Source organism: Nonomuraea sp. NPDC049152 (genome assembly GCF_040648355.1).
GTDB lineage: Bacteria > Actinomycetota > Actinomycetes > Streptosporangiales > Streptosporangiaceae > Nonomuraea.
Map to the genome: position 1 here is coordinate 1 of NZ_JBEZDO010000012.1, position 55,832 is coordinate 55,832.

At 70.9% G+C, this 55,832-nt stretch carries 53 protein-coding genes (1 of these 53 running past the window's edge); 29 read left to right on the plus strand and 24 right to left on the minus strand.

Features of this window, described 5'->3' with window-relative positions; translation table 11 throughout:
* Window positions 1-214 precede the first annotated feature (214 nt).
* Window positions 215-1,573, minus strand: coding sequence for an MFS transporter (locus AB0B45_RS22330; protein WP_358133370.1), 1,359 nt, complete (start codon window positions 1,571-1,573; stop codon window positions 215-217).
* 130 nt (window positions 1,574-1,703) lie between these two features.
* On the opposite strand from AB0B45_RS22330, the gene AB0B45_RS22335 reads away from it, so the two are divergent.
* Window positions 1,704-2,585, plus strand: a complete 882-nt coding sequence (locus AB0B45_RS22335) for a LysR family transcriptional regulator (RefSeq protein ID WP_358133372.1) — start codon at window positions 1,704-1,706, stop codon at window positions 2,583-2,585.
* 111 nt (window positions 2,586-2,696) lie between these two features.
* On the opposite strand, the gene AB0B45_RS22340 is transcribed toward AB0B45_RS22335, so the two are convergent.
* Window positions 2,697-3,998: a wax ester/triacylglycerol synthase domain-containing protein gene (locus tag AB0B45_RS22340; protein ID WP_358133375.1), complete on the minus strand. Its 1,302-nt coding sequence runs from the start codon at window positions 3,996-3,998 to the stop codon at window positions 2,697-2,699.
* Window positions 3,999-4,301: 303 nt separating this feature from the next.
* Between AB0B45_RS22340 and AB0B45_RS22345 the strand changes: the two genes are divergently transcribed.
* On the plus strand, window positions 4,302-5,162 hold the full coding sequence (locus tag AB0B45_RS22345; protein ID WP_358133377.1) for a phosphatase PAP2 family protein: 861 nt from the start codon (window positions 4,302-4,304) through the stop codon (window positions 5,160-5,162).
* On the opposite strand, the gene AB0B45_RS22350 is transcribed toward AB0B45_RS22345, so the two are convergent.
* The 4 genes from AB0B45_RS22350 to AB0B45_RS22365 form a co-directional block, all read right to left on the minus strand.
* Window positions 5,147-6,139 (minus strand): NAD-dependent epimerase/dehydratase family protein, encoded by a 993-nt coding sequence (locus AB0B45_RS22350; protein ID WP_358133380.1) that lies wholly within the window; start codon window positions 6,137-6,139, stop codon window positions 5,147-5,149. The genes AB0B45_RS22345 and AB0B45_RS22350 overlap by 16 nt on opposite strands.
* The gene (locus AB0B45_RS22355; protein ID WP_358133382.1) at window positions 6,136-7,257 is read right to left on the minus strand and encodes a hypothetical protein; all 1,122 of its coding nucleotides are present in this window, start codon (window positions 7,255-7,257) and stop codon (window positions 6,136-6,138) included. The genes AB0B45_RS22350 and AB0B45_RS22355 overlap by 4 nt, the downstream gene beginning before the upstream one ends.
* 85 nt (window positions 7,258-7,342) lie before the next feature.
* Window positions 7,343-8,575 carry a beta-ketoacyl-[acyl-carrier-protein] synthase family protein gene (locus AB0B45_RS22360; RefSeq protein WP_358133385.1) on the minus strand — a complete coding sequence of 411 codons (1,233 nt, stop codon included), beginning with the start codon at window positions 8,573-8,575 and terminating at the stop codon, window positions 7,343-7,345.
* The gene (locus tag AB0B45_RS22365; RefSeq protein ID WP_358133388.1) at window positions 8,575-8,841 is read right to left on the minus strand and encodes an acyl carrier protein; all 267 of its coding nucleotides are present in this window, start codon (window positions 8,839-8,841) and stop codon (window positions 8,575-8,577) included. The genes AB0B45_RS22360 and AB0B45_RS22365 overlap by 1 nt, the downstream gene beginning before the upstream one ends.
* Before the next feature lie 284 nt (window positions 8,842-9,125).
* On the opposite strand from AB0B45_RS22365, the gene AB0B45_RS22370 reads away from it, so the two are divergent.
* From AB0B45_RS22370 to AB0B45_RS22380, 3 genes are all read left to right on the plus strand, one after another.
* Window positions 9,126-10,394: an aminotransferase class I/II-fold pyridoxal phosphate-dependent enzyme gene (locus AB0B45_RS22370; RefSeq protein WP_358133390.1), complete on the plus strand. Its 1,269-nt coding sequence runs from the start codon at window positions 9,126-9,128 to the stop codon at window positions 10,392-10,394.
* 83 nt (window positions 10,395-10,477) lie between these two features.
* Window positions 10,478-11,737, plus strand: coding sequence for a cytochrome P450 (locus tag AB0B45_RS22375; protein WP_358133393.1), 1,260 nt, complete (start codon window positions 10,478-10,480; stop codon window positions 11,735-11,737).
* A gap of 43 nt (window positions 11,738-11,780) precedes the next feature.
* A complete protein-coding gene (locus AB0B45_RS22380; RefSeq protein ID WP_358133396.1) occupies window positions 11,781-12,521 on the plus strand; it encodes a PEMT/PEM2 methyltransferase family protein in 741 nt (246 codons plus the stop codon).
* A gap of 3 nt (window positions 12,522-12,524) precedes the next feature.
* Here AB0B45_RS22380 and AB0B45_RS22385 read toward each other — a convergent pair whose 3' ends face one another.
* On the minus strand, window positions 12,525-14,621 hold the full coding sequence (locus tag AB0B45_RS22385; protein WP_358133398.1) for an MMPL family transporter: 2,097 nt from the start codon (window positions 14,619-14,621) through the stop codon (window positions 12,525-12,527).
* 306 nt (window positions 14,622-14,927) lie between these two features.
* Here AB0B45_RS22385 and AB0B45_RS22390 point away from each other — a divergent pair, with 306 nt between their 5' ends.
* The 3 genes from AB0B45_RS22390 to AB0B45_RS22400 are packed head-to-tail and all read left to right on the plus strand — an operon-like array spanning window position 14,928 to window position 17,057.
* On the plus strand, window positions 14,928-15,524 hold the full coding sequence (locus AB0B45_RS22390; RefSeq protein ID WP_358133400.1) for a DJ-1/PfpI family protein: 597 nt from the start codon (window positions 14,928-14,930) through the stop codon (window positions 15,522-15,524).
* Entirely contained in the window at window positions 15,521-15,991 is a 471-nt protein-coding gene (locus tag AB0B45_RS22395) for a helix-turn-helix domain-containing protein (RefSeq protein WP_358133403.1), read from the plus strand. Before AB0B45_RS22390 ends, AB0B45_RS22395 begins: the two co-directional genes overlap by 4 nt.
* Window positions 15,981-17,057 (plus strand): epoxide hydrolase family protein, encoded by a 1,077-nt coding sequence (locus tag AB0B45_RS22400; RefSeq protein WP_358133406.1) that lies wholly within the window; start codon window positions 15,981-15,983, stop codon window positions 17,055-17,057. Before AB0B45_RS22395 ends, AB0B45_RS22400 begins: the two co-directional genes overlap by 11 nt.
* A 60-nt stretch (window positions 17,058-17,117) precedes the next feature.
* Here AB0B45_RS22400 and AB0B45_RS22405 read toward each other — a convergent pair whose 3' ends face one another.
* Window positions 17,118-18,524 carry a PLP-dependent aminotransferase family protein gene (locus AB0B45_RS22405; protein WP_358133409.1) on the minus strand — a complete coding sequence of 469 codons (1,407 nt, stop codon included), beginning with the start codon at window positions 18,522-18,524 and terminating at the stop codon, window positions 17,118-17,120.
* Window positions 18,525-18,593: 69 nt separating this feature from the next.
* Entirely contained in the window at window positions 18,594-21,704 is a 3,111-nt protein-coding gene (locus AB0B45_RS22410) for a cytochrome P450 (protein ID WP_358133411.1), read from the minus strand.
* Window positions 21,705-21,756: 52 nt separating this feature from the next.
* Here AB0B45_RS22410 and AB0B45_RS22415 point away from each other — a divergent pair, with 52 nt between their 5' ends.
* Window positions 21,757-22,311 (plus strand): TetR/AcrR family transcriptional regulator, encoded by a 555-nt coding sequence (locus AB0B45_RS22415; protein WP_358133414.1) that lies wholly within the window; start codon window positions 21,757-21,759, stop codon window positions 22,309-22,311.
* 40 nt (window positions 22,312-22,351) lie between these two features.
* On the opposite strand, the gene AB0B45_RS22420 is transcribed toward AB0B45_RS22415, so the two are convergent.
* The 6 genes from AB0B45_RS22420 to AB0B45_RS22445 form a co-directional block, all read right to left on the minus strand.
* Window positions 22,352-22,711 (minus strand): hypothetical protein, encoded by a 360-nt coding sequence (locus AB0B45_RS22420; RefSeq protein ID WP_358133416.1) that lies wholly within the window; start codon window positions 22,709-22,711, stop codon window positions 22,352-22,354.
* Window positions 22,712-22,856: 145 nt separating this feature from the next.
* Complete coding sequence (locus AB0B45_RS22425) at window positions 22,857-23,762, minus strand: dihydrodipicolinate synthase family protein (protein WP_358133418.1); 906 nt, start codon at window positions 23,760-23,762, stop codon at window positions 22,857-22,859.
* Window positions 23,759-24,748: an ABC transporter ATP-binding protein gene (locus AB0B45_RS22430; protein WP_358133421.1), complete on the minus strand. Its 990-nt coding sequence runs from the start codon at window positions 24,746-24,748 to the stop codon at window positions 23,759-23,761. The genes AB0B45_RS22425 and AB0B45_RS22430 overlap by 4 nt, the downstream gene beginning before the upstream one ends.
* On the minus strand, window positions 24,741-26,675 hold the full coding sequence (locus AB0B45_RS22435) for a dipeptide/oligopeptide/nickel ABC transporter permease/ATP-binding protein (protein ID WP_358133423.1): 1,935 nt from the start codon (window positions 26,673-26,675) through the stop codon (window positions 24,741-24,743). The genes AB0B45_RS22430 and AB0B45_RS22435 overlap by 8 nt, the downstream gene beginning before the upstream one ends.
* Window positions 26,672-27,613, minus strand: coding sequence for an ABC transporter permease (locus AB0B45_RS22440; protein WP_358133426.1), 942 nt, complete (start codon window positions 27,611-27,613; stop codon window positions 26,672-26,674). The genes AB0B45_RS22435 and AB0B45_RS22440 overlap by 4 nt, the downstream gene beginning before the upstream one ends.
* Before the next feature lie 24 nt (window positions 27,614-27,637).
* A complete protein-coding gene (locus tag AB0B45_RS22445; protein ID WP_358133428.1) occupies window positions 27,638-29,245 on the minus strand; it encodes an ABC transporter substrate-binding protein in 1,608 nt (535 codons plus the stop codon).
* Between the two features lie 140 nt (window positions 29,246-29,385).
* On the opposite strand from AB0B45_RS22445, the gene AB0B45_RS22450 reads away from it, so the two are divergent.
* Window positions 29,386-30,102 carry an FCD domain-containing protein gene (locus tag AB0B45_RS22450; RefSeq protein ID WP_358133430.1) on the plus strand — a complete coding sequence of 239 codons (717 nt, stop codon included), beginning with the start codon at window positions 29,386-29,388 and terminating at the stop codon, window positions 30,100-30,102.
* 67 nt (window positions 30,103-30,169) lie between these two features.
* Here AB0B45_RS22450 and AB0B45_RS22455 read toward each other — a convergent pair whose 3' ends face one another.
* A complete protein-coding gene (locus AB0B45_RS22455; protein WP_358133433.1) occupies window positions 30,170-30,601 on the minus strand; it encodes a nuclear transport factor 2 family protein in 432 nt (143 codons plus the stop codon).
* A 117-nt stretch (window positions 30,602-30,718) separates the two neighbouring features.
* Between AB0B45_RS22455 and AB0B45_RS22460 the strand changes: the two genes are divergently transcribed.
* Window positions 30,719-31,198, plus strand: a complete 480-nt coding sequence (locus AB0B45_RS22460) for a nucleoside deaminase (protein ID WP_358133435.1) — start codon at window positions 30,719-30,721, stop codon at window positions 31,196-31,198.
* Window positions 31,195-31,827, plus strand: coding sequence for a DsbA family oxidoreductase (locus AB0B45_RS22465; RefSeq protein WP_358133437.1), 633 nt, complete (start codon window positions 31,195-31,197; stop codon window positions 31,825-31,827). Before AB0B45_RS22460 ends, AB0B45_RS22465 begins: the two co-directional genes overlap by 4 nt.
* A gap of 56 nt (window positions 31,828-31,883) precedes the next feature.
* Here the strand turns inward: AB0B45_RS22465 and AB0B45_RS22470 are convergent, their stop codons facing one another.
* On the minus strand, window positions 31,884-32,345 hold the full coding sequence (locus AB0B45_RS22470) for an Lrp/AsnC family transcriptional regulator (protein WP_358133440.1): 462 nt from the start codon (window positions 32,343-32,345) through the stop codon (window positions 31,884-31,886).
* Window positions 32,346-32,427: 82 nt separating this feature from the next.
* On the opposite strand from AB0B45_RS22470, the gene AB0B45_RS22475 reads away from it, so the two are divergent.
* From AB0B45_RS22475 to AB0B45_RS22485, 3 genes are all read left to right on the plus strand, one after another.
* The gene (locus AB0B45_RS22475; protein ID WP_358133442.1) at window positions 32,428-33,054 is read left to right on the plus strand and encodes a LysE family translocator; all 627 of its coding nucleotides are present in this window, start codon (window positions 32,428-32,430) and stop codon (window positions 33,052-33,054) included.
* 24 nt (window positions 33,055-33,078) lie between these two features.
* A complete protein-coding gene (gene ppk2 / locus AB0B45_RS22480) occupies window positions 33,079-33,876 on the plus strand; it encodes a polyphosphate kinase 2 (RefSeq protein ID WP_358133444.1) in 798 nt (265 codons plus the stop codon).
* 82 nt (window positions 33,877-33,958) lie between these two features.
* Complete coding sequence (locus AB0B45_RS22485) at window positions 33,959-34,531, plus strand: hypothetical protein (RefSeq protein WP_358133446.1); 573 nt, start codon at window positions 33,959-33,961, stop codon at window positions 34,529-34,531.
* 6 nt (window positions 34,532-34,537) lie between these two features.
* On the opposite strand, the gene AB0B45_RS22490 is transcribed toward AB0B45_RS22485, so the two are convergent.
* Window positions 34,538-34,981: a cupin domain-containing protein gene (locus tag AB0B45_RS22490; RefSeq protein WP_358133449.1), complete on the minus strand. Its 444-nt coding sequence runs from the start codon at window positions 34,979-34,981 to the stop codon at window positions 34,538-34,540.
* 332 nt (window positions 34,982-35,313) lie between these two features.
* Here AB0B45_RS22490 and AB0B45_RS22495 point away from each other — a divergent pair, with 332 nt between their 5' ends.
* The 6 genes from AB0B45_RS22495 (at window position 35,314) to AB0B45_RS22520 (ending at window position 42,941) form a co-directional block, all read left to right on the plus strand.
* Complete coding sequence (locus tag AB0B45_RS22495) at window positions 35,314-37,092, plus strand: PA14 domain-containing protein (protein WP_358133451.1); 1,779 nt, start codon at window positions 35,314-35,316, stop codon at window positions 37,090-37,092.
* 394 nt (window positions 37,093-37,486) lie between these two features.
* Window positions 37,487-38,545 carry a M23 family metallopeptidase gene (locus AB0B45_RS22500; RefSeq protein WP_358133454.1) on the plus strand — a complete coding sequence of 353 codons (1,059 nt, stop codon included), beginning with the start codon at window positions 37,487-37,489 and terminating at the stop codon, window positions 38,543-38,545.
* Window positions 38,546-38,615: 70 nt separating this feature from the next.
* Window positions 38,616-40,058, plus strand: coding sequence for an N-acetylmuramoyl-L-alanine amidase (locus AB0B45_RS22505; protein ID WP_358133457.1), 1,443 nt, complete (start codon window positions 38,616-38,618; stop codon window positions 40,056-40,058).
* A gap of 180 nt (window positions 40,059-40,238) precedes the next feature.
* Window positions 40,239-40,823 (plus strand): TetR/AcrR family transcriptional regulator, encoded by a 585-nt coding sequence (locus tag AB0B45_RS22510; protein ID WP_358133460.1) that lies wholly within the window; start codon window positions 40,239-40,241, stop codon window positions 40,821-40,823.
* Window positions 40,824-40,872: 49 nt separating this feature from the next.
* Complete coding sequence (locus tag AB0B45_RS22515) at window positions 40,873-41,613, plus strand: alpha/beta hydrolase (protein ID WP_358133463.1); 741 nt, start codon at window positions 40,873-40,875, stop codon at window positions 41,611-41,613.
* Between the two features lie 308 nt (window positions 41,614-41,921).
* On the plus strand, window positions 41,922-42,941 hold the full coding sequence (locus tag AB0B45_RS22520) for an acyl-CoA desaturase (RefSeq protein ID WP_358133466.1): 1,020 nt from the start codon (window positions 41,922-41,924) through the stop codon (window positions 42,939-42,941).
* Window positions 42,942-43,018: 77 nt separating this feature from the next.
* Here the strand turns inward: AB0B45_RS22520 and AB0B45_RS22525 are convergent, their stop codons facing one another.
* The gene (locus AB0B45_RS22525) at window positions 43,019-43,285 is read right to left on the minus strand and encodes a DUF1876 domain-containing protein (RefSeq protein WP_358133469.1); all 267 of its coding nucleotides are present in this window, start codon (window positions 43,283-43,285) and stop codon (window positions 43,019-43,021) included.
* Between the two features lie 126 nt (window positions 43,286-43,411).
* Here AB0B45_RS22525 and AB0B45_RS22530 point away from each other — a divergent pair, with 126 nt between their 5' ends.
* The gene (locus AB0B45_RS22530) at window positions 43,412-44,350 is read left to right on the plus strand and encodes a TIGR03885 family FMN-dependent LLM class oxidoreductase (protein ID WP_358133471.1); all 939 of its coding nucleotides are present in this window, start codon (window positions 43,412-43,414) and stop codon (window positions 44,348-44,350) included.
* Here AB0B45_RS22530 and AB0B45_RS22535 read toward each other — a convergent pair.
* A complete protein-coding gene (locus AB0B45_RS22535) occupies window positions 44,343-44,978 on the minus strand; it encodes a TetR/AcrR family transcriptional regulator (RefSeq protein WP_358133474.1) in 636 nt (211 codons plus the stop codon). The two genes, AB0B45_RS22530 and AB0B45_RS22535, sit on opposite strands and share 8 nt — an antisense overlap.
* A 103-nt stretch (window positions 44,979-45,081) precedes the next feature.
* On the minus strand, window positions 45,082-46,005 hold the full coding sequence (locus tag AB0B45_RS22540) for an NADP-dependent oxidoreductase (protein ID WP_358133477.1): 924 nt from the start codon (window positions 46,003-46,005) through the stop codon (window positions 45,082-45,084).
* Between the two features lie 73 nt (window positions 46,006-46,078).
* Here AB0B45_RS22540 and AB0B45_RS22545 point away from each other — a divergent pair, with 73 nt between their 5' ends.
* From AB0B45_RS22545 to AB0B45_RS22555, 3 genes are all read left to right on the plus strand, one after another.
* Window positions 46,079-46,477 (plus strand): helix-turn-helix domain-containing protein, encoded by a 399-nt coding sequence (locus AB0B45_RS22545; RefSeq protein ID WP_358133479.1) that lies wholly within the window; start codon window positions 46,079-46,081, stop codon window positions 46,475-46,477.
* 20 nt (window positions 46,478-46,497) lie between these two features.
* On the plus strand, window positions 46,498-47,187 hold the full coding sequence (locus AB0B45_RS22550) for a VOC family protein (RefSeq protein ID WP_358133482.1): 690 nt from the start codon (window positions 46,498-46,500) through the stop codon (window positions 47,185-47,187).
* Between the two features lie 69 nt (window positions 47,188-47,256).
* Entirely contained in the window at window positions 47,257-49,296 is a 2,040-nt protein-coding gene (locus AB0B45_RS22555) for a sensor histidine kinase (protein WP_358133483.1), read from the plus strand.
* Window positions 49,297-49,321: 25 nt separating this feature from the next.
* Here AB0B45_RS22555 and AB0B45_RS22560 read toward each other — a convergent pair whose 3' ends face one another.
* Together AB0B45_RS22560 and AB0B45_RS22565 are read right to left on the minus strand one after the other, a co-directional pair.
* Window positions 49,322-50,173 carry an alpha/beta hydrolase gene (locus AB0B45_RS22560; RefSeq protein ID WP_358133485.1) on the minus strand — a complete coding sequence of 284 codons (852 nt, stop codon included), beginning with the start codon at window positions 50,171-50,173 and terminating at the stop codon, window positions 49,322-49,324.
* 86 nt (window positions 50,174-50,259) lie between these two features.
* Window positions 50,260-50,880, minus strand: a complete 621-nt coding sequence (locus AB0B45_RS22565) for a helix-turn-helix domain-containing protein (protein WP_358133488.1) — start codon at window positions 50,878-50,880, stop codon at window positions 50,260-50,262.
* Window positions 50,881-50,981: 101 nt separating this feature from the next.
* Here AB0B45_RS22565 and AB0B45_RS22570 point away from each other — a divergent pair, with 101 nt between their 5' ends.
* From AB0B45_RS22570 to AB0B45_RS22585, 4 genes are all read left to right on the plus strand, one after another.
* Window positions 50,982-52,154 (plus strand): cytochrome P450, encoded by a 1,173-nt coding sequence (locus AB0B45_RS22570; RefSeq protein ID WP_358133491.1) that lies wholly within the window; start codon window positions 50,982-50,984, stop codon window positions 52,152-52,154.
* 23 nt (window positions 52,155-52,177) lie between these two features.
* Window positions 52,178-52,375, plus strand: coding sequence for a ferredoxin (locus tag AB0B45_RS22575; RefSeq protein WP_358133493.1), 198 nt, complete (start codon window positions 52,178-52,180; stop codon window positions 52,373-52,375).
* Window positions 52,372-53,610: an FAD-dependent oxidoreductase gene (locus AB0B45_RS22580; protein WP_358133496.1), complete on the plus strand. Its 1,239-nt coding sequence runs from the start codon at window positions 52,372-52,374 to the stop codon at window positions 53,608-53,610. The genes AB0B45_RS22575 and AB0B45_RS22580 overlap by 4 nt, the downstream gene beginning before the upstream one ends.
* Window positions 53,611-53,756: 146 nt before the next feature.
* A complete protein-coding gene (locus AB0B45_RS22585; RefSeq protein WP_358133499.1) occupies window positions 53,757-55,157 on the plus strand; it encodes a PQQ-binding-like beta-propeller repeat protein in 1,401 nt (466 codons plus the stop codon).
* 95 nt (window positions 55,158-55,252) lie between these two features.
* Here AB0B45_RS22585 and AB0B45_RS22590 read toward each other — a convergent pair whose 3' ends face one another.
* A protein-coding gene (locus AB0B45_RS22590; RefSeq protein ID WP_358133502.1) for an anti-sigma factor crosses the window boundary here: on the minus strand, window positions 55,253-55,832 show its 3' portion. The gene runs 170 nt beyond the window's last position; 580 of the gene's 750 nt are visible here — the last part of the coding sequence; the start codon falls outside the window, past its right edge — the gene reads right to left on this strand; the stop codon is at window positions 55,253-55,255.

The window sequence follows — 55,832 nt, forward strand, 5'->3', positions numbered from 1 at the left end:
CGATCAAGACGATGCGGGATACGGGTCGGGACATGTTGGACAAGTACAAGGAGACGTCGCGGGGTGGTTTGGCGGTCAACGTCATCGAGTGCTGACAAGCGTGGGCCTGGCCGTCAGGGATGATCGCACATCGGCGGCGGACCCGCGGCTGGACCGTCTGGTGGTCGTAGCCCATGCCTGGAGGTGGCTCCGGTCGCCGGGGTCATCCGGCGTTCTACTCGCGGCGTGCGAGAGCGAACACGAACCAGGCGACGGTGCAGACCGTGGCCGACAGCAGCAGGGCCCATGCGGTGCCCGCGGCGACGGCGGCGCCCATGACGGCGACGCCGACAGTGGCTCCGATCTGGCGTACGGCGTTGAGCAGGCCGCCCACCGCACCGGCCGTCCCCAAGGGGGCGACGCTGACCATGGCCGCGACCAGGGCAGGCAGGGCGTAGGACACGCCGAAGCCGGTCATCAGGAGGCCCAGCGCGAGCCACGGATAACCGCCGTCGGCGAAGATCGCGCCGGCCGGCACGGCGCCTCCGGCGGACAGCAGCGCCAGACCGGCCAGGATCGGACGGCGAGGACCCACCCGTGCCACGATCCTGCCCGTGAACAGCGGATTGGCGGCGAAGGGAACCGTCAGCGGAAGGAACGCCAGCCCGGTCTGCAGCGGGCCCAGGTGCCACTCCCGCTGCAACAGCAGCGGCAGCACGAACAGGCCTCCGGCCAACGCGAAGTTCACCGCCGCGGCGGCCAGCAGCCCGGCCCGCACCCGGCCCGACCTCAGCAGGGCCCGGTTCAGGACCGGCGCCTGGCTGCGCCGTTCCAGGCCCAGGAACGCCAGCACCGACACTCCGAGCCCCATGGACGACCACGCGGTGTGGGCCCATGCCTGCGAACCGGCGGCGATCAGCGCGTCCGTGAAGAGGGCCAGCACCGTGGCGGCCGCCACCTGGGCGGGCCAGTCGATCCGGCGTTCACCACGCGGGCAGGCCACCGCCCGGCCCAGCGTCAGCGTCAGCACCGCCAGGCCGATGGGCACGTTGACCAGGAAGACCGACCGCCATCCTGCCGCGCCGACCAGAGCGCCGCCCGCGATCGGGCCCGCCGCGACGGCCGCACCGCTGATCGCGGCCCATGCCGAGACCGCGCGCGCCCGAACTTCCTGCTCCGGGTAGAGCTGGGCGATCATCGCCATCGAGGCGGGCACGCACGCCGCGGCGGCGACCCCCAGAACCGCGCGGAGGAGGACCAGGGCCCACAGCCCCGGCGCGAACGCACTGAGCAGGGACGCGAGGGTGAAGATCCCGATCCCGGCCCTGAAGAGCCGCTCGGCGCCGAAGCGGTCGGCCGCCGCCCCGGCCGACAGCAGCAGCGCGGCGAAGGCCACGGTGTAGCCGGTGGTCGCCCACTGCAGCCCGGCCATGGAGGTGTGCAGCGACGACGCCAGATCGGGTTCGGCGACCGACAGCACGGTCATGTCCAGCAGCACCATGAAGTAGCCCAGCGAGATGCCCGCCAGCGCGCGGGCACGCCCCCCTGGACGGAGGTTCGCCGACACCGGCGTGGGTGAATTCACGAGGGTCATGTGAGACGGCTCCCGAGGAGAAGGCTGGGAGGACGCGACCCACTGTGCGTTCCGGCAGGCCTGCGGCTCCACCGCCACAGCCGCACGTTCCGTTCGGAATTTCCGAACGCTCGGCGTCGTTCGTCTGCGCGTGGAGCTACGCCAGCTCAGGACCTTCGAGGCGGTCGTCCGGCACCGGACCGTGACCGAGGCCGCCGTCGCGCTCGACCTCGCCCCCTCGTCGGTCTCCCAGCAGATCCGGACGCTCGAGGCGACGCTCGGGGTGGCCCTGTTCGTGCGCGGACCCAAGGGAATGGAGCTCACCCCCGCAGGACAGCGGCTGCGGGGATGGGCGCGGTCCCTGCTCGACCAGGCCGAGCGGGCCACCCGCGATGTCAGAGGCGAACGGCGGCTGCTGCGGCTCGGCGCGCTGGAGACCCTCGCAGGGTCCTACGTGCCCCGGGTCCTCGCCCGATTCGCCGCGCGCCGGCCCGACATCGAGGTCGAGATCCACTCCGAACGCGCCCGCGACGGACTCCTCGCCGACGTGATCGGGGGACGACTCGAAGCCGCCCTGCTGCTGGACTCCGGCGACGACGTCGGCGGGCTCGGCTTCCCCGCTCCCGCCGAACCGCTCACCTTCGTCGACCTCGACCCGGTGCCTCTCGCACTGGTATCAGCGCCGACCCACCCGCTCGCCGCCCGAGCCGCGCTGACTCCCGATGACCTCAAGGGCGAGCGGCTCCTGGTCAACGTCCCCGAGTGCTCGTTCTGGATGGCCGGTTACAGGATCCTCGGCTCCGGTCCGCAACGGATCAAAGCCGGAGGCGTCCCGGTGATGCGCGCATGGGCCGAGCACGGACTCGGGATCTCGCTGCTACCCCGGTTCGCGGTCGCCGACAGCCTCCGCTCCGGCGCCCTGATCCAGCTCGACCTCCCGCTCCCGGATCTCAGCCTGCGCCTGGTCTGGCGGGAAGACCAGGAGTCGCTGCCCGGCATGCGCGACATCCTGTACGCCGCGGCCCGCCCCTGAAGCACCGGACCTCGCCGACCCGCCGCGATCTTCATGTCCGCCGGCTCCCGCGGCACGACGCCGGCGGGTTCTCCGCGTCCGGCGACCATCGCCGCACCGCATGCCCCGATGTCAGTGGAGGCCGGGCGAGCCCCGCCGTGCCCCTCCTCCGGCGGGTCCGGCGGGGAAGTGATTCCGGACGTCGGCCTCCAGTTCGGCGAGGGCCTGCCGCAGGAGGGCGACGAGTCGTTCGGAGTGGGACACGCTGGTGTCGAACACCCCTGAGAACGACACCGCGCTGTCGCCGTGCAGAATCGCGATCATGCCGGCGGACCCCGGGGCCAGGGGAGGAAGGGTGAACATGTCACGGCCTGAAGGGAACTCCTGGGTCCGGCGCACCACGCTGACGTCGAGCCGCCTGCCCGGGCCTCTCAGGAAGAAGGGCAGTGCCAGCTGGAGAACCGTCCGCGCGGGCCCCGCGGGTATCCGGTACATCTCTCGGGCGGCACGTCGCAGCCGGATGATCCTGTCGACGGTCGTCTGCTCGACGACCCGCCGCAGCCGGCCGACCGGCGACGGCTCGGCGCAGGGCAGGGCGACGGGCAGGAAGGCCACGTGGTTTCCCAGCGCCGAGTGATGCCGACGACCCCTCAAGCTGACCGGCAGGGCGACCACCATCTTCCTGGGGCGGCGGTGCGAGGGCGGCCAGGCCCGCGGACTCCATGCTCGCAGGGCGCCGGCGACGAGGGCGATGCCGATCTGCGCGATGCTGGCGCCCGTGTCGCGAGCGATGTCGTGGAACGGCGCGATGTCCAGGTCGACGACATGCAACCGGCGGCCGGGCGTGCTCGTGGCGCAGGAGACGTGCCAGCGCGGCGGGGTGCCGGTCAGCTGGACCAGATCGGCCAGCAGCCCGCGCGCCGCCGCACCCTTCGGGAGCCCGGACGCGGCACCGGGATCGGGGGCGGGGGGCGGTAGTGTCTCGTCGCCCGTCAAGGCCCTGATCGCGCTCAGGCCCGCCACGCCGTCCTGGAAGGCGTGGTGAGCGCGGTAGCACAGAAGGTGTTCGTCGTCGGCGTAGCCGTGCAGCACCATCAGGCTCCACAGCGGCCGCTCGCGGGACAGCGGCCGGGAGGCCATGGCCTCGACGGCCGCCTGATGGGGGCTCAGGCCGCGCGGTACCCGGTGGTATTCCACGTGGTGGACAGGGTCGAACGCGGGGTCGGGGGCCCAGCGGGCGCGCCGTCCCGCGCCGGTCAGCCGGTAGGTGAGGACGGGCGCCCGCGTGACCTTTACGGCGATGAGTTCGTGCAGTTCCTCCGGTGCGGGCGGGGGTCCCGCCATCCGGGCGCCGCCACCGACGTGCAGGCGGGAGTCGTCGGCCATGCCGGCCCCGAGGCACAGCTGGTAATGATCACCGAAGGTGAGGGGCACCGCATCGTGTGGCCATGGTGCGTGGCGTGACGCCACACCGCTCGAAGGATCATCGTTCACAACCGCCATATTAGTTTCGCGGCTGAAGCGACGGTGAATGCCATTCTGGACAGCGTGCTGATTATCCGGCGCGCATCAGGCCTGAGAAGCGCCGAATGTCAGACATGCTCGATCCGGCCTCTCTTTGACTAATGTGATCGACAGTAATGTGCACTGCCCGCTGCGGCAGCAGATAAGCCCGAATCGGGGGCAATTGTGAGAATACGGCCGGTCGAGCTGCTATTGCTGGGCTATTTCGGGATTATGGCGACTCTTGGGTCGGTGTCGGCAGGGCCGGTGACCGACCGGCAGGGGCTGCTCGCCGGATGTGGGTTGTTCGCCCTGCTCCTGCTGGTCGTGGTGTGGAGCGAGTGGCGCTTCCCCGGAAACGGCCGCGTGGCGCTGCTCCGGTTCGCCTATCCGCTCCTGGCGCTGCCCTTCATGTATGCCGCGGCCGCGCGTACGATTCTCGCCTTGCACGGCCGGTTTCTCGACGAGGCCGTGAACGCGTGGGAGCTGTGGCTGTTCGGGGCCCACCCCAATGTCGCCGTAGCGGCCATCGGTTCCCCGCTGCTGACCGAACTGCTGACATTCTGCTACTTCTCCTTCTATGGATGCTTCCTGATCCCGATATTTCTGTACATTCGTGGCCATCGGGCGCTCGGGGAGCGCTATCTGTTCGCCGCACTACTCGCCCTTTTGATCTGCTACCTGGGATTCATGTTCGTCCCACTGGCCGGACCGGCCCTGTCGTTGCCGGACCAGTTCGCCTCCGGCAGGCCGTCCGGATACGTGATCACCGCCCTGCAGGACCGCATCATGGCCGCTTTCGATCCGCCGGGCGCGTACTTCCCCTCACCGCACGTGGCCGGCGCCTGGATCACTCTGCTGTGCCTGGGCAGGTTCGCCTCGCACCGCGTCCACCTCGTTCTGTGCGTTCTCACCACCGGATTGACGATCGCCGTGGTGTACGACTGGTATCACTACGCCTCCGACGCGGTCGCCGGATTGCTGGTGGCTCTGGCCGCCCATGTCATCACTCGCCGGCTCGGCGCGAGAGGAGCCTTCGAGAGCCGTGCCGTTCCAGGACCCGATCGGGTGAAAGCCGATCAGACGCTCGGGTGACGGCTCCCCGCGGCCAGAGCGGCCGCGAGTCCCCGATCGAGCGACGTGGTGGGTGTGAAGCCCAGTTCACGGACGGCACGCTCGGGGGTGCAGGTCCAGGCGGCGCAGCGCATCTCGCGGACCTTGTCCCGGTTGAGGGAGGGTGCCGTCCGGCGGATCCGCCCGGCGCATTCGGCCAGGGAGGCGGCGACGTCCATGAGGAGCATCGGGACGGGCAGCACGACAGGGGCGCGGCGCCCCGCGGCGCGGGCCAGGGCGGCGCAGATGTCACGCCAGTGATAGGTGATGCCGTCGCTGATGGGATACAGGCCCGCGGTGGGATCGTCGGGATGGAGCGTGCGGCCACGCTCGGCCGCGGCGAGCAGGGTGGTGCACAGATCGTCGACGTAGACCATGCAGTAGCGGCGGGGGCCGAGCCCGGCCTTCAGCGCCACGCCGAGCCGGATCATCGGCAGGAGCGCGGGCACCAGCGCGGGCTCGCCGGGGCCGTAGACGATTCCGGGACGCAGGATGACCGACGGCACCCGGTGGGCGAGGCCGCGAACGACCTTCTCTCCGGCCAGCTTGCTGGCGCCGTAGTGGGACACGGGTACCGGCGTGCCCGATGAGGGACCGGCGGCCGCCAGCGAGGAGCAGAGCACCAGCCTCGGTGGGTTCGGCAGTACGGCCAGGGCGCCCGCCAGGTGCGCGGTGCCGTCGCGGTTGGTCGCCCAGTACTCCGCCGGGGTGCGTGCCTTGACCACGGCGGCCAGGTGGATCACCCGATCGGCTCCGTGGACCGCCTCGCGAACGCCCCGCCCGCTTGCCAGATCCCCGTGGACCACCTCGACGCCCAGTTCGCGCAGTGCGTGCGCGCGTGCCGAAGGGCGGGCCAGCGCGGTGATCGCGTCACCACGAGCCAGGATCATGCGGGTCAGGTTGCCGCCGACGAAGCCGGTGGCCCCGGTGAGCAGGTAGCGGAGTGGCTTGCGCGTCACAGTTCGTACCGGTAGATGCGGTATGTCTTGGATCGGACGCAGTCGACGGCCGCCAGGTACCGGTTGACCGCCTGGTTGTCCTCCAGCGTCCAGCCGAGCTCCATGCCGCCGTGGTAGCCGCCGGCCACTATCGCCTCGTAGGCGCGGGCGAACAGCAGCGTTTCGATGCCGCAGCCCTGCAGGCGCCGCACGACGCCCCACAGGATGCCGCGGGTCCGGTCGATGCGGCGAGCCGCCAGTGCCAGGCGTGCCAACCCGATCGGCAGCCCGAAGCGGCACAGCCGGCCACGCGCGGCGGGAAGAGCCTGGTTGATGTCGGGCAGCACCACGACGACGCCGACCGGCTCACCGTCCACCTCGGCCAGGTGAATGAGCCTCGGATCGACGATCTCGCGTACGCGGCTGGCGAGGTCGGCGAACTCCGCGTCGGTCATCGGGGTGAAACCCCAGTTGTGCTGCCACGCGCTGTCGTAGACGCGCTTGATCCGGGCTGTCTCGCCGTCGAAGTCGTTCATGTCGAGTTGCCGGACGGTGAGCCGGTGCCGCAGCCGGATCCGCTCCGTGATGCGCAGGAGCCGGTCGTCGAGGGGATGCCCGCCGCGTTCCCACGCCCACAGGTCCTTGGCCTTGGTCAGGCCGTAGCCTTCCAGCAGAGCAGGATAGTAGGCCGGGTTGTAAGGCATCATCACCCGTGGCGGGGCGTCGAAGCCGTCCACCAGCAGGCCGCACTCGTCGTTGGTGGTGAAGTTCACCGGTCCGAGCATGGTGTCGAGCCCGCGCTCGCGCAGCCACCCTGTGGCGGCGTCGAGCAGCGCGCGGGCGACGGCGTGGTCGTCGAGACATTCGAACTGGCCGAAGAAGCCGTCGCGCGCCTGGTGGGCCTGGTTGTGGCGCGGATTGTGCACGGCGGCGATCCGGCCCGCGACGCGACCGTTCCTGCGGACCGTGAACAGGCCGGCCTCGCCGTAGGCGAAGAACGGATTGCGCCGCCGGTCGAGCAGGCGCCGGCAGTCGCCGCGCAGCGGCGGCACAAAACGCGGGTCGCCGCGATGCAGCCGGTATGGAAACTCGATGAACTGTCCGAGCCGGCGGCGAGTGCGAACGGGCTCGGCCGTCACCTCATCCTGGCCAGGCGATCGCCGCGAGCCGGGGAGCGCCGCGCCCCGCCCTCCGCCCTCAGCGGCCGTCGGCCGGAGCGAGGGTTCAGGAGCAGGAAGGGGTGAAGACGAGGCTGGCATTGTGGCCCCCGAAGGCGAAGGAGTTGGACTGCACGGCGCCGGGCGAGACGGGGCGAGGGGCACGCACCACGTCGATCTCACAGCGCGGGTCCTGGACGTCGAGGTTGATGGTGGGATGCATCACGAGCTCGTGCAGCGTCAGCACGCTGACGACGGCCTCGATCGCTCCCGCGGCGCCGATCGCGTGGCCCATGACGCTCTTGGTCGAGGTGACAGGGACTTCGCCGGGACCGAACAGCCGGGCGATCACCTGCGCCTCGGTCACGTCGTTGAGCTGGGTGCCGGTCCCGTGGGCGTTGACGTGTACGACCTCGCGGGGCGACAGTCGCGCGTCGGCCAGCGCCTGGCGCATGCATCGTTCGGCGCCCTCTCCGTCCGGGTCGGGCGCCGTCAGGTGGTGACCGTCGGAGGTTCGGCCGTAACCGGCGAGCTCCGCGTACACGCGGGCGCCGCGCCGTACAGCGTGTTCGAGCCTTTCCAGCACGAGGAAGGCCGCGCCTTCGGCCAGCACGAACCCATCGCGGTCGGCCTCGAAGGGGCGTGAGGCGCGCTGGGGTTCGGCGACACGCTGGGACAGCGCGCCGCACCTGTGGAAGGCGAGCAGAATGGTCGGCGAGATGCACGCCTCCGTGCCGCCGGCCACGACCAGGTCGGCTGAGCCGTCGCGGATCAGGCGCAGCCCTTCCCCGATCGTGTGGCCACCGGAGGCGCACGCCGTCGCCACCGTCAGGCTCGGGCCCAGGATCCCGTGCCGCATGCTGATGAACGCCGCGGCGGCGTTGTGCATCACCTTCGGTATGTACAGGACGGTAGGCCTTCCGCGGCCGCGTTCGTCGTGTCCGAGGAGCGTGGCCTCGCTGGTCTCGATGCCGGCCATGGCCGTCCCCGTGACGACCCCGCGGCGCTCGGGCGGAGTCTCCACCTGCCCGGCGTCGGCCAGCGCGTCAGCCGCGGCGCACACGGCCAGCAGCGTCGCGCGGTCCATCCGGCGGGCCTGCTTGCTCATCACGTACTCGGACGCCGCGAAGTCGGGGACCTGGCACGCGAAGTCGACCGGCAGGCCGTCGGCCTCGAACGAGGTGATCGTGCGAGCGGTGGAACGTCCGTCGGTCAGGGTGCTCCACAGGGCCTTGAGATCGTTACCGGCCGGGGTGCGCACTCCCATGCCGGTGACGGCGACTCGTCCGCGCTCCAGCATCAGCCGGCCTGGGCGGCCCTGGCCTGGTGGCCCCCGTCTCGGACCATGGTGACCACGTCGGCGAGAGTGCGCGCCTGCTTGGCGGTGTCCAGATCCACGACGATCTTGAAGCGGTCCTCGGTCGCCGCGGCCAGCTCTGCCATGTCCAGGCTGTCGGCCTCCAGCTCATCGCGCAGATCCAGATCGGGCGCGATGACCGCGGGATCGACCGACAGGATCCGCGCGCAGATGGCGCGCAGCTCCACGAAGATTTCCTCGTCGCTCATGCACGGGTCCTTTGCGGGTCGGGTGACTTACCTGGCCGGATGTCGTGCGAACCGGCCGACATGCCCTGGACGGCGGGCGCTACGAGCCTGCGACACCGCCGCTCGCGGGGCGGCGACGCTGGGCGCCGTATCAGCAGTCGTCACAATATCATTATGAGCGATTACAGTGAGTTACGATCTTCGGAGAGTTGGCCGCTGAGCTCGTGGACGAGCCGCTACGAACCGGATCCGGGGGATGCTGTGTCACTGCTGTCCTACTCCAGCGCGGGCGGGTGAGAGACCCCATGACCGACGCTTTCAGCAAATGCCGGCCTCCCCGCGAACTCGAGATCATCCTCGCCTCGGGGTTGTATCCCTACCACCGGCCGATCGAGGAGCGGCTGGACGACGGTGAGGTCGTGGTAGGCGGCCGCCGCGTGCTGATGGCGGGTTCCAACGACTACCTGGCTCTGTCGACAGACGCGCGGCTGAAGGCCGCGGGCGTCGACGCGGTGCGCCGGCTGGGCAGCGGCAACTCCGGGTCCCGCATCCTCAACGGCACGCTGACGCTGCACCGGACGCTGGAAGGCGAACTCGCCGACTTCCTCGGCCACGAGACGGCGATGGTGGTCTCGACCGGCTTCCAGGCCAACCTCGCCCTCAGCCCACTGTTCGGCCGGCACGATGTGCTCCTCGCCGACCGGCACATCCACGCCTCCCTCATCGAGGCCACCCGCCTCGGCCAGGCCCAACTGCGGCGCTACCGGCACAACGACACCTCCCACCTCGGCCGGCTCCTGGAGGAGGTCGATCCGGCGGCCGGGCGGCTCATCCTCACCGAAGGCATGTTCTCGGTCACCGGCGACCTGTGCGACCTGCCCGGCATCGCCGAGCTCGCCCGCCGGCACGGCGCCCGCGTCATCCTCGACAGCGCCCACGACGTGGGCCTGCTGGGCGCCGGCGGGCGCGGCGCCGCCGAGCACCACGCGCGGCAGCCGGCGGTCGACGTGCAGACCCTCACCTTCTCCAAGTGCTTCGGCACTCTCGGCGGCGCCGTCGCCGGGCCCCGGCAGGTCATCGACTACCTGCGCCACTCCGCCAGGGCGGCCCTGTTCTCCGCGTCCCTGCCTCCGTCGTGCACCGCGGCCGCGCTGGCCGCCCTCGACATCATCCGCACCGAGCCGGAACGCCGCCGGCGGGTCCTGGCAGCCGCCCGGCGCCTCCGCTCCGGCCTGGCCGCGATCGGATTTCCCCTGACCCCTGCGGACACCCCGACCGTCCCGCTACAGGTCGGCGACGCCCTGCTGTGCTGTCGCTTCTGGTCCGAGCTGTTCGACGAGGGGGTCATGGCCAACGCGATGCTCCCGCCGAGTGTCCCCAGCGGAAAGGCCCTGATCCGCCTCAGCGTCACCGCGGCTCATACCGACGCCCACGTCGACCGGCTCCTGGAGGCCGTCGCCGTCGTCGCCGACCGCCTGAACGTGATCAACCGCTGGGGGTCGGAGGGCAGGGAGCCCTCCGACGCGCTCGCGGATCCACTGGCCGCCGCTTCCGTCACGACGCCGGTCACATGACAGGAGGCGGTTCCTGCCTCGATCAAGGAGGGCCAGTGCCTGGCCGAGCAGTACGTCCGATCTGGGAATCACTGAGGGGCAGCATGGTGATGCCTGCCGCCCTCATCCTGGGAGAGCAGGTCGTCGACCACATGTTCAGCCGAACGGGCGGCATGTTCGGCCTGTGGTTCCCCGGCGTCGGCAAGGCCGTGATGCTGGCGGATCCCGCCCTGGTCAGGGAGGTCTTCCGGGCTCCCGCCGACGTCATCGACTCCTCCGAGGCGAACCGCGTGCAGGAGCCCGTCATCGGCCCGCAGGGGCTGGGCAGGCTGGATGGCGCGGGTCATCGTCAGCTCCGCACGATCATGCTGCCGCCCCTTCGCGACCACGCGTCGCTCCGCCTGTGCGAGACGACGGCGCTGCTCGCCCAGCGAGTCGTCGACCAGTGCCCGACCGGCACGCCGTTCGCCCTGCGGCCCCTGCTCCACACGGCGATGATGGAGGCCGTCCTGTCGATCACGATGGGCGTCGACCGGGTCCGGCAGCGCGGCGAATGGCATGAGCCGCTCCGGCAGCTGTTCCGGCGGGCCGACTCCTACGAGATCACCGTCCGGTACGGCCTGCGACACGCAGGGGGGCTCGCCCTGTGGCCGGCCTACCACCGCGCGAAGGACGCGTGTGACCGGCTGATCCATGCCGAGATCGGCCGCCGGCGGCGGCGTGGCGAAGAGGGAGAGGACCTGCTCGGGTTGCTGATGCGCGCCCGCGACGAGCGCGGGGCCCGGCTGACCGACCAGGTGCTGCGTGACCAGGTGATGAGCCTGATCGCCGGTGCGCGGACGACCACCGCCACAGGCTTGGCGTGGGCGTTCGAACGACTGGTGCGCCATCCTGACGCGTTGCGCCGGCTGACCGCCGAGAGCGACGAGGGAACCCAGGACGTCTACGCCCGCGCGGTGTCATACGAGACGCTGCGAGTACGGCCGCCGGTCGCGTTCGTCGGCAGGGTGGTCAGGCGCCCGTTCGAGCTGGGCGGTCGCCGGCTGCGGCCGGGCACGACGATCATCGTCCATCTCCGGGCGCTTCATCACCAACCCGGTCTCTACCCCGATCCCACGGCCTTCCGGCCTGAACGCTGGCTCGGCAGGCGGCCAGGGGGCTACGGGTGGATGCCGTTCGGCGGCGGCTCGCACACCTGCCTGGGCGATCAGCTTTCCCTCATGCAGATGAAGACGTTCCTGCAGGTCTTCACCCGTTCGGTGACGCTCTCTCCCGCCGGGGCGCGCGATGAGCCGATCAGATGGAAGGCCGTCTCCAACTCCCCGGGCGACGACTGCCGCGTGGTCGTGCGCCGCCGGTCCTGATGGTCCACGCCGTCGTCGACTCACATCCCGCTGAAGGTGCCGCATGCTCAGCTCCGCAAGCCGTACATCGCCGGTGTGGCGGCTCGCCGTCATCAGTCTTGGAATGTCCGGACTCCGGCTGGACCGCCACGCCGGACGCGTGCCGCGCGTCGCCCTCTTCGCCGGCGTGGTCGTGCTGTACTACCTCGCCGCGCCGCCGGCCGTCACGCCGTCCGTCGCCTGCTGGTACGCGGCCACGGTCTGGGTCCTCTACTACGGCGGGCTGAGCCTGGTGCTGGGCGGGCCGGGACGGCGGCGCCTGATCGGGCGGTTCGGCGAGGCGCGGGCCTATGCGATCTACGAGGTCGCCCTGGGCGTCCTCTTCCTCAACCAGGGCTTCGCGCAGGCTGTCATCATCTACGCCTTCGGTGACAGTCTTCCGGACGTGGTCCCGGTCTGGGCGAGCTGCCTGGCGGGGGGAATCCTCATGGTGGTGGGGCTGTCGTGCAAGACCTGGGCGGCGTACGCGACAGGGCTGGACGTCTACTACTGCAGGGACATGTTCCTCGGCGGCGCGGTCCCCGGCGAGCTGACGACCTCCGGCCCCTACCGCTACCTGCGTAATCCGATGTACAGCGTGGGCAACCTGCACGCCTACGGCTGGGCCGTCTGGTCCAGGTCACTGGAGGGCATCGTCTTCGCGATGATCTTCCAGCTCGGCATCTACGCCTTCTACCACTTCTTCGAGCGCCCCTTCATCCGGCGCGTCCATCTCCGGGCGACGGCGACGCGCGATTCCGCCTGACCGTCAGGAGGTGTGTGCCGTCCCGGCGTAGCCGGGCTCCGGGACGTGGCGTTCGCCGGTGGCGGCGGGACGGTGGACAGGGGGTGGCAGGAGCCGGGACAACGGCCCTGGCAGCCACCAGTTGCGTTCACCGAACAGCCGCATGAGCGCCGGAACCAGGACCATGCGGATGAGGGTCGCGTCGAGAATGATGGCGGCGCCGACGGCGAACCCTGCCTGCTGGTGATCTTGGCGGTGGGTGAAGAGCAGGCCGAGGAACGTGGTGGCCAGAACGACGGCGGCCAAGGTGATGGGACGGGCGGTGTGCCGGATGCCCTCGACGACCGCTTCGGTGTTGTCGCCGGTGGAGCGATAGTGCTCGGCGATCCGGTGGGCCAGGAAGACCTCGTAGTCCAGGGACAGGCCGAACACGATGGTGAAGGCCAGCAGCGGCAGGGCGACGTCGACGGTCCCCGCCGTGCTCGCATGCTGAAAGCACAGCGTGAGCAGTCCGAACGCGGCGGCGATGGACAGCAGGTTCATGGTGATCGCCTTGAGCGGGATCAGCACACTCCGGAAGATCACGAGCAGCAGGGCGAACGAGCAGGCCAGGACCAGCGCGAGCACCTGCCACAGGCGCGTGCGCAGCTCGGCGGTCAGGTCGGCCAGCAGCGCCGTGGCACCCGCCACCAGTGGCCGCGGGCCGGTCGGCGCCACCTGCCGTGCGAGGTCGTAGATGCGCTGGTGCAAGGCGGCCGAGGCGGCGCTGTCCGGTGAGTGGCGTTCACCGATCGACAGCACGGTCAGGTCCCTGCCGTTGTCCATGACCGAGACCATCGCCACGCGCGGATCGGCGCGCAGCTCGGCGGCCAGCGCACCGATTTCCACCGGCGCGGCGCCCGGTGGACGCGGCAGTGCCAGCATCGACGTGCCGGCCAGCCCGTCGCCTTCCATCTGTGCCAGGCCTCGTCCGGTGTCGGTGTGGGAGATGGCGGCCCGTTCGTAGTGCATGCCCAGCCGGATGTCCGTGACCGGAGCCGCGGCCAGCAGCATGATGGCGGCGACACCGAGGGCGTATCGCCAGGGATGACGCATCAGATGCCTCGCCCAGGCGACCCAGCCCGGCATCGCCCTGCTCGTACGCCGCCACGGCAGCCTCCCCCAGCTCAGCCGGCGATCCAGGAACGGCAGCAGGGCGGGCAGCAGGGTCAGCGCGGCCGACATCGTGACGAAGGTGCCCAGCATCCCGGCCAGCGCGAGCGTTCGGACGGCGGGAGCCGGGACGATCAGCAGGCTCGCGCACGCGAGCAGGATCGCCATGGCGCACCAGGCCACGGTGGTGCCCGCGGTGGTCACCGCCTGGACGACGGCCACGCGCGGGCCGTCGCCCGCGCCGCGGGCCTGGCGGTAGCGCAGCAGGATCAGCAGCGTGTAGTCCAGGCCCAGCCCCAGGCAGAGGGTGGCCATCACGGTCAGCACGGCCGAGTCGATCCGTACCATGGCCCCTGCCACGACCAGCGCGGCCATGCCGGCCAGCATCGCCGCGGCGGCTATGAGCAACGGGACGACGGCGGCGCCCACCGCGCCCAGTCCGAGGACAAGCACCAGCATGGCCACGGGGATGGTGATGATCTCGACCCGTCGCAGATCGTCCAGGCCGGCGCGGTTGAGCTCCCTGTAGACCGCGCTGGTGCCGACCAGGGTGACCGTGACCGCGCTGCCCGCGGCCCGCCGTACGGCGCTCTGAACGGCGGCCTCCTGCGCCGCCACCCGCTGCCGACGGCTGGCCTCGTCACCGGCGACGCCGAATCCGATGTAGACGTGGCGCGGATCCTGGCCGGTCAGCAATGGCAGCGGCCGGACCGCGGCGACCTCGGGGCGGGCGTCCAGCGCGTGTACGGCGGCGGCCACCGTCCGCCGATACTCCGCCGCCGAGGCGAGCCACGTCGGCGAGGCGAACGCCATCACCACCTGCTCTTCGCCGAGGTCGGGAAAGCCCCGCGCCACCAGGGCCGCGGCACGCTGCGAAGGGGACCCCTCCACCTCCCATGTCGGCGGCTTCAGCGTCCGCGCCAGCTGCGGCAGCAGGATGAGGGACACCGCCGCCAGAACGAGCCACACCGCGATCACCAGGCGGCCACGCGTGGCGGCTGCCTGGCCGATGCGCCCTGCGAGGTTCCCCGGCCTCCGGCCCTGAGCGACGGGATCCGGAACCGTCTGCGATGTCCCCACATCGCGAGCACGCTGCCCCACGCGGCACCGTCCTTCCTGCTGGATCACGTCTCAAGGGACTCCGGCCGGCCGCCGACGTCACAAAACCGATCTTGCTACAGAAAGTAATGACGGTACTACAGAAAGTGACGATTGTGCACCTCCTCACCCTCGGTCCAGATTGACAGTATTCTGTCTCAATGACAGAATGCTGTCATGACTGAGATCGTGCACGTGGCCGTCTACGACACCCTCGCCGACTGGGAGGTGGGCCACGCCATCGCCCACCTGCGCGGCGCGCGTTACGACGTGCGGACGGTGGGCGAGAGCCTCGACCCCGTGACCACGGCCGGTGGGATGCGCGTCCTGCCCGACCTGACCGTGGCCGACCTCGACCCGGCGGGCAGCGCGATGCTGATCCTGCCCGGGGCCTACACATGGGAGGAGGGCAACCACGCCTTCGGCCGCAAGGCGCGGCGGTTCCTGGAGGCGGGGGTGCCCGTGGCGGCCATCTGCGGCGCCACGGCGGGGCTGGCCAGGGAGGGGCTGCTCGACGACCGCGACCACACCAGCAGCGCGCCGGAGTACCTGGCCGCGACGGGGTACGCCGGGGCCGCCCGCTACCAGGACGTGCCCGCGGTCACCGACGGCGACCTGATCACCGCGAGCCCCGTGGCGCCGGTCGAGTTCGCCAGGGAGGTACTGGCCAGGCTCGGCGTCTACGAGCCGAAGGTCCTCCACGCCTGGTACCGGCTGTTCGGCGAGCAGGACGCTTCCGCCTACCCCGAGTTCGCCGCGGGGGCGCAGGCGTGAGCGGCCGGCAGGACGCCGCGGAGGCGGGGGAGTTGATGGCGGGCGTGGCGCTTGCCGTGTTCCGCCTCAACGGGCAGTTCCTGGACGTGGCCGAGAACCTGGCCAAGCCGGCCGGGCTGACCGCGGCCTGGTGGCAGGTGCTCGGCGCGGTGCTCGACGAGCCGCTGCCCGTGGCCGGGATCGCCCGCGCCATGGGCATCACCAGGCAGAGCGTCCAGCGCATCGCCGACCTGCTGGTCGACAAGGGCATGGCGGTCTACCGGCCCAACCCCGCCCACGCCCGCGCCAAACTCCTCGAACCCACCCCCGACGGGCTGGCCGCCGTACGGCGCATCACCCCCGGTCAGCGCGAGGTCGCCACCGTGCTCGCCGACAGGCTCGGCATCGACGAGTTCCGGCGCGTACGGCAGGCGCTGGAGGCCCTGTCGCAGGCCATGGACACCCTGGAGGCCCCCGATGCCCGATGAGGAGGTCACCGCCTGCACGATCGACATCCCGCAGGCGGCGCTCGACGACCTGGCCGACCGCCTTGCGCGTACCCGCTTCTCCGAAGGGCCGCCGGGCGAGGCCTACGGCGTTCCCGTCGACTACGTCACCGAGCTGGTCGAACGCTGGCGCACCGGCTACGACTGGCGGGAATGGGAGACCAGGCTCAACGCCCTCCCGCAGTTCACCACCGCCATCGACGGCCAGAGCGTGCACTTCCTGCACGTGCGCTCGACGAACGGGGACGCCCTACCGCTGATCCTCACCCATGGCTGGCCGGGCACGGTCGTGGAGTACCTGGACGTGGTCGAGCCGCTGACCCGTGACTTCCATCTGGTGATCCCCTCCATCCCGGGCTTCGCCTTCTCCGGCCCCGCCACCGGCTGGAACAGGTACCGCACGGCGAGAGCGTGGGCCGAGCTGATGCGCCGCCTCGGCTACGACAGGTACGGGGCGGTCGGCAACGACGTCGGCTCTTCCATCTCGCTGGAGCTGGGCCGCGCCGACCCGGATCACGTCATCGGCGTGCACGTCACCCAGATCTTCTCGGTCCCCTCGGGCGATCCGGCCGAGCTCGAAGCGCTCGACGAGGGCGACAGCGCCAGGCTGGCGTCGCTGCGCGGGTTCATGGCCGAGAAGGGCGCCTACCTGGCGCTCCAGTCGAGCACGCCGCAGACCCTCGCGCACGCTCTCGCCGACTCGCCCGCGGGCCTGCTGGCGTGGAACGCCCAGCTCTTCGGCAGGGCCGTCCACCCCGACCATGTCCTCACCCACGTCACGATCTACTGGCTGACCGGCACCGCGGGATCCTCGATGCGCTTCTACCGCGAGGACGCCGATGCTCGGCGCCCTGCCGAGCCGACCGGCGTTCCCGTCGCCCTGGCCGGGTTCGCCGACGACTTCTTCCACTCGATCAGGGCACTGGCCCGCAGGGACCACGGCCGCATCGTGTCGTGGAAGGAGTACCCGGGCGGCGGCCACTACGCCGCCCACCAGGCTCCCGGGACCCTGGCGGCCGACATCGGCGCCTTCTTCCTGTCTTCCTGACCCCTCGCGCGCCCCGACACCGAGCCTTCACGACCCGCCGCGCACCGTCGCGCTGAGCCTTCATGACCCGTCGCGGACCGCAGCGCCGAGGCGGCGGGCGCCCTCGACCAGTTCGGCGGTGTCGGCGGCGGCCGCGAAACCGAGCCGCAGGTAGGCACCTGACGGCTCGGCGGGGAAGTAGCGGCCGCCCGCGTTGACGGCGACGCCGTAGGCGCGGGCCGCGTCCGCCATGACGGAGTCCTGGCTCCCCTGCGGGAGCTCGACCCACAGGTGAAGCCCGCCCGAGGGGAACCTGGTCAGTGTCCATTCGGGGACCTCGCGGGCGAGGGCGTCGGCGAGCACCGCGCAGCGCTCCCTCAGCGCCGCCGACAGCTCCCGCAGGTGCCGGTCCCACGCGGGGGTGCTGACCAGCTCGACGGCCGCCTCCTGCAGAGGGCGGGTGACGAAGAAGTCGTCGACGAACCGCATGCCCTGCAGCCGCCGCATGACGGGACCCCTGGCGATCACCGCGCCGATGCGCAGGCTCGGCGACGCGGGCTTGGTCAGCGACGTGACGTGCACCACCGTGCCGTCGCGGTCGTCGGCCACCAGCGCGCGCGGAACCTGCCTGCTGTGGCCGAGGTGCCTGGCGAAGTCGTCCTCGATGAGGAAGGCGCCGGCGGCGCGGGCCACGTCGATGATCTGGCCGCGCCTGGCGGGCGCGAGCACCGCGCCGGTCGGATTGTGGAACGTCGGCTGGCAGTACAGCAGGCGGGCTCCCGTCATGGCGAACGCGTCGGCCAGCAGGTCGGGGCGGAGGCCCTCGTCGTCCATGGGGACGGGCACGGGACGTAGCCCGGCCGCCCTCGCCGCGGCCAGCGCGCCCGGGTAGGTGGGCGACTCCATCAGGACGGGGCTGCCCGGCGCGGCGATCGCCCTGAACAGCATCGACAGGGCGCCCTGCCCGCCGCCGGTGATCAGCACGTCGTCGGGGCTGACCGCGCCCCCCGCCTGCCTGGCGAAGATCGCGCGCAGCGGCGCGAGCCCGGCCGTCGGCGCGCGGTGCCACGCGTCGGGGCGGCGCGCCGCCCGCGCGAGCGCGGCGCCCAGCGCCCTGGTCGGCTGGAGCGTCTCGTGCAGGTAGCCGCCCGCCATCGCGATCCCGCCCTCGGGAGGGGGCTGGACGGCCTCGGCGGCGTTGGCCGTGTCGAAGTCGCGACCGGCCAGCGCCACCGCCTGCCACGACAGGTCGGGCGGCTCGACTCCGGCCCTGCCGGAACGGTGGGCCACGTACGTGCCGCTGCCGGGACGGGTGACCACGGCCCCTTCGGCGGCCAGCGTGGCGATCGCCCTGGAAACGGTGCCAGGGCCGACCTTGAACCGCTGGGTCAGCTCCCTGCTGGTCGGCAGGCGGTCGCCGGGTGACAGCCCGGCCAGCAGCGCGCGCAGGCTGGTCACCAGATCAACGAAAGTGCTACCGTCAGACATGGAGATACATGGTAGCGCTTCTCTCGACAAGAGGCGCCGGTGGGCTGAGCCCAGCCCACCGGCTCCGGGTCAGGCGAACACGTCCTGCTGGTAGCGGCCCCGCTGTTCGAGCTCCGCCAGCCACGCCTCGCCGTCCGCGCCCGTCTTCTCCCGGTAGATCTCCAGCAGTGCCCGCCGTACGGCAGGCGCCATGCGCAGCCCGTCACCGCAAACGTAGACGTGCGCGCCCTGCTGGAGCAGCTCCCACACCGCGTCGGCCTGCGCCGCGACGGCGTCCTGGACGAAGCGGTAAGGGTGGCCGGGCACGGCTGAGAAGGCGGTGTGCAGGCGCACCCCCTCGACCGCCGCCCACGCCTCCACCTCCTGCCTGTACAACAGGTCGTGCTCGGGGTGGCGGCAGCCGGTGAACACCTCGGCCCTGCCGGTGGCCCCGGTCAGCGCCCGCTGCTCCAGGAACCCGCGCAGCGGCGCGAACCCGGTTCCAGGACCGACCAGGATGACCGGCGTACTCGGGTCCTCGGGCAGCCTGAACGGCGGCGCGGGCACCCTGATGTAGCCGTAGAAGACCTCGCCCTCGGCCAGCCCCGCCAGGTAGGCCGAACACATGCCGCGGTAGGCGCCGCTGCCGGACCACGCGGGTCCCTCCACCAGGCCGACGGTGATCCGCACCCGGCCCCGCTCGGCCAGCGGCGAGGAGGAGATCGAGTAGTACCGCGGCCTGATCGGCCCCGCGAGCTCCAGGAACACCGCCAGTGGCAGCTCCACGGCGGGGAGGCGTTCCAGCAGCGTGAGCACCGACAGCCGCTTGGCGAGCACCTCGTCGGCGTAGTTCGCCGACAGCTCGGCCAGCTGTCCCGTGGTCCACGGGCAGCCGGTGTGGGCGGCCAGCGCGTCCAGGTCCGCGCGGGTGGCCACCTCCTGCAGCTCGGCGAACTCGGTGAGCAGCAGCCCCGCGGTCACCGGCGTGTCCACCGGCAGGTGGGTGGGGCCCTGGGCGCGCAGCCTGACGACCTGCTCTCTCGGCACCCGCAGGGTGCGCAGCGCCCACTCCACGAGCTCGGGGTCGTTCTTGGCGAAGACCGCCAGGTGGTCGCCCGCCTCGTACGTGACGCCCTCGGGCAGCTCGGCGACGATCGAGCGCACGCCGGGCCTCGGCTGCTCGACGGAGAAGTCCCACAGCCCTTCGGGGTCGCCGGTCAGCTCCTCGTTCGCGACCACCTTCAGCGGCACGGCTCTGGCCGACACGACCGCGGGCCGTACCTCCGCCTCGGTGAGCACGTCCATCTCGTAGCGCCGCCCCGCGTCGGCCGCCGAGGCGCTGTACTCCTCGGCCACCGCCGCCCACAGCTTCGCCGTCCAGGCCGACACGTCGCCGTCGAAGTCGCCGTCGGCGTCCGCCTCGCCCCGCTCGACGAGCGGCACGGCGCCCGCCGCGGTGAGCTTGTCGAAGGCGCGGCGCGGGAAGTCCTGGTAGGTGGGCCACTGGGTGTTGCCGCAGCCGAGCACGGCCAGCCGTACGCCCGACAGGTCGGGCAGCTCCTCCAGCGCGTCGAAGCGCTGGGCGTTGTCGGGCGCCTTGCCGTTGTAGGACGAGGCCAGCACCAGCAGCAGCCCCTCACCGGGCGGCTCGAGGTCGTCCAGCGTCGTCAGTGTGGTGGCGAAGCCCGACCGGCCCGCCCGCTCGGCCAGCCGTTCGGCGAGGTCCTGGCAGGTGCCGAGGTTGGAGCCGTAGGCGACGGTGAGCGGGACGCCCGTGACCGCGACGTCCTGCTGCTCGGTCTGCTCGACCGGCCGCGCGCCTGCGGCGGCGCGCTCGTGCGCCCTGCGCTCGCGGACCCTGATCGTGAAGTTGTCCGGCTTGAGGGTCAGCGTCTGCTTGATCTCCATCCGGTAGACGGCGGGATCGGAGACCGCGAAGCGGCGGAGGATCATCGCCAGCGCGAGCCGCGCCTCCGTCAGCGCGAACTGGCGGCCGATGCAGGCCCGCTCGCCGTTGCCGAACGGCTTGTACGCCGCCGGATGGTGCGTCTTCTTCTCCTCGGGCAGCCACCGGTCGATGTCGAAGTCGGTGGGCCTGTCCCACGCCTTCGGGTTCCTGTGCAGCGGGGGAAGCAGCACGACGACTCCCTGGCCCTTGGCCACCGGGTAGCCGCCGATGCTGTCGTCCGCGAAGGCGTTCACGCTGAAGGCGGGGATGGGGGACCAGATCCGCAGCGTCTCCTCCAGGATCCGGGGGATCACGTCCAGCTTCATGATCGTCTCGTAGGTGGGCGGCTCGTCGCCCGGCAGCAGCCTGTCCACCTCCTCGTACGCCAAGGCCAGCGCGTGCGGGTCGCGCAGCAGGTTGTACAGGGCGAAGGAGAGCAGCCCGCTGGTCGTCTCGTGTCCCGCGATGAGGAAGGTGAGTACCTGGTTGCGGATGTTCTCATCCGACAGCCGCTCGCCCGTCTTCGGGTCCGAGGCCTCCAGCATGAGGCCGAGCAGGTCCTTCGCGCCGCCCACGTCCCCGGCACGGCGCCGCCTGATCACGTCGTCGACGAGGTCGCGCATGACCTTGATGTCGTGCTGGTAGGCCTCCTCCTGCCGGCGCTTGAGCTTGGTGACGAGGGGGAACTGCTGGTTGCGGTGCATGGCCTCGGTCAGCGCGCCGCCCATCGCCCGCAGGAACGGGTGCAGCTCGGGGGAGTCGAAGGAGTTGAACCGGTAGCCGAACCCGGTCAGCGAGATGACGTCCAGCGTGAGCCTGGTCATGTCGTCGGACACCGGCAGGTCCTCGCCCTGGCGTCCGCCCCACGAGGCGACGAGCTGCTCGGCCACTTCCAGCATCTGCGGGTAGTAGGCCTTCATCGAGCGCTGGCTGAAGGCCGGCATCAGGATGCGATGCGCGTGGCCCCATACCGGCTCGTCGTGCCTGGCGGTGAACAGGCCGTCACCGGCGAAGTCGCGCACGATCGACAGCGGCGGGTTGATGCCCTTGTAGAAGCGGCTCTCGTCGCTCACCTCCGCGACCAGGTCGGGGTCGTAGACGAACAGCACTTTTCGGCCGACGAGCTCGAGCTGGAAGATGCCCTCGTCATAGCGACTCGCGAGGTCTTCGAAGAAAACAATGGGGGCCTTGCTCGGGATCTGCAGGGTGTTGCCGAGCAGCGGCAGCCCTTGCGGGGCGGGAATCGCCTTCATGAGTGCTCCATGCGTAGCCATACACCGTATGGCTGACGCTACCATGCGGTGTATGGCAGTGAGCGCACGGAGGGGCACGCCCCTGACGGCCGAGGAGATCAGGTCCACCGCGCTGCGGCTGATAGAGGCGGGCGGCGTGGACTCCCTGTCGATGCGCAAGCTGGCCGCCGAGCTCGACGTGAACCCGATGTCGCTCTACCACCACGTGGCGAACAAGACGGAGCTCATCAGGGAGATCTGCCTCGGCAACGTCGTCCCGCTGCTCGACCTGCCGCCCGACGACGGCACGCCCTGGCAGGACCAGCTCCGCGCGCTCGCCTACGCCTATCGCAGGCTGGCCCGCACCCACCCGATGCTGTGGACGTATGTGCACAACCATCCGGAGGTCATCGAGCTGAAGGAGGGCGGGCTGTGGGACGTGCTGTTCAGGATCCTGCCCGCGGCGGGGGTGCCGGAGGACAAGCGATGGCGGACCGCCGACGTGCTGCACGGGTTCGTCTCCGGCCTGCTGCTGTCCGAGACGCTCGGGCACATCGCCGCCGACCAGGCGGACGAGACCTACGAGACGGCCATCGACATGATCATCAGGGGCCTCCCGGAGCATTGAATGGCCGTTCCCGCTCCCGGAGACCCCTGACGTCTGCCCGCTAGCGGAGTCCCGGCTTGTCGACGACCTTGGTCTCCAACTGGGCGGACCACACCAGAGGCGTGCCGGCCTTGACCGTGCCGACCTTCTCGCTGGGGAAGGTCCTGTCGGCGACACTCTCGCCGTACGTTCCCAGGAACCGGTAGTCCTCGGAGCTGACGATGATCTCGAAGCGTTCCCAGTCGCCTGTGTAGACGAACGCGACGCCGTGGCGGCCCGCCGCGTCCACCGCGTCCGGCTTGACGGAGACGCCCTCGATCATCGGCAGCGCACGGAACAGCGCGACCCGAACCTCGGGGACGAGCGCCTGTCCGCCCATGAGCCGCAGGATCGCGTGCGATGGAACGGATCGGGTTCTCACAGCAGAGAATTGTCCGTCAGACGGGCGTGGTGACCAGCGCCGCGAGGAGATGCGGGCGAAGGACATCCCTCCTGTCGCCGTGGACGTCGACGGCATCGACTTCCCCGCGCTGGGCCGCGCCTTCGGCGGGCACGGCGAGCGCCGCCTACAGCAGGCCCTCCGCCGCCAGCAGCATGCTGATCTGGGCGACCTCGTCGTCGTTCAGGGGGACCTGCGGCAGGGCGGTGACCGGGCAGTCGATGACGCCGCGCAGATGCAGCGCCGCCTTGAAGGCTCCCAGTCCTGAGGAGCTGCCGCCCATGCGCGTGCCACCGACCTGGATGATCTCGAAGAGGCGGACCAGCCGCTCCTGCTCCCTCCTGGCCGCCTCCCAGTCGCCTCGGGCGGCGGACCGGAACAGCCGGACATAGCCATGCGGATCCACGTTGCCAAGCCCGGGAACCACGCCGTCGGCGCCCATCCACAGAGCCGAGTCGACGGTCACCTCCGAGCCGGTGAGCACGCTGAACGGCGCCTTCCTGCCCATGATGACCTGGCGCAGGCCGCCGTCGTCGCCGCTGGAGTCCTTCACCCCCGCCAGCGCCCCCTCGTCCGCCAACTCCAGCAACAGGGACGCGCTCAGCTTGGTGTGCACGGAGACCGGCAGGTCATAGGCATAGACCGGCACCCCCGCCACGTCGGCGATCATCCGGAAATGGGTGCGGATCTCGGTGGGATGGGTGCGCGTGTAGAACGGCGCCGTGGCCACCACCCCCGCCGCCCCCGCCTCGACGGCCACACGGACGTGTTCGAGCACCCTCGGCGTGGTCATGTCGATCACCCCTGCGAGCACGGGCACCTGCCCGCCCACGTGCCCGACCACCGTGTCGAGCACGACCGCGCGCTGCGCGTCGGGCAGGTAGGCGACCTCCGACGAGGAGCCGAGCACGAACAACGCGTCCACCCCGCCCGTGAGCAGATGGTCGACCAGCCGGGTGAGCGAGGCGGTGTCCACCTGATGGTCGGGGGTCATGGGGGTGCACACCGGGGGGATCACACCGGTCAACGTCATGCGCGCTCCTCAATCAGTTCGAGATCGGTCGCTCCCGCCGCCACCGGATGGTGGCAGTGGAAGAGGTGGTCGTCATCGTTCTGGGCGTCGGGCCACGCGGCGCCGCACACGTCGTCCGCCCGCCAGCAGCGGGTGCGGAACGGGCAGCCGCTCGGCGGCCTGGTCGCCGACGGCACCGAGCCGACCAGCGGGATCGGGGTGATCGGCGAGATCAGCCCAGGCGTGGCCGAGAACAGCGCCCTGGTGTAGGGGTGCCGCGCCCGCAGCGGTACGGCATGGGCGGGCGTCTGCTCGACGATCCTGCCCAGGTACATGGTGAGCACGCGGTCGCTCATCCTGCGCACCGTCTGGATGTCGTGCGAGACGAACACCAGCGCCAGCCCGAGCCGTTCCTTCAGATCGAGCAGCAGGTTGAGGATCTGAGCGCGCACAGACACGTCGAGCGCGCTGGTGGGCTCGTCGGCGATGAGCAGCGCGGGCTCGAGGGCGAGCGCCCTGGCCACGGCCACGCGCTGGCGCTGGCCGCCCGACAGCTGGCCGGGCAGCACGTCGGCGACGCTCGCGGGCAGGCCGACCAGGTCGAGCAGTTCGCGCACGCGGGCGTCGCGCTCGGCGGGGGTGCCGCGCCTGTGCACGTTGAGCGGGTCGCGCAGCACCTGCCTGACCGGCAGCCGCCGGTTCAGCGCGGTGGAAGGGTCCTGGAAGATCATCCCGATGCTGGAGCCGACCAGTCCCCGCCGCTCCGGCTCCTTCAGCGACCACAGGTCCCTGCCGAGGAAGGAGACCGTCCCCGACGTCGGCCGCTGCAGCCCGACCAGCACCTTGGCCAGCGTGGACTTGCCGCAGCCCGACTCGCCCACGACGCCCACGGTCTCGCCGGGGCCGATGGTCAGGTCGGCGCCGGTCAGCGCGTGGACGCGGTCGCGGGAGAACACCCCGCCCGAGCGCGCCTTGTGCACGACGTGCACGTCCTTCAGCTCAAGCATGCTGCTCACTCCCCACGAGGACGACCGCCGGATGGTGGCAGGCCACGGTGTGCCGATCGGCGTCGCCCTCCAGCGAGGGCGCTTCGGTCCTGCACATGTCCGTGGCCACCGGGCAGCGGTCGGCGAAGCGGCACCCCGCGGGGAAGTCGGCGGGCGAGGGGACCACGCCGCGGATCTGCGTGAGCCGCTCGGCCCCCGACTCCAGCGACAGCACCGAGCCGAGCAGACCGCGCGCGTAGTGGTGGGCGGGCGCGCCCACCAGGGTGGCCGTCGCCCCCGCCTCCACGATCTGCCCGCCGTACATGACGACCACGCGGTCGGTGACGTCGGCGACCAGCGCGAGGTCGTGCGAGACGAGGATGAGCGCGAAGCCCAGCTCCTCGCGCAGCTCCAGCAGCAGCTCGATGACCTGCGCCTGGACGGTCACGTCGAGCGCGGTGGTGGGCTCGTCGGCGACGATCAGCTTGGGGTCGCGCGACAGCGCCATCGCGATCAGCACCCGTTGCCGCTGCCCGCCGGACAGCTCGTGCGGGTAGGAGGAGAGGGTACGGCGGGCGTCCAGGCCCACCAGCTCCAGCAGCTCGGCCGGCGAGCGGCGGCCGCCACGGCGGGTGACCTGCTTGAGCTGGGCCTTGATGGTCATGGCCGGGTTCAGCGAGGACAGCGCGTCCTGGTAGATCATCGCCATGTCGTGACCGAGCAGCCGCCTGCGCGACGTGCGCGACATCGTCAGGAGCGGACGGCCGTCGAAGACGATCTCGCCGCTGATGCGCGCGTCGCGCGGCTGCAGGCCCATGACGGTCAGCGCCGTGAGCGACTTGCCGCAGCCCGACTCGCCGACCAGGCCGAGCACCTCGCCAGGCCGTACGTCGAAGGAGATGCCGTCGACGATGTCCACGCCCACGTCGAACGCGATCCGCAGGTTCCGCACGGTCAGGATCGGCGGGCCCTGCGGCAGCGGGCGGGCGCGCTCGGCCAGCCTGAGCGCGGCCTCGGCGAGACCGGGCAGCTCGGTGACCTGGCCCGTGCCGGGCTCGGCCTGCTCGAAGGCGTCATCCTTCCTGGTGGACGCCTTGCGGGTGGCGGGGGCTGCCCACGCGTCGGAGATGCCCTCGGACAGGATGTTCAGCGCCAGGACGGTGACGAGGATCAGCAGGCCGGGGAAGACCGTGGCCCACCAGCCGCCGAGCAGCACCAGGTTCTTGCCGTCGGCGATGACGCTGCCCCACGAGGGGTTCGGCGGGCGCACCCCCGCGCCGATGAACGACAGCGACGCCTCGAACACGATCGCGTCGGCCACCATCACCGTGCAGAACACCAGCACGGGCGCCGCGCAGTTGACGGCGACGTGCCTGATGAGGATGTGCGGGGTGCGGGCGCCGATGATCCGTTCGGCCGCCACGTAGTCCTCGCCGTACTGCGCCAGCACGTTGGCCCGCACGACCCTGGCCACCGACGGCATGTAGAGGAAGGCCATCGCCATGACCAGCACGGGGATGCTGCCGCCGAACACCGCCACCAGCACCGCGGCCAGCGCGATCCCGGGGAATGCCATGATCACGTCCAGCACGCGCATGATCGTCTCGTCGGCGGCCCTGCGGGAGGTGGCGGCGACGGCCCCGATGACGGCTCCGGCCATCAGGGCCAGCGCCGTCGCGCCGAGGCCGATGATCAGCGACCACCGCGCGCCGTACAGGAGCCTGGACAGGATGTCGCGGTTGGCGCTGTCGAGCCCCATCCAGTGCTCGGCCGAGGGGCCGCCGCCCGCGGTCTCCTGGAAGTACGGCGAGTGCGGCGCGATGAGCGGCGCGAGCACGGCCGCCAGCACGACCAGCGCGATGATCGCGACCGCCGCCCACGAGAGCGGCCGCAGCCGCCTGAAGGCCACGTCGCGTCCGGATAGGCGGTCTGTCAGTCCTCGTCTCATGACGCGCTCCTGAGCCGCGGGTTGACCAGCAGGTAGAGGACGTCGACCAGGAGGTTGACGACCATGAAGCCGACGGCGATCGTCAGCACCACGCCCTGGACGACCGCGGGGTCGCCGTCGCGCACCGCGTTGATCATGAGCTGGCCCATGCCGGGCAGGCCGTAGATCTGCTCGATGACCACCGTGCCGCCGATGAGGTAGCCGATGCGCAGGCCGAGCACGGTCAGCGGGTTGATCAGGGCGTTGCGCAGCACGTTCCTGCCGACCACCACGATCGGCGGCAGCCCGCTGCCGATCGCGGTGCGCACGTAGTCCCTGTCCAGCTCCTCCACCATCGAGGTCCGGATGATGCGGGTGAGCTGGGCTGCCACCGGCAACGACAGCGACAGGGCGGGCAGCGTCATCGACCGCAGCCAGCCGCTCACGGAGTCGGCCGGGTTGATGTAGCCGCCGGTCGGGAACAGCCCCTCGCCCACGGCCAGCCACTGGATCATCAGCAGCGCCAGCCAGAACGCGGGCGCCGCCACACCGACCAGCGACACCATCCGGATCAGCTGGTCGGGCCAGCGGTCCCTGAACAGCGCGCCCGTGACGCCGAACACCAGCGCCAGCACGACCGCCACGGTCAGGCCGAGGAAGGTGAGCTGGAGCGTCAGCGGTAGCGCCGTCGTGACCGACTCGATCACCGGCTTCTTGGTCAGCACGCTGGTGCCCATGTCGCCCTTGAGCAGGTCGGCGACGAAGCGGAGGTAGCGCACGGGCAACGGGTCGAGCAGGCCGTTCTCCAGCTGGAACTGGCGGATCTGCTCGGCGGTCGGGTTCGCGCCCTGGAAGTAGGCGTACTCCGGCTTGTTGTTGGAGAAGCGCATCACGACGAACACGAACGCGACGACGCCGAGCAGCAGCGGGACCAGGATGAGGACCCGCCTGACGAGCATTCTGGCGATGAGGACCATGGCGGCTCAGACGCGCTTGGCCTGGAGCATGTTGATGCCCGGGTACGGCTGCGCGCGGACGCCCGACAGCTTCTTCGGATCCCACGCGGTCATCAGCTCGGTGTGGACGACGGGGTAGAGCACGGCCTGCTCGGCGATGACGTCCAGGTAGGCGTGGACCGCCGCGATCTTCTTGGCCTTGTCGGGCTCCTCGGTCGCCTTGTCCATCATCGCGAACAGCGCCTTGGCGTCCTTGCCGCCGTCGTAGTGGGCGTACTTCATCCAGAGCCCGCCGGCCACGTAGTTGTAGCGCATGATCAGGTCGGGGTCCATGCCGAACTGGTTGGGGTTCGAGGCGGCGGCGACCACCTGGTAGTCCTGGAACTGGTCCATCTTGGCGAACAGCGCCGCCGTGTCCTGCGGCTCCAGCGTGGTCTTGACGCCGATGGCCTCCCACGACGAGGCGATGGTGGGCAGGCAGTCGACGATCCAGCTCACGTTGACGGACATGAGGTTGATCGTCAGGTTGGTGACGCCCGCCTCCTTGAGCAGCGCCTTGGCCTTGTCGGGGTCGTAGTCGTAGACGACCGAGGCGCGCTTGTGGTCGGGGTGGCCCTCGTTGAGGAAGGAGCTGGAGGCGGTGCCGTGGCCCTTGAGCGCCACGTCGATCAGCTTCTTCTTGTCGATCGCGTAGTGCAGCGCCTGCCGTACGCGGACGTCGTCGAACGGCTTGGTGCCGGTGTTGAACATCAGGAACATGTGGTTCATGCCGGCGCCGCCCTCGACCGAGAGCCCCTGCTGCTTGAGCTGCTCGACGTTGGCGTAGGGGATGTTGTCGGCGATCTGCGCCTCCGCCGAGCCGCCGGAGATCTTGGCGACCCTGGCCGCGGCGTCCACGATCGTCAGCCAGTTCATCTGCTTGGCCGTGGCGGGACGGGGCCCGTTGTAGTCGGCGAACGCCTCGAAGGAGGTGTTCGACTTGGGGTTGTGCGCGGTCTGCCGGTACGGCCCCGAGCCGACGGTCTTGCCGCTCTTGGCCGTGTCCCAGGCGCCGGGCCGGCCGAAGACGTGCTTGGGCATGATCTTGGCGATGGTGAGTCTGGGCGCCGCGTCGGGGAAGGGGAACTTGAAGACCAGCTCCACGTTGCGGTCGTCGATCTTCTTCACCTCCTGCAGCCAGGACTTGAAGAAGTTGCCGACCAGCACGTTGGCCTCGGGGTCGAGGACCCGCTGGAAGGTGAAGACCACGTCGTCGGCGGTGACCGGCTGGCCGTCGTGCCACTTCGCGCCCTCGCGCAGGGTGAACTTCCAGGAGGTGGCGTTCACGTCGGCGGGCAGCGCGGTCGCCAGCGCGGGGTACGGCTCCCGCGTGATCGGGTCGGTGTCGAGCAGGCCTTCGTAGATGTGGCTGATGCCGGCCATCGCGAAGGCGGAGGCGGTCTGCGTCGGGTCCCAGCTCTGGTCGTTGCCGTACCCGATGACAGCGGTGATCAGGTCCTTGTTCGTTCCCGAGCCGACCGAGCCGGTCGAGGCGGGGCCTCCGCTGCAGGCGGAGAGGGTGGCCGCGATGAACGCCGCCGCACCCGTCGCTCCGCTGTAACGCAGGAAGTCGCGGCGGCTGAAATCAGAGCTCACGGATTCCTCCTGGGGGGTAGAACGTGGGACATCCCATGTCCTATCTTTTGCGGTAAGTGGACGCTAGATGCCAACCCTGCTTGTGGTCAACAGTCGATTTCCGGAATGTTACGCAAGGGCCTATGAGAGAGGAATTCTTCATGACCGCTGTCCCGCGTGCGCGGATGAGCCGTGCCGTCGAGGCTCAGGAGGGCGTCAAGGACCTCATCCTCAAGCGCGGGCTGGTGGCGGGAGATCCGCTGCCCACCGAGTCGGAGCTCATGGAAGAGCTGAGCGTCAGCCGCAACTCCATCAGGGAGGCGCTCAAGGCGCTGCAGGCCGTCGGGATCGTCGAGATCCGCCACGGGTTCGGGATGTTCGTGGGCCGGATGTCGCTGGCCGGCCTGGTCGACGAGCTGGCCTTCCACAGCCGCATCACGCTGCAGGACGGCAGGAACCACCTGGCCCATCTCGTGGAGATCCGCGAGATCCTGGAGGCGGGCCTCGTCCAGCGGCTCATCGACCTGGGCCCCGAGGTGGACCTGACCTCTGTCGCCGACGTCATCGCCCGCATGGAGGCCGAGGCCGCGGTGGGCGTCGTCTCTCCGGAGACCGACAGGCTCTTCCACGACCTGCTCTACAGGCCGCTCGGCAACCCGCTGGTCAGCCAGTTGCTCGGCGCGTTCTGGGACGTCTACCACCAGCTGCGCGAGCACCTCGGGACGCCGGACGAGCCGTCGGGCGACGTGGCCAGGAAGCACCGCGACATCTACGCGGCCGTGCTGGCCGCCGACAGGACGGCCGCGGAGGCCGCGGTCCACGCCCACTTCTACGGCGTCCGCAACCGCCTGGCCCGCATGGACCGCACCACCACCTGACGGGTCCACCACCCCGCGCCCGCGTCACGGCACCGCTTCCGGGGCGCGGGCGCCTGGGTGGTGGCGCTCAGCGGGCGTCCACGGCGAACGCCTGCGCGACGGCCAGGCTGTCCTCATAGACGTGGTGCCGGGTGACCAGCCCGTCCTCGATCGTGAGGTGCAGTGCGAACCGCGAACGATAGGGCCGCCCCGTCGAGCGCGCGGCCTGGCGGATCTCGCCGAGCACGACCGCGTCGGCGCCGTCCACCAGGACGCGCTCGATCTCGGTGGCCACGTGCTCGGGCAGGTGGTGCTCGCCGAGCTGCCGGAAGTGCTCCGCGGCGTCGGCGCGCGAGGAGCGGTGGCGGATCCACGGGGTCTCGGCCCGGCCGTGCTCGGCCTCAGGCCAGTCGAGCTTCCAGTCGCAGCCCTCGGCGTACAGTTCGGCGACGCGCTCGGGATCGCCCGCGCCGATCCTGCGCAACAACTCCTCCACCACGGCGCGCGTGGACGCGGTCATGACTGGCCCCCTCCGGTCTGATCTATTGGGACGACCATTCTCGCCATCCCGGCGCACCACCGCGATTACCTCCGAGGTAGGCGCGCGACCGCGCCATCCTTGGTTTATGGTAGTAATATGCATGTACAAGCAATTGATGTGAGCTGGCTGCCGGCCCGGCTCGCCGAAACCGTCGACCTGGCCACCGCCGAGGTGGAGGCGGGCGGGATTCCGTTCGCCGGCCTCGTCGTCGCGGCCGACGGCACCGTCCTCGGCACCGGCGTCAACCGGGTGCGCGCCCATCGCGACCCCACCGCGCACGCCGAGATCGTCGCCATCCGCGACGCCACCGGCCGCCACGGGCTGCGCGCCGTCGCCGGCGCCACGCTGCTCGCCTCGGGTGAGCCGTGCCCGCTCTGCTACACCGCCGCACTGTGGTCGGGCGTCGGCCGCGTCGTCTTCGCCGCCGACCGGCACGCCGCGGCGGAGGCGGGCTTCGACTACGTCTCGTCCTACAGCCTGTTCGCCGTCCCGACCGAGCAGTGGGACATGCCCGCCCAGCACCTGCCCATCCCCGGCGCCGACGCCCCCTTCACGATCTGGAGAAACCACCGATGAGCGTCCAGTTGCGAGTCTGGTCCGACTATGTGTGCCCGTTCTGTCTGCTGGCGAAGAAGCCCATCGACGAGGCCGTCGCGGGGCTGGACGTCGAGGTGGAGTGGATGCCGTTCGAGCTGCGCGCCGAGCCGAGCCCGACGCTGCGGCCCGAGGGTGACTACCTGCAGAGCGTGTGGCGCAGGGCGGTCTACCCGATGGCGCGCCGGATGGGCGTCGCCATCCATCTACCCGACGTCTCGCCCCAGCCGTACACGAGACTCGCCTTCGAGGGCCACCAGTACGCCAGGGAGCACGGGCTCGGCGGCGCCTACAACGACCGGCTGCTGCGCGCGTTCTTCCAGGAAGGGCTGGACATCGGGGACGTGGAGGTCCTGACCGGGCTGGCCGCGGAGTTCGGCCTCCCCGCGGCCGACTACCGCGCCGCCCTCACCACCGGCGCGTACGGCGAGGCGCACCGGGCCGCCCTCGCCCAGGCCGCAGCCCACGAGATCACCGTCGTCCCGACCATTCTCATCGACGGACGCCACCGCGTGGAAGGCGTCCCCGACCCCGCGGCGCTGCGCAGGGCGATCGAGGACGCGCTGCCCTGGCCACTCACGGGCGCGGCATGCGGGATCGATGGCTGCTGACCCCCGCGGCCGCCTGCCCAAGTCACGCACGACCGGCGGCAGGAGCGGCTGCCTCGTCACCGGCTGCCGATGGGCAGGCCCGTGTCCTGCTTGATCGCCTTCATCGTCAGGTGCGAGGTGAGCCGGGCGACCCCCGGCAGGCCGGAGAGCCGGTCGGAGTAGAAGCGTTCGTAGGCGGCCAGATCGGCCACCGCCACGCGCAACAGGAAGTCGGGGTCGCCGAACAGCCGGTGGGCCTCCACCACCTCCGGCATGCCGGCGACCTCGCCCTCGAACGCCGCCACCGTGTCGTGGTCCTCGTAACGCATCACCACCGTGACGAACGCCTGGAACCCGCGACCCACCGCCGCCCCGTCGAGCAGGGCCCGGTAGCCCCTGATCACCCCCGACTCCTCCAGCTGCTTCACCCTGCGCAGGCACGGCGACGGCGTGAGCCCCACCCGTTCGGCCAGCTCGGCGTTGCTGATCCGGCCCTCGCGCTGAAGCTCGTGGAGGATTCTGCGGTCGGTTCTATCCACACCGCAATATCCTGCCATGGACGCGATCATCTCAGCATGAATCGGTCATCGGCTGCCGGGCGAACCGGACTAGCGTCGTGGCATGAACGTGACCACCTTGCTCCTGTTCCTCGGGGTGGACCTGCTGCTGATCCTCACCCCCGGCCCCGACTGGCTGTACGTGGCCGCGCGCGGCCTGGGCCAGGGGCGGCGTGCCGGGCTGACCGCGGTCGCGGGCATCTGCTCGGGCTACGCCGTCCACACCCTGCTTGCCGCCGTCGGCCTGGCCGCGGCGCTGCGGGCCGTGCCAGGGGCGTTGCCGCTCGTGCGGTACGCGGGTGCGGCCTACCTGGTCGTGCTCGCCGTACGGACGCTGCTGACCTTGCGGCGTCCCGGGGGCGCGGTGGCCGCGCTCGAACCCGAGCCCGGGCGTGCCGTCCTGCGCCAGAGCATGCTGACCGCGCTGCTCAATCCCAAGGGGCTGCTGCTCTACCTGTCGCTGATGCCGCAGTTCATCGTGCCGGGCGGGAGCGTGCCGATGGGCGTCCAGCTCGCCGTGCTCGGGATGCTGCACGTCCTGGGCTGCGCGCTCATCTACGGGCTGCTGGCCCTCGCCGCCGCCCGAGCGGGACAGGCGCTCACGGGTACGCCGAAGGCCGCCCGGCGCTTGACCGCCGTGTCGGGAGGGCTGCTGCTCGCCGTGGCGGCCATGACGTTGAGCGCTCGCTGAGGCCCCCGTCTACGATCCGATGGCATGGGACGGGACAAACTGCCGGGCAAGCCGTACAAGAAGGAGCTCCTGCGCCTGCAGGCCGAGCTGGTGAAGCTGCAGGAGTGGGTGCGCGTCGAGGGCCGCCGGGTCGTTGTGATCTTCGAGGGGCGTGACGCGGCCGGCAAGGGGAGCACCATCAAGCGGGTGGCCGAGTACCTCAACCCGCGGGTCGCCAGGATCGTGGCGCTGCCCGCGCCCACCGAGCGGGAGCGATCGCAGTGGTACTTCCAGCGGTACGTGCAGCATCTGCCCGCCGCGGGGGAGATCGTGCTGTTCGATCGCAGCTGGTACAACAGGGCCGGCGTCGAGCGTGTGATGGGGTTCTGCACGCAGGAGGAGTACGCGAGGTTCCTTCACCAGTGCCCGATCTTCGAACGGCTGCTGGTCGAGGAGGGCATCCTGCTGCGCAAGTACTGGTTCTCGGTGAGCGACGAGGAGCAGGAGCGGCGCTTCCGCGATCGGCTCGAGGATCCGATGCGGCAGTGGAAGCTGTCGGAGATGGACCTGGAGTCGATCACCAGGTGGGAGGAGTACTCCAGGGCCAAGGACGAGATGCTCATCCACACCAGCATTCCCGAGGCGCCCTGGTATGACGTGGAGAGCGAGGACAAGCGGCGGGCCAGGATCAACATGATCTCCCACCTGCTGTCCACGATCCCCTACGACGAGGTACGGCGGCCCGGGCTGACGGTCCCGGAGCGGCCGCCCTCCACTGGTTACCGGCGTCCGCCGCGCCTGGCCGAGACCCGCGTGCCCGACGCGGCCGCGGCCCTCGAGTGAGTCATTGACGCGGACGCCCGGCGAGGCGACCCTGTGGGCAGGCGGCCGGGCGGCCGCCGCTCCTCGGGCCGGAGGTGGACCCATGGTGGAGACGGCGCTGCGCCGCCTGGGCATGGTCTGCGCGGCGGTCATCGCCGCGGTGTATCTCGCCTACGTCCTGGCCGTCCCGCTGGGACTGGTGCCCGAGGGCGACCGGCTCGGCATCCCCGAGATCATCCTGGCGCTCGCCCTCCTCGCGGGTGCCTGGCTGTCGGCCTCCTCCTACTCGATCACGGACCTGTCCGTGGGGTCGGGCGGGGTCAGCGCTCGCCTGGCCAGGGCCGAGGCCAGGCAGAGCGCGTTGGAGTCCGAGGTGGAGGCGCTGCGGGTGGCGCTGACCGGCGTGGTGACCAAGTACGAGTGGGGCCACCTGAGCAAGCTGGCGGGGCAGGAGCCTGCCTGGGTCAGGTTCAGGCGGGACCACAAGCTCCAACTGGAGTTGGAGCGCCTGGACGCGATGGGGTTCATCGAGCCGAAGGACCCCAGGGGGCTGAACGCGATCCCGCAGGACCATGCCGACCGCGACGACGAGTTCGACCTCGGGCACTACGTGGCGATCACCACGGAGGGGCGGGAGTACCTCGCGCTGCGCCGGCGGTTGCACGGCGAAGGATGAGCCGCCCTATCGCTCGGCGGGATGGAAGTCGTAGGGCTCGGAGTCGTAGACGTAGTAGACACAGTCGGCTCCAGCGGCGCACCGGCCCGAGTGCACCGCCTTGGACGGGTAGTACAGGAAGTCGCCCGCGCCGACCCTGTAGGTCTTGTGGCCCTTGACGTTCCACAGCATCGTGCCGGCGACGCCGACGACGTGTTCGGGGCTGGTGTGCCAGTGCGGGGCGAACGGCGTGCCCGCCTTGAGCGTGAACATCGCCTCTGACGGGCCGGTCCTCGGGTCGCCCTTCAGTTGCACGAACGTGCAGCCGGGGAGCCCCTCGCAGGGGGTGCCGCGCTTGCCCGCGTGCTTGAAGACGACCCTGTCATGGGCCGGTGCGGGGTCCGCGACTGCCGCCGCCGGTCCCGCCGTCATGACGGCGAGCGCCGCGGCCGCGATGGCCATCCGAAACATGACCGCTCCTAACTGGACTATGGTCCGCTTGCTGGTGCGTTCAAGCTAGCGGACCGCGGTCCGGATAGTCAACCCGCTCCGCGCTGGGTCGCCGGCGTCGCGCTCGGTGACAGCCGCAGCGCCTGCCCTTGCGCGAAGCTCGCCTGAGCCCGCCCTCGCTGGGCAGCGCGAACGCATGGTCGGCGGCCGATCACCGTGTGTCGATCAGGGCAGGGTGGTAGCGGCGATGTCGCGGAGAGTAACAGGAAAGGAAATCGTCCACATGTAACTCCTCGGTCATCCGGCTATGTCATGATCCACGGGATCTTGTGGACATTTCTGACAGGAGAAGGATGAGTGCACTGGCACGCCGCACCCTGCGCGGCGTTCTCGCGAGCGGCTTAGCCGCGGTCGCGGTGATCTGGCCGGCGGGCGCACCGGCGGGGGCGGCCGTGGCCGCCACCGTCTCGGTGGACTTCACCAAGCCGCTCCGGACGATCTCTCCCGCCGACTTCGGCGTCTCGATCACCGGGTACGGCGAGGGCTCGTACATCACCAACGACACCAAGCACCGCGACCACCTGCGCAAGCTCGGAGTGGGCCGGATGCGAATCGAGCTCCACTACCAGGAGCCGGGAAACCACACCAGCCCGATCGTCTGCGGCGGCTACAAGTGCGCCACGGACGTGACCGGAGACGCCTGGATCACCGCCATCCGCGACCTGGGCGCCGAGCCCGTCGTCATCCTCCAGGTGGACGGCCGGCAGACCGCGGAGGTCAACCGCGACGACGCCGTGGCCCTCTACCGGCACTTCGCCGCCACGGGCAAGCCGATCCAGCGGTTCATCCTCGGCAACGAGCTCAACTGCACCTGCACCCCCGACAAGCCGGAGATGCCGGCGGCCGAGTACACCAGGCGCTTCACCATGCTCGCCGACGCGCTGCACGCCGAGAACCCCGCGGTGAAGGTGGGCGGCCCCGCCACGGCGTGGAACGACCTCGACCACATCAGGGCCCTCCTGCAGGGCGCCGGCGACCGGGTCGACTTCCTCGACTACCACGACTACGGCAACGGCGACGAGCCCATCACCGACGAGGCGCTCCTCGGCGACGTGATCCGCTCGTACGAGACCGACATCAAGCAGGTGAGCGCCCTGGCCGAGTCCATCCTCGGCCACCCGATCGAGCTGCAGATCGGCGAGTTCAACTCCGACTTCAAGGACGACGACGGTCACCGTACGCTGACGCACTTCAACACCGTGTGGGGCGCGGCGGCGCTCGGACAGATGCTGCACGCCGGCGCCGCCGCCTTCCAGTACGGCGACAAGAACGGCCAGCTCGGCCTGACCAGCACGAAGGGTGAGGGCGGCATCCCGCGCAGCGAGCCGCTGCCCATCTACCACGGCATCGGCATGTACACGGGTGAAGGCCTGTTCAGGCCCTTCGGCAAGAAGGTCGTGCAGGCGAGCGCCAACAGCGACAAGCTGCACGTGTTCGCCTCCGACCAGGCCAAGAACGTGGTGATGGTCAACGTCGGCGCGGAGCCCGTCGAGGCGGCACTCGCGCTCACCGGCGTGACGGCGGGGACCGCGGCGGTCTGGCAGAGCACGTCCGACGCCTGGGTCCCGCACAAGACGGGCACCGCGGCCATCGCGGCCGGCAAGGCCACCGTGACGCTGCCGCCTGGCTCGGTGACGACGCTGGTGATCGACCAGCAGGGGCTGTCCGCGACCTACTTCGACAACGCCGACCTCAGCGGCGCCACCGTCGGCAGGATCGACCCCACCGTGAACTTCGACTGGGGCTCGGGCAGCCCTGCCCCGGCCATCGCGCCCGACACCTTCAGCGCGCGATGGACGGGCAAGGTCGTGGCGGACAGGGCCGAGACCTACACCTTCATCACCACCAGCGACGACGGTGTGCGGCTGTGGGTGGACGGCAGGCTGCTCGTCGACAACTGGACCGACCACTCCAAGCGCGACGACACCGGCCAGATCGCGCTGAGCGCGGGAGCGCACGACATCAAGATGGAGTTCTACGACAAGGGCTACGACGCCATCGCCGAACTGCGCTGGTCGAGCCCCAGCATTCCGCGACAGGTCGTCCCGGTGGACAAGCTGCTCGCGGGCTGACCGCCCGCCGTATCCGGGCCTTCGCGCCGCGCGCTCACGACCGGCGTGGAGGCCCGCTTCGGCATGCCTGCGGATAGGGCGCGGCTCTCAGACGAAAAATCTTGCGTTTTCGCAGGCAGGAGCAGGCCTGGATGCTCGTAATCGCGTGTTTGGTAAGCAAATTGGCCTGATATCTCCACTTTTCCGGTGGTGGCGTGGCAAGCTGATCACCACTTCAGCTCAGGAGCCAACGCCACCCTGATCGGTGAGTGAACCGTGACGGGCTCCTCCGCCTGATGTGCGAAGCACATCGGCGGGCGAATGGCCGCGAAACGCACCTCACTGCGTGGTGCCGCGGCCGACCCCTTCCTTGCCGGCGGCGCCGCACGCCCGCCGGCATCCAGAAAGGACCACCGTGAGACTCAAGCTGATGATCACTGCTGGATGCGTTCTCTTACCCGGCCTTCTCGGGTTCACCGGCGCGGGGGCCGCGGCCGCCGCGAACCTCCCGGCCAGCCCCACGCCGAGCCCGACGACGAGCCCCACGCCGACGCAGAGCCCGACGGCCACGCCGACCGCCGCGCCCGACGAGAACAACGACCCGCCGAACGAGGCCACGGTGGCCGAGCGATCGGTGACGGTCATGGCGTCGACCAACTTCCAGCTCCCCTTCCCCTGCGGCCAGGTCTGGACCGGCAAGAACACCGGGAGCAGCGCCCACAGAGCCTACGAGATCGACTTCAACAGGGGCAGCACGGCCGACGCCGACCGCGGAGACACCGTCGTGGCGGCCGCGGCGGGCACCGTCGTCATCTCCTCCCACCAGGGTTCCCTCAACGGATTCGGGAACCTCGTCAAGATCGACCACGGCGGCGGCTGGACGACCTTCTACGCGCACCTGACCAACCGCGCCGTCAGCGCGGGCGCGCACGTCGCCCAGGGCCAGAAGATCGGCACGGTCGGCAACACCAGCAGGCCGGGCAACAACATCTCGCCCCACCTGCACTACGAAGTGCGTCAGGGCGCGGGCTACCCCGGCAACATCCGCAAGGCCGTCTTCAACGGATCCACGTTCAACTACACGGCCGGGGTGCAAACTCTCACCTCGAACAACAAGTGCGGCGGCGGCGGAGGCGGCGGCGGCACGAACCCGCACACCGCCCAGTCGGTCTGTGGCAGCGGCTACAAGGTGGTCGACTCGGCCGCCCTGGGCACGGCCGGCACCGTCTACCTGCTGTTCAACGCGGCCAACGGCAACAACTGCGTCGCCACGATCAAGAAGAGCTCCCTGGGCAAGCCCACCGCCACCAGCGCGTACCTGGAAGTGCAGGGCAAAACCCGCATCACCGACACCGGCAGCTTCGACTACTTCGCGGGCCCCGTTCGGGCGAGCGCGCCCGGCAAGTGCGTCAAGTGGGGCGGCAAGGCAGGCTCGGACGCCTACAACAGCCCCTTCGAGCACTGCGGCAGCTGATGCGTGAGCACCGGCTCCCCTCGCGGGAGCCGGCTTTTCGATCAACCCCCCATTCCACCGAGGAGATCCTGTGAAGGCTCGACTCCGCCGTTCGGCTGCCCTGCTGACCGGCTCGCTCATCCCCCTCTCCCTCCTGATGGGACAGCCGGCGAACGCCGTCTCCGCTGATCCCGTGACCGACGCGTTCGCCCGCGCGGCCACGACCTACGAGGTCCCGCGCGACCTGCTGGTCACGCTCGCCTACGCCGAGACCCACCTCGACGGGCACGAAGGCGAGCCCAGCGCGAGCGGCGGCTACGGCGTGATGCACCTGGTCAGCAACCCCACCGTCCACACGCTGGAGCGCGCGGCCAAGCTGACGAACCAGCCCGTCTCCACGCTGAAGGCCGACGACGCGGCCAACATCGCGGGCGGCGCGGCCGTCCTGCGCGCCTACGCCGACGAGGTCGGCCTGGACGCCACGGCCCGCAAGGACGCGGCCAAGTGGTACCCCGCGGTGGCCAAGTACGGCAACGCCGCCTCGCCCGACGTGGCCAGGCTGTACGCCGACACCGTCTACGAACTGCTTGCCGAAGGCGTCGACACAGACACGCCCGCCGGTGAGACCGTCACCGTGGAGCCGCGCTCCGTCCAGCCCGACCGCGGCGCGTACGCCAAGGCGCGGGACCTGAACCGCAGCGCCGCGGCCGCGGCCGTGGACTACCCGTCGGCTCACTGGGTGCCCGCCCACAGCAGCAACTACGCGGTCTCCAACCGTCCCACCAGCGACGTGATCGACCGCATCGTCATCCACGTGGCCCAGGGCTCCTACGCAGGGACGATCTCCTGGTTCCAGACCGGGCCCAGGCCGAAGCCCACGTCGGCGCACTACGTCGTCCGCTCCTCCGACGGTGACATCACGCAGATGGTCAGGGAGAAGGACAGGGCCTTCCACGCGGGCACCTACAACAGGCGTTCGGTGGGCATCGAGCACGAGGGCTACGTCAACAACGCCTCGTGGTTCACCGACTCGATGTACCGGGCCTCGGCGGCGCTGACCCGCAACATCGCCGACCGGTACGGCATCCCCAAGGACCGCACCCACATCGTCGGGCACAACCAGGTCCCCGAGTCCGACCACACCGACCCGGGCCCGAACTGGGACTGGACCAAGTACATGCAGTACGTCACCGGCGGAAGCGGCGGCGGCAACCCGCACACCGCCGAGTCGGTGTGCGGCAGCGGCTACAAGGTGATCGACTCGGCGGCCCTGGGCACGGCGGGCACGGTCTACCTGCTGTACAACACGGCCAACGGCAACAACTGCGTGGCCACGATCAAGAAGAGCTCGCTCGGCACGCCCACCGCCACCACCGCATACCTGGAGGTGCAGGGCAAGACCCGCGTCACCGACTCGGGCAGCTTCGAGTACTACGCGGGTCCCGTGCGGGCCACCGCGGCCGACAAGTGCGTCAAGTGGGGCGGCAAGGCGGGCTCGTCCGTCTATGACAGTCCCTTCGAGCACTGCGGATAGCTCCACCCGGGCGGTACGGCGCTCGCCGTACCGCCCGCTTCTTACAGTCCGCTGACCGCCCCAACCGGCCCGGCGTCCAGCAGACCAAGTGGGTGCGTCGGATCGTGATCGCATGAAGGCGACGGGATACGCCCTCGGCTACTATGAACGAAAAACCAATTCGTTCATACGGAGATAGCCATGCCGGCCGCCTTCACCGAGGAGGAGCGCGAGCGGATCACCGAGCGCCTGCTCGACACCGCCACGCGCCTGTTCTCCACCCAGGGACTGCGCAAGACCTCGCTGGAGGAGCTGACCGCGCCCGCGGGGATCGCCAAGACCTCCCTCTACGCCTTCTTCCCCTCCAAGGAAGACCTCTACTTCGAGGCCGCGCTCCGTCAGAACGAGCAGGTCAGGCGGCGCGTCATCGACGAGGCCCTGCTCAGGGGCGGCGACCCGCGCGACGCGCTGCGCCGCTTCCTGCGGGCCACCGTCGCCGAGCTGGAGGCCAACCCGCTCTACCGCAGGCTCATGGCGCACCCCGAGGAGATGGCCGCCGTCGCGGCCAGGCTCACCCCCGAGCGGATGGCCATGGCGGCCCGCGGCCCGATGGGCGACCTGCTGGAGTTCCTGGGCACCCGCCTCGACGGCGATCCCGAGGTGCTGCTGGGTGTGCTCCGCGCGGTGCTGCTCACCCCGCTGCACGCCGACCACCTGGGCAAGGAGCTCTACCCCGCGGTGATGGAGCGCCTGATCGACGCCGTGACCGAAGGCCTGACCTCGTGACTTCCTCCCCACGGATGAATCCTGGGGTCTCCACGCTTCAGGGGTTTCGGTGAGCGCCCCGCCGCTGGCCGTCCTGCTCTTCACCCCGCGGGGCGGTGAGATCACCGGGAGCGCCCGCTGGTCGGCCATGCGGATGCTGCGGCCGTTCGCCGGCCGCTTCGACGTGCGCCTGGTCAACCGCCCCAAGGGGCTGCCGCCCGCGATCACGATGCCCGAGCTGGGGGCCGTGTACGCCGAGCGGTTCGCCGCCGCCTTCGAGGGTCCCGTGCCCGTGCTGGCCATCTCCACCGGCGGATCCATCGCGCTCCAGCTCGCCGCCGACCACCCGGGGCTGGTCGACCGACTGGTCCTCGGCGGCACGGCACACACCCTCGGCCCGCTCGGCCGTCAGGCGCAACGCGCCTACATGGAACGCGCGCTGGACGGGCGCCGCCCCAGCCCCGCGCTGGCCGACATCGTCACCACCTCGCCACTGGGCAGGCGGCTGCTCAGACCCCTGCTGTGGCTGTCGGACGGCGCAGGCGAGGACCGCACGGACGCGGTCGCCGTGCTCCACGCCGAGGACGGCTTCGACCTGCGCGGCAGGCTCGGCGAGATCGCCGCCCCTACGCTGCTGATCCAGGGGGCGAGGGACCTGGTCTACCCGCTGGAGCTGGCCAGGCAGACCGCCGAAGGCATTCCCCGCGCCCGGCTCGTGGTCTACGACAACCGCGGCCACAGCGCGACGTTCACCGACAGGCGCTTCGCCCGCGACGCGCTCGCCTTCCTCCACGACGGCGTTGACAGTTGACAGGATTTTTGACGCCTGGGGCCGATAGCCTGGGGTTGATCTTGATGGTCTTGATCCCGCACAGGAGGGCCTGGAGCAGCTGGCCGACGCGTGGCGGAGCGTGGAGACGAAGGTGTCGTTCGCCGAGGACAAGGTCGCCACCGTGGCGTAGAGCGTCTTGTCCAAGGAGGGTGGACCGGTGACAGCGCCGACGCGTTCAACTCCTACCCCGGCCGACGCCGCCCATCTGGCCGGTAGTGCTAGCCCCCCTGCCGACGTGGGGGACAGCGGCATTACCCGCGGGAGAGATCTTCTACAGACTCGCCCCTATGACCATTGACCAGACTGTCAGGCCCGCGACCGGCAGCGACTACGCCCAGCTCCTCCAGCGAGTGACCGCGGCGGGGCTGCTGCGGCGGCGGCCCGGTTACTACACGGCCAGGATGGTCGCGGTCGGCGGCCTGTACGCCGGGGGACTGACCGCCTTCTTCACGCTCGGCGACTCCTGGTGGCAGATCCTCGTGGCCGCCTTCTTCGCGATCATGTTCGCGCAGGTCGCGCTCCTGGGGCACGACATCGCCCACCGCCAGGTCTTCCGCACCGAACGCCCGAGCAGGTTCGCCGGGTGGATCGCCGGCAACCTCCTCGTAGGCATGGGTTACGGCTGGTGGATGGACAAGCACACCAGGCACCACGCCAACCCCAACCACGAGGAGCTGGACCCCGACGTCGCTCCCGACATCCTGGTCTGGTCCACGGACCAGGCCAGGGTGAGCAGAGGGGTCGCCAGGTTCGTCGGCCGCCGCCAGGCGGCGCTGTTCTACCCGTTGCTGCTGCTCGAAGGCCTGAACCTGCACGTCTCGGGCTTCCGCGCGCTGTTCAAGCCGAAGACGAAGCACCGGCTCGTCGAGGGCGCGCTGCTCGTCCTGCACGTCGCCGGCTACCTCGGCGCGCTGTTCCTGGTGCTCTCGCCGGTCAAGGCGCTGATCTTCCTCGCCGTGCACCAGGGGCTCTGGGGCGTCTACATGGGATCGGTGTTCGCCCCTGGCCACAAGGGCATGCCCACGCTCAAGCCCGGCGAGAAGCTGGACTACCTGCGCCGTCAGGTGCTGACCACGCGCGGGGTGCGTGGCGGCCGGTTCGTCGACGTCGCGATGGGCGGGCTGAACTACCAGATCGAGCACCACCTGTTCCCGAACATGCCGACGCCGCACCTGCGCCTGGCGCAGTCCATCGTCCGCCGGCACTGCGCCGAGATCGACGTGCCGTACTACGAGACGGGCCTGATCGAGTCGTACAGGGAGATGCTCAGGCACCTGCACGAGGTGGGCGCGCCCATCCGCGCCTGAGCCTCACGTGCCAGGGCGGGCCGGTCCTGGCGGACGGCCAGAGGTACGGCCCGCCTCGAGGCTCAGTCGCGCGAATCTCAGACGGCTCGGGCGGGGCCCGAGAGTTCGGCGACGTCCTCGGCTCCGTCGCCGAGGAGCTTGTCGGCCAGGTCCATCAGCGCGCGCCCCGCCGCCAGCTCGTCGCCGATCTCGGGGACGGGACGGTCGTCGGGGTTGCGGCGGGCGTAGCCGACGCTCTCGTGGCGCCGATTGGCCGGCGCGTACAGCACGGCGGTGGCCGAGGTGCGCTTGTCCTCGTCGTCCTCGGTGATGAGGATCTTGACGGTCCACTCCTTGGTATTCATGACGCCTCCCATGTCACGAACGTGACGATGCGGACATATAGCCAAGCATCCCCCCTGAAGGGCGACGAGCGCGAGGCCAACGGGCCACGAGGTTCACCACGAGCGTGATCGGGTAGCGGCGGTGTCATGCCAACGTATGGATTCCACGCCTCGCACGAGCAGATCTCGCCCCTGGCCCTCCTCGAAGCGGTCGCGGACGCCGAGGAGGCCGGGTTCGGCGCGGCCATGTCGTCGGACCACTTCTCGCCGTGGAGCTCCAGGCAGGGCGAGTCGGGGTTCGCCTGGTCCTGGCTCGGCGCCGCGCTCGAGCGCACGTCCTTGCCGTTCGGCGTCGTCAACGCGCCAGGTCAGCGCTACCACCCGGCGATCATCGCGCAGGCCGTCGCCACCCTCGCCGCCATGTATCCCGGCAGGTTCTGGGCCGCGCTCGGGAGCGGTGAGGCCTCCAACGAGCACATCACCGGCGACCCGTGGCCGCGCAAGAAGGTACGCAACGCGCGACTGCGCGAGTGCGTGGAGGTGATCAGGGCGCTGCTGGCAGGGGAGGAGGTCACCCACGACGGGCTCGTCACGGTGGACAGGGCCAGGCTGTGGACGCTCCCGGCCGAGCCGCCCGCGCTGGTCGGCGCGGCGGTGAGCGAGGAGACCGCGCGCTGGTGCGCCGAGTGGGCCGACGGGCTGATCACCGTGGGCGGGCCGCAGGCGGCGAACGTGGCGCGGGCCTACAGGGAGGCGGGCGGGCGCGGCCCGCTGCGGGTGCAGATCCATCTGAGCTGGGCTCCCACCGAGGAGGAGGCGCTCCGGGTGGCCCACGACCAGTGGCGCTCGAACGTCTTCCCTCCACCGGTCTGCTGGGACCTGGACAGCGTGGAGCTGTTCGACATCATCTCCAAGGACGTCGCGCCCGAGAAGGTGGCCGAGGTCGTGCACGTCTCCGCCGACGTGGGCCGCCACGCGGAGCTCCTGAATTCGTACGGCGAGCAGGGGTTCGACGAGATCTACCTGCACCACGTCGGCCAGGAGCAGCGCCCGTTCGTCGAGGCGTTCGCCGAGATCGTCAAGTGATCGGGGGAGGCGATCCCGGCAGGCCGAGGGTGCGGTGGATCATCTGGTGCATGTGAGCGCGGAACCGTCGCAGGGCACGCGGGTCGTCGGGGCCGCGCCGCCGCCCCGCCGCGTCGAACACCCCGCTGAGGACGAACCCGTGCACGCACCAGACCAGAGTGTTGATCGTGTAGTGCACGTCGGCGTCCTCCGCCTTCGTCGCCGGGATGATGTTCTCGATGGCGAACTCGGCCAGCGGCTGCACGTACTCCGCCTCGAGGTTGCTGACGTCGCGGGCGTCGGACAGCCACCGGTGCATCCACAGCGCGGGCACCTCGGGGTGATCGGCGGAGAAGTCGATGTAGGCATCGATGAACCGGTGTATCGCCCCCACCTTCTCCTCCGGCGGGGCGGCCTGCAGATCCTTGACCCTCGCCTCCACGACGGCCGCGTGAATCCTGTGGGCGCGCTCCATGACCGCGAGATAGAGATCGCGCTTGGCGCCGAACTGGGAGCTCACGGCCTTCGTGCTCAACCCCGCCGCCTCCGCGATCTGCCCGATCTCGGTCGCGTCGTAGCCGAGGGCGGCGAACAGCCTGATCGCGGCATGGAGGATGCGCTCCCGTTCACCCCCTTTTGCTGACGTCATACAGGTGACATTAGGATCCGGGATCTGCTCGGCAAATCACGTGATCGATAAATACCGGTCAAATAGCTCCCGTACCTGCTCACACCTGGACGAAAGCATTCATTCAGATCGTGATGCCGAGCTTGCCCATCGTCCCGTTGGTGAAGTCGGCGATGGCGCGCCCGCTCTCCTCCAGCGGGTAGACCCTGGCGACGGGAACGCGGAGCCGGCCCGCGACCACGTCCGCGGCGAGCCTGTCGAGCGTCGCCCTGCTCGGGTCGGCCATGACCGTGCTCGCCGTGATGCCGCCCGCGGCCGTGTCGGGGGCGTGGTGCATGGTGGAGACGAACCGGCCGCCCGGGGCGAGCAGCGCCGCCACCGCGTCACCGTCCCCCGCGAGGTGCAGCGCGGCGTCCACGCCGTCAGGGGCGAGCTCTCGCACCCGTACGGCCAGGTCGGCGGGGTCGACGGCGTGGTGGGCGCCGAGCCCGGTGACGAACGCGGTCTGCTCGCCGGGCGCGGCGGTGGCGATGACGGTGGCGCCGCGAGCGACGGCCAGCTGGATCGCGAACGCGCCGACGCCGCCGGTCGCGCCCGAGATGAGCACCGTCTCCCCGGCGAGCGGCGCGACCGCGTCGACCGCGTTGAGGGCGGCGGTGCCGGCCAGGCCGAGCGCCCCCGCCTGCGCGTGGTCGAGCCCGTCGGGGATGGGGGCGATGCCGTGGTCCGCGGTCACCGCCACGTACTCGGCGAAGCCGCCCTGCCCGAGTGTGGGCCGCAGCACGACACCGAACACCTCGTCGCCGACGGCCAGTCCCGTCACTCCCTCGCCCGTCGCGGCCACCCTGCCGGCGAAGTCCTTGCCGATCACCACGGGGAACTCGTACTCGTAGACGCCCTTGAGGTAGCCGCCCAGCGCGGCCAGGTCGAACCCGTTGACCGATGAGGCCACGACCTGGACGAGCACCTCGCCCGCGGCGGGCTCGGGCACGGGCAGCTCGATGCTCGTGGGGGTGGCGCCGAAATCGTGGAACGCTACCGCTCGCATATCCGATCCATCCTTACCTTCTGTGCGTTGGTTACTTCTTGTGCGTGCCAAGAGTCTGTTGCACAATGCCGGGATGACGGAAGACGGCACATTGCCCCGCCCAACGCACATCGATGTGCGCGACCTGCCCGAGACCTGCGAGCTGCGCGACGTTCTCGATCGGGTCGGCGACAAGTGGAGCGTGCTGGTCATGGCGCTGCTCGGCACCGGGCCGCGGCGCTACTCCGAGCTGCGGCGGGCCATCGAGGGGATCTCCCAGCGGATGCTCACCCTGACCCTGCGGAGCCTGGAGCGGGACGGGCTGGTGGCCCGTACCGTGACGCCGACCTCCCCGCCCAGGGTGGACTACGAGCTGACCCCGGCGGGCGCGACACTGTCGGTCGAGGTCAGCTCGCTCATGCGGTGGGCCGAGGAGCACCGCGCGTACGTGGCGAAGTCCCGGCTCGCCTTTGACGAGGCCGCCCACGCCTGAGCCGCTGGGATCATGTCGGCATGACACTGAGACTGAGCAGGCGGGAGATCTCGGACGCCGTCGGCGGCTCGGGCTGGCGCTTCGTGCTGGGAGCCGTGCGCACGTCGGTGCCCGTGACGTCACTGGCGCGGGCGGCCGAGGTCGCCGCCCGCGTGGCGGCCACGGCGGGCGGCGAAGGCGACGGAAGCCTGTGGATGGACGTGCGCGGGGACCGGGTGGTCCTCACGCTCCAGTCGCTCGCCACCGGCTGGGTGACGCCGCTGGAGATCGACCTCGCCCACCGGCTCTCCGCGGCGGTGAGCGAGCTGGGACTGCGCGCCGACCCCGAGATCGGTGATCAGGGGCCGCGGTCGGTGCAGATGGTCGAGATCGCGATCGACGCCCTCGACATCGCCGCCATCCGCCCGTTCTGGAAGGCGGTCATGGGCTACGCCCACGAAGCCGGCGCGTCCGGGCCCGAGGACGCCCTCGTCGACCCGGTGGGCCAGGGGGCCGCGATCTGGTTCCAGCAGATGGACGCGCCCCGGCCGCAGCGCAACAGGGTCCACTTCGACGTCTCGGTGCCGCACGACGAGGCGCCGCTCCGCATCGCGGCCGCGCTGGCGGCGGGCGGCATGCTGCTGTCCGACGCGGCGGCGCCCGCGTTCTGGGTCCTGGCCGACGCCGAGGGCAACGAGGCCTGCGTGACGACCTGGCAGGGGAGGGACTGACGGCGGCTCGTCGCGGAGGAACGCCTCCTCGGCTGGCGGGCGCCGCCTCATTCCGGACATAATCCCCGGGTGGACGGTCGGGGAGCTGCGCTGGCGCGCGTCATCGCGTGGAGTGTCGCGGCCGTGTCCGTGCTCGCCGTGGTGGTGGCGTTCCTGATCCAGGCACGGCTGCCCGGAGCATGGCGGCCGTCCGTCCCCTCCACTCCCGACCATGCGGCAGGGCTCGCGTTCCCTCTCGTCGGCGCCTTCGTGGTGTCGCGGCGGCCCCGGCTCATCGTGGGCTGGCTGATGTGCGCGGGCGGGTTCTTCGCCGGGGTCAGCGTCCTCGCCGGGATGCTGATGTTCCATGCGGCGGGCGCGGGATCGATGGACGCCGCGGGCGTGCTGCGCATCGCCTCGGGAACCACGTGGGCGTTCGGCGGCGGGATCCTCGCGGTGCTGGTGCCGCTGCTCGCGCCGGACGGCCGGCTGCCGTCGCCGCGATGGCGGGTGCACGTCGTGGTGAGCATGGCCGTGTTCGCCTCGCTCGCCTTCCTCCTCGCCGTCCGGCCCAAGCCCGCCCCCGGAGCGCTCCGTCGCCCCGCGGTCATCCCGAACCCGCTGAAGATCGAGGCACTCGCGCCGATCCACCTCCAGCTCTACGAGGCGGCCTACCTCGCCATGGAGGTGTGCGTCGTCGTGGCGCTGTTCGCGCTCGTGGCCCGCCTGCGCGGGGGAGACCCCGCGACGCGCCGCCAGATCGCGTGGCCGCTCGTCACCTTCGCCGTCTACATCGTCTTCCTGCTGCTCGGCGACGACTACTGGGCGCCCGCCGTCCTCTGGACCGCGCTGATCCCCGTCGCCGTCATGGTGTCCGTGCTGCGCTACCGGTTGTTCGGCATCGACACGGTCATCAGCCGGGCCTTCGTGGCCGCGGGCCTGATCACGGCGGTCAGCGGCGTCTACTTCGGCGTGGGAGCCGTGTCGAGCCTGCTGGTCGCCGAATACCACCAGGTCGCCGGGCTCGCCGCCGCGCTGTTCGCCGGCGCGTTCTTCCAGCCCATGCGCCGCTCCCTGCAGCGGGCGGTGGACCGGCTGATGTACGGCCCTGTCGGCGACCCCCGCCTCCTGGCCGAACGGCTCACGCAGGAGGTCAGGCGCGCCGATCCGGCCGAGGCGCTGGGCGTGGTGGTCGAGGTCGTGCGCGACGGCCTCGCGGTGGACGGCGTGGCCGTACGGGTGACCGGCGGCCTGTCGGTCGAGAGCGGTGACATCGGCGCCTCGCCCCGCGAGATCGCCCTGGTCTGGCACGGCGAGCCCGTCGGCCGCCTGCTCATCGGCCGCCCGGGGGCGCGCAGGTTCGCCGCCGCGCACGACGAGCGGGTCATCGCGACGCTGCTGCCGTACGTGGCCGACGTGGCGCACGCCACGCGCATGGCCGCCGATCTGCAACGCTCCAGGGAACGCATCCTGGCCGCCCGCGAGGAGGAACGCCGCAGGCTCCGCCGCGACCTGCACGACGGGCTCGGGCAGACGCTGGGCGCGATGGCCATGACGATCAACATCGCCCGCATCAGCATCAAGCGCGCTCCCGGCACCGCGGACGACCTGCTCAAGGACCTTCATTCCGGCATGGAGGCGGTCACGGGCGACATCCGCGAACTGGTCTACGGCCTGCGCCCGCCCGCGCTCGACGACCTCGGCCTGGCCGAGGCCGTACGACAGCTGGCGGAGGCGACCCTGTCCAGGGGTGACGAGGCGGGGACGGCTGTCGAGGTGGTCGTGGACGGCGAGCTCGGCGACCTGCCCGCCGCCGTCGAGGTGGCCGCGTACCGGATCGCGCAGGAGGCGGTGACGAACGTGCGGCGGCACGCGGGGGCGTCCATGGCCAGGATCGCCCTGGTCCGCGAGGCCGCGCTGTTCGTGGTCAGCGTCGAGGACGACGGCGTGGGCCTGCGCGCCGACGGCAGGGCGGGGGTCGGCACGTCGTCGATGCGCGAGCGCGCGGCGGAGCTCGGCGGCTCCTGCGTCGTCACCTCCCGCCCCGGCGGCGGCACCCTGGTGGAGGCCCGCCTCCCGACGGCGGCCCTCCTCGCCGAGCCGGGGCCCGTGGTGTCGGCTCGCGACTGACACGCCGAGGCCGCGTCCGTGGTGGTCAGCCCGCGACTGACGACAGCTCGGCGGCCAGCCACGGACGGATGACGGGAATGACCTGACCCGCCTGCATGGCCTGCATGTGGTCGAGCCCGTCGAGGACGCGCACCTCCCAGCCGAGCCCCTCGAGTTCCGCGCGCAGTGACAGGACGGGCCCGGCGATGTCCACCCGCGCGTCGTCCCACTCGGGCCCGTACACGATCGTGTCGGCCGAGCCGGCGAAGCACAGCCTGGGGCAGGTGATCCGGTCCTGGGCGGCACGGTCGTCGAAGCTCTGCAGCGCCTCGTAGAGCGTCACGAACTGGCGGGTCTGGTCGAGCGACATCGACACAGAGACGCTCGACCAGTCGCCGGGCTCTCCCTTGGCGGACGGCGCGTTCGGTGTCTCGCCCGCCATCCGGTGGGCGGCGTTGGTCACCTTGAGCATGTCCCCGTACGGCCCGGCGACGGGCGGGTAGCCGCCGATGGCGAGCGCCGTGAGGCGGTCGGTGCGGATGGCGAGCTGGATGCCGAGCACGGCCAGCCACGAGTACCCGTAGTAGGCGAAGCGGCAGGCGCCCGCCGCGTCGGCGATGGCGAGTATGTCCGCGGCGATGTTGTCGGGCGTGAGCGTGCCGGGCTTCGGCGCGCTCAGGACGTGCCCCTCGTAGTCGAAGGCGACGACTCGGAACGCGTCGCTCAGCCCGGTGATGATGGAGTGGCCGAGAGAGGGGTCGGCGCCCCACTTGCGCATCTCCTCGGCCTGGGGGCCCTCTTCGGCGGGCGTGGGGTTGAGCGGCAGCAGGACGGTCGGTCCTTCGCCGTGGACCTCCACCTCGATCGTGGATCCGTCGTGAAGGGTCGCGGATGGCATGGGCTCGTCCTCTCCGTCATCTCTATACGGCGTAAGCCGTTCTCTGCGAGAACAATACATTACGCCGTAAGGAGTTGTGTCCCCGATTACGGGGCGCCGAGGGTCTGGAGTCCGTTCGCGACCAGGTCGGCGGCGCGGCGGGTGGCTTCCCAGATCTCCTCGGGTGTGTCGCCGCGCTCCAGGCAGGCGGCCGAGGTGAGCTTGACGGCGCCCACCAGCGCGCCGACGGCGGTGGCGGCGGCGACGAGATCCAGCTCGCCCGGATAGGCCTCTCTGAGCGCCCGCACGAGCCGCCGCTGGGTGTCGAACAGCAGGTGCAGCTCCCGCGCCTGCAGGGCGGGGACCGTGGCGACCAGCCGGCTGCGCACAGGCGCGAGCCGCATCGCGAGTTCGGAGTCCGCCGAGCCGGAGAACAGGCCCTCCACGAGGAGGCGGCGCAGCAACTCGACGAGCGTCTCGTCGGGCCCGCGCCGGTCGATGAGCTCCAGGGCCCGTTCGAGCCTCGTGTGGTCGTCGAAGAAGACGACGTCCTCCTTGCCGGCGAAGTAGGCGAAGAACGTCCGTGGCGCGACCCCTGCCTCCTGCGCGATCTCGGCGAGGGTGGTCTCCTCGTAGCCCTTGTCCTCGAAGAGGCGGAGCGCCGCCTGGACGAGCGCGTGCCGGGTCCGGAGCTTCTTCCGCTCCCTGTGCCCAAGTTCCTCAACCATGCGGCCAGCGTACTGCATAGCTTGCATTTTCGCGATGGTTGCAATTTTACGATGACTGCGCTTTTAATGGGCGGAGAACGTCAACGGACAAGGAGCCGCCAATGTCGCGATCCACCCTGCCCACCGCACGCCAGAACCCCTTCGACCCGCCACAGGAGCTACGGCTCTGGCAGGCGGAGGGCCCGATCCGCCCCATGACCTACGCCGACGGACACCAGGGCTGGCTGGTGACGGGCTACGCCGCCACGCGGGCCGTCCTCGGAGACCCCCGGTTCAGCGTCCGCTCGGAGCTGGCGCACTCGCCGCTGGCCAAGCCCACGAGCCTGAGCGTGCCTCCCGGGTTCTTCCTCCGCATGGACCCGCCGGAGCACACCCGCTACCGCCGCCTGCTGACCGGCGAGTTCACCGTCCGGCGGATGAAGGCGCTCGAACCCAGGATCGAGGCCATCGTCGCCGACCAGCTCGCGCTGATGGAACGGCACGGCTCGCCGTCCGACCTGGTGGAGGACTTCGCCCTGCCGATCCCCTCGCTGGTGATCTGCGAGCTGCTCGGGGTGTCGTACCAGGACCGCGAGAAGTTCCAGCGGGACTCCGCCATGCTCCTCAACGTCGAGGCCGAGCCGAAGCGACGCGAGACGGCGTTCGCCGACCTCATGACGTTCCTGTCCGAGCTGGCCGTGCGCAAGCGCGCCGAGCCGGAGGACGACCTGCTCAGCGGCCTGGCCGCCCAGCGGGACCTGACCGAGCAGGAGCTGGCCGGGATCGCGTTCCTGCTGCTCATCGCCGGCCACGAGACCACGGCCAACATGCTCGCCCTCGGCACCTTCGCCCTGCTGTCCAACCCCGCGCGGCTGGCCGCCCTCCGCGACGCGGGCCCAGAGGCGGTGGCGGCCTCGGTCGAGGAGCTGTTGCGCTACCTGAGCGTCCTCTTCCATGTCGTACGGGTCGCCCTGGAAGACGTCGAGGTCGAGGGCCGGACGATCAAGGCGGGGGAGTCCGTGACCCTCTACCTGGCCCAGGCCAACCGCGACGCCGAACGCTTCGCCGCCCCCGAGGAGCTCGACCTGACCCACTCCGTGGCGGGGCACCTCGCCTTCGGCTACGGCATCCACCAGTGCCTGGGCCAGCAGCTGGCCAGGGTGGAGATGCGTATCGCCTACCCCGCGCTGCTGCGCCGCTTCCCCGGCCTGCGGCTCGCGGTGGGAAGCGAAGAGGTCCCGCTGCGCACCGACATGGCCATCTACGGCGTGCACGCGCTGCCGGTCGCCTGGTGAAGCGCGGGAAAGGGAAGTCCGTCATGCGAGTGACCGTCGACGTCGACAGGTGCAGCGCCTCGGGGCAGTGCGTGCTGTTCGCGCCCAACGTGTTCGACCAGCGCGAGGAGGACGGGATCGTGATCCTGCTCAACCCCACGCCCGCGCCCGAGGACCACGCCGCCGTGCGGCAGGCGGCCATCGCCTGTCCTACCGCGTGCATCCACGTGGAGGAGACGTGACGCCGGACGTGACGCGACCGCGCCGCGTCGCCGTCGTGGGGGCCGGAGCCGCCGGACTGGCCGCCGTCCAGGCCCTGCGCCTGGAGGGGTTCGACGGCGCGCTCACCCTCGTCGGCGACGAGGCAGGTCCACCGTACGATCGGCCTCCCTTGAGCAAGCAGCTGCTCAGCGGGGAGTGGCGGCCGGATCGGCTGGCTCTGCGGACCGCCGCCGAGATCGCCGCGCTGGATCTGGACCTGCGTCTCGGCGTCACCGGGACCCGCCTCGACCCGCGGGCGGGACGGCTCACGCTGTCCGACGGCACGTCCGTCCCGTACGACGGGCTGATCATCGCCACCGGGGTCCGCGCTCGGCGCATGCCGGGCACCGGCGGCCTGGCGGGGGTGCACGTGCTGCGGACCCTCGACGACGCGCTCGGGCTCCGTGACGCGCTGGTGCGGGGCAGCCGCCTCGTCATCGTCGGCGCGGGATTCCTGGGGGCCGAGGTGGCGGCCACCGCTCGACGTCACGGCGTCGAGGTGTGCCTGGTGGAGCCCGGGGCGGTCCCGATGGGGAGGGCCGTCGGGCGTCGCGTCGGCGAGGTGCTCGCCGACCTCCATCGCGGCCACGGGGTCAGGCTGCGCACCGGCGTCGCCGTGTCGCGCGTCCTTTCCACCGGCGGGCGCGCCACCGGGGTCGAGCTCCAGGACGGCTCCGTTCTCGCCGCCGACACCGTCCTGGTGGCCATCGGCTCGACGCCCGACACCGGCTGGCTGCGCGACAGCGGGCTGCACCTGCTCGACGGCGTCCTCTGCGACCAGTACTGCGCGGCCGCTCCGGGAGTCTTCGCGGCGGGGGACGTCGCCCGCTGGTCCCACCCGTCGTACGGCAGGCTCATGCGCGTCGAACACCGCACCAACGCCACCGAGCAGGGCATGGCCGCGGCCAGGAACCTGCTGGCGGGATCCGGCGCCACGCCGTTCGCGCCGACGCCGTACATCTGGTCCGACCAGTACGACAGGAAGATCCAGATCTTCGGAGACCCGTGCGGCGACCAGGCCCTGATCGTGGAAGGCGCGGTCGCGGAGGGCAGGTTCGTGGCGGTGTACCGGCAGGGCGACCGCGTCTCCGGTGTCCTGGCGATGAACATGCCAGGACCCCTGCGGCGCTGGCGGGCCGCGATCACCGGCGGGCCCGAACTGGGCGAAAACGCCCGCATGCTCGCGGGACGCCTCGCGGACGCGACGCCACTTTAGCCGATTTTCCGGGTTCGGTTACTAAAGTGACTGGTGTGTGTCAGGGGGATCAGCGACAACCTGGGCCTTACGGGCAGCCGCCCTACCAACAGGCCCCGTATCGGCAACCTCCGCCAGGGCCGCCCCGCAAAGGCAGAGGCCGGCTCGTGCCCGTCCTGGCGGGAGCCGTGCTCCTGGCGGTCGTGGCGGCAGGAGCCGTCGTCGTCCTGGTACGCCCATGGGACGGCGGAGCGGGCGCCCCGGCCGGCGGCGGCCCACGCGACGAGCGGACGACGCGAGCCTCCCCGAGCATGACGGCCGAACTGACCGGCGAGGAGGCGTGGGCGGTGGCCGCCGTCACCGACGACCGCGCGGGACACGCGGGATCGTTCGGCTCGTGGCTCGCCGGCGGCCTCCTCGTCCGCGCGGACGCCACCGGCGTGGTCGGCCTCGCCGCCGGAACCGGCGAGCCGCGCTGGAAGCTGCCGCCCCCCGACGGCGGGAAGTTCTGCGGCGTCGGCCAGGAGGCCAGGAACGGCACGGCGGTCCTCGCCTACGGCTCCCTCCGGCGGTCGGAGGTGGTGCAGGGCATGACGCACGTGGACTGCACGGCGATCACGCTGGTCGACCTCGCCACCGGCAAGCGGCTGTGGAGCGCCGACCTCAGAGACACCGACAACTACCGCTCGCTGCGCAGAGGCGGCCTGTCCCCGCCCAAGCGGGCCTCGCTCGCGATCGTGGGCCGGTCCGTCGTCGTGGCCTACGGCTTCAGCGCCGTCGGATACGGCCTGGCGGACGGCGCCAAGAGCTGGGAGATCAAGGACGCCCGCGGCAAGGGCGACGGCGGCTCCTGCGCCTTCACCGACGTGCTGGCCGCGCCCGACGCCGCCGTCATGCTCGCCACGTGTGACAAGGCCTACCCGGTGGCGGTGTTCGGCGTGAACGCCTCGACGGGCGCCAGGCGCTGGCGTACCGACCTGACCGCCGATCAGGTGGGCCACGATTCGGGCGTGGCCACCTGGCTGGTCTCCGCCAAGCCCATCGTGCTGGCCGCGGTCATGGGCGAGCCCCGCTACCTGGTCCTGGGCAAGGGCGGAAAGCGGGTCACCACGATCCCGCGGACCGGCGAGTACGGCACGCTCGACATGTCCGCCGTGGGTCTCAGCGGCACCGATCGCGGCCGGTTCAGGGCGCTCGTCGCGGGGCGGACCATGGTGACGCTCACGAAGGAGCGCAAGGTCAACGACTACCGCTCGAGCAACGCCGTCGTGGCGATCGACCTCACGAACGCCGAACTGCTGTGGAGCAGGAGCCTGGGCGAGGAGGCCACCGCGATCCCCGCCCTGATCGACCGCGAGACCGCCATCGTGATGCGCGGCGGAACCTACGAGGAGCCGCCCCAGCCGTACCGGCTGAAACTCGCCGACGGATCGGGCGGCGCCATGGGGCCCGCCTATTCACGCGACCTCATCGGGCTGGCCCACACCTCGCTGTTCAGGTTCGGCGGAAAACGGCTGTTCCTGGTCTCCGAGATCCACACCAAGCTGGCCGCCGTCGCCCTGAGCTGAGCGGCTCGGAAGCGACCGAGGACCGCCGTCGGCCCGGACGGCGAGCCGGACGTGGGTCCGCGGGCCGGGTACGCCGACGGTGGCAGGCGTTGACGTCACGCGGCCGGCAGGTCCATCACCAGCAGCGGCGTCGTGGTCGGAGCGGCCGAGCCGCCCGCCGGCTCCACGGTCAGCCCGACCGACGTGGCCCCCGACACCGGTACGGCCACCGTAGGCGCCGTGTAGCCGCTGTCATCCGGCCGCAGCAGCCCGGCAGGATGCGCCTGCCCCGGCGAGAGCTGCCAGAGCTGGTAGGTCTTGTCGTCGGGCAGCGGAGCCAGCCCCGAGGCGATGAACACCATCCGCCCCGCCGAGCGGGACAGCACCACGGTGCCCTCCACGCCCTGCCCCTCCTTGAGGCTGGCCCGGCGCGCGTCAGGGGCCGCCAGCACCGCCTCCACCTGCCTGTTGGCCGTGCGCAGGTCATCCAGCTCGGTCCTGGCCTGATAGGCGAGCGCGCCCAGCGCGACCGCCGCGGCCACGCCCGCGGCGGCGACCACCTTGGCGGCCCGCGCACCCACCCGCCCGCGGGTGAACCCGCGGTGCGATCCCTGCCGCGCCACGACCGGAGGCAGCTGCCTCACCTGACCGATCTCGGCCATCACCCGGCTCTTCAGCTGGGGCGGCGGCGTCGCG

Bases quoted from the DNA above. Each gene is read 5' to 3' on its own strand.
- AB0B45_RS22465 (WP_358133437.1), top strand. From the start codon at position 31,195: ATGAGCGTCCAGTTGCGAGTCTGGTCCGACTATGTGTGCCCGTTCTGT.
- AB0B45_RS22490 (WP_358133449.1), bottom strand. From the start codon at position 34,981: ATGTTTCGGATGGCCATCGCGGCCGCGGCGCTCGCCGTCATGACGGCG.
- AB0B45_RS22380 (WP_358133396.1), top strand. From the start codon at position 11,781: ATGCTCAGCTCCGCAAGCCGTACATCGCCGGTGTGGCGGCTCGCCGTC.
- AB0B45_RS22530 (WP_358133471.1), top strand. From the start codon at position 43,412: ATGCCAACGTATGGATTCCACGCCTCGCACGAGCAGATCTCGCCCCTG.
- AB0B45_RS22575 (WP_358133493.1), top strand. From the start codon at position 52,178: ATGCGAGTGACCGTCGACGTCGACAGGTGCAGCGCCTCGGGGCAGTGC.
- AB0B45_RS22450 (WP_358133430.1), top strand. From the start codon at position 29,386: ATGACCGCTGTCCCGCGTGCGCGGATGAGCCGTGCCGTCGAGGCTCAG.
- AB0B45_RS22475 (WP_358133442.1), top strand. From the start codon at position 32,428: ATGAACGTGACCACCTTGCTCCTGTTCCTCGGGGTGGACCTGCTGCTG.
- AB0B45_RS22365 (WP_358133388.1), bottom strand. From the start codon at position 8,841: ATGAGCGACGAGGAAATCTTCGTGGAGCTGCGCGCCATCTGCGCGCGG.
- AB0B45_RS22430 (WP_358133421.1), bottom strand. From the start codon at position 24,748: ATGCTTGAGCTGAAGGACGTGCACGTCGTGCACAAGGCGCGCTCGGGC.
- ppk2 (WP_358133444.1), top strand. From the start codon at position 33,079: ATGGGACGGGACAAACTGCCGGGCAAGCCGTACAAGAAGGAGCTCCTG.
- AB0B45_RS22410 (WP_358133411.1), bottom strand. From the start codon at position 21,704: ATGAAGGCGATTCCCGCCCCGCAAGGGCTGCCGCTGCTCGGCAACACC.
- AB0B45_RS22330 (WP_358133370.1), bottom strand. From the start codon at position 1,573: ATGACCCTCGTGAATTCACCCACGCCGGTGTCGGCGAACCTCCGTCCA.
- AB0B45_RS22545 (WP_358133479.1), top strand. From the start codon at position 46,079: ATGACGGAAGACGGCACATTGCCCCGCCCAACGCACATCGATGTGCGC.
- AB0B45_RS22390 (WP_358133400.1), top strand. From the start codon at position 14,928: ATGACTGAGATCGTGCACGTGGCCGTCTACGACACCCTCGCCGACTGG.
- AB0B45_RS22400 (WP_358133406.1), top strand. From the start codon at position 15,981: ATGCCCGATGAGGAGGTCACCGCCTGCACGATCGACATCCCGCAGGCG.
- AB0B45_RS22440 (WP_358133426.1), bottom strand. From the start codon at position 27,613: ATGCTCGTCAGGCGGGTCCTCATCCTGGTCCCGCTGCTGCTCGGCGTC.
- AB0B45_RS22535 (WP_358133474.1), bottom strand. From the start codon at position 44,978: ATGACGTCAGCAAAAGGGGGTGAACGGGAGCGCATCCTCCATGCCGCG.
- AB0B45_RS22565 (WP_358133488.1), bottom strand. From the start codon at position 50,880: ATGGTTGAGGAACTTGGGCACAGGGAGCGGAAGAAGCTCCGGACCCGG.
- AB0B45_RS22560 (WP_358133485.1), bottom strand. From the start codon at position 50,173: ATGCCATCCGCGACCCTTCACGACGGATCCACGATCGAGGTGGAGGTC.
- AB0B45_RS22550 (WP_358133482.1), top strand. From the start codon at position 46,498: ATGACACTGAGACTGAGCAGGCGGGAGATCTCGGACGCCGTCGGCGGC.
- AB0B45_RS22360 (WP_358133385.1), bottom strand. From the start codon at position 8,575: ATGCTGGAGCGCGGACGAGTCGCCGTCACCGGCATGGGAGTGCGCACC.
- AB0B45_RS22570 (WP_358133491.1), top strand. From the start codon at position 50,982: ATGTCGCGATCCACCCTGCCCACCGCACGCCAGAACCCCTTCGACCCG.
- AB0B45_RS22460 (WP_358133435.1), top strand. From the start codon at position 30,719: ATGCATGTACAAGCAATTGATGTGAGCTGGCTGCCGGCCCGGCTCGCC.
- AB0B45_RS22370 (WP_358133390.1), top strand. From the start codon at position 9,126: ATGACCGACGCTTTCAGCAAATGCCGGCCTCCCCGCGAACTCGAGATC.
- AB0B45_RS22495 (WP_358133451.1), top strand. From the start codon at position 35,314: ATGAGTGCACTGGCACGCCGCACCCTGCGCGGCGTTCTCGCGAGCGGC.
- AB0B45_RS22540 (WP_358133477.1), bottom strand. From the start codon at position 46,005: ATGCGAGCGGTAGCGTTCCACGATTTCGGCGCCACCCCCACGAGCATC.
- AB0B45_RS22510 (WP_358133460.1), top strand. From the start codon at position 40,239: ATGCCGGCCGCCTTCACCGAGGAGGAGCGCGAGCGGATCACCGAGCGC.
- AB0B45_RS22520 (WP_358133466.1), top strand. From the start codon at position 41,922: ATGACCATTGACCAGACTGTCAGGCCCGCGACCGGCAGCGACTACGCC.
- AB0B45_RS22375 (WP_358133393.1), top strand. From the start codon at position 10,478: ATGGTGATGCCTGCCGCCCTCATCCTGGGAGAGCAGGTCGTCGACCAC.
- AB0B45_RS22405 (WP_358133409.1), bottom strand. From the start codon at position 18,524: ATGTCTGACGGTAGCACTTTCGTTGATCTGGTGACCAGCCTGCGCGCG.
- AB0B45_RS22425 (WP_358133418.1), bottom strand. From the start codon at position 23,762: ATGACGTTGACCGGTGTGATCCCCCCGGTGTGCACCCCCATGACCCCC.
- AB0B45_RS22455 (WP_358133433.1), bottom strand. From the start codon at position 30,601: ATGACCGCGTCCACGCGCGCCGTGGTGGAGGAGTTGTTGCGCAGGATC.
- AB0B45_RS22345 (WP_358133377.1), top strand. From the start codon at position 4,302: ATGGCGACTCTTGGGTCGGTGTCGGCAGGGCCGGTGACCGACCGGCAG.
- AB0B45_RS22415 (WP_358133414.1), top strand. From the start codon at position 21,757: ATGGCAGTGAGCGCACGGAGGGGCACGCCCCTGACGGCCGAGGAGATC.
- AB0B45_RS22525 (WP_358133469.1), bottom strand. From the start codon at position 43,285: ATGAATACCAAGGAGTGGACCGTCAAGATCCTCATCACCGAGGACGAC.
- AB0B45_RS22435 (WP_358133423.1), bottom strand. From the start codon at position 26,675: ATGAGACGAGGACTGACAGACCGCCTATCCGGACGCGACGTGGCCTTC.
- AB0B45_RS22485 (WP_358133446.1), top strand. From the start codon at position 33,959: ATGGTGGAGACGGCGCTGCGCCGCCTGGGCATGGTCTGCGCGGCGGTC.